This window comes from Streptomyces sp. NPDC107550 (genome assembly GCF_055639095.1).
In genome coordinates this window covers 1-57671 of sequence record NZ_JBVKBC010000019.1, presented here as the reverse complement: position 1 = coordinate 57671, position 57671 = coordinate 1, and the positions used below count along the sequence as shown (strand labels likewise).

The window sequence follows — 57671 nt, the reverse complement described above, 5'->3', positions numbered from 1 at the left end:
CGCCGACCACGCCCTCGCCGCCGCCGCGGTGGCCGCGCAGCCCCCTGCCTGGGAACCCGGCACCGCGCACGGCTACCACGCCCAGACGTTCAGCTGGCTCACCGGCGAACTCGTGCGCCGCGTCACCGGCCGTTCCCTCGGCGCGTTCGTCGCCGAGGAGATCGCCGCCCCGCTCGGCGCCGACCTGTGGATCGGGCTCCCCGCCGGCCAGGCCCACCGCGTGGGACGCGTCGGCCCCGTCGAGGCGCCCGCCGTGCCCGGCGCCCCGCGCTCGCGCCCCAAGCGGGCCATCGTCGAGGCGTACAGCGACCCCGCCTCGCAGACCCGCCGCGCCTTCGACACCATCACGCCCGCCCCCGACGAGAACGACCCCGCCTACCGCGCCGCCCAGCTCCCCGGTTCCAACGGCATCGGCACCGCCGACGGACTCGCCCGCCTCTACGCCTCCCTCATCGGCGAAGTCGACGGCGGGACGCGGCTGTTCACCCCGGAGACCGTCGAACTGGCCCGCGCCGAGGTCTCCGCGGGACCCGACCGCGTCCTGATCTCCCCGTCCCGCTTCGGCCTCGGCTACATGCTGCACGGCGTCGCGTCCCCGCTGCTCGGCCCCGGCTCCTTCGGCCACCCCGGACGCGGCGGCGCCCTCGGCTTCGCCGACCCGCAGACCGGCATCGCCTTCGGCTACGTCACCAACGGCATGCAGCGCGGTGTCACCGCCGACCCGCGCGCTCAGGCGCTGGTCAGGTCCGTACGGGAGGCGCTCGCGGCGGCCGGCGAGGGCCAGTAGGCGACGAGCAGCAGCAGCGCCGCCACCGGCACCAGATCCGGCCCGCCCAGCGGCGCCAGGGAGGCCGCCACCACCATCACGGGCGCCCGCACCGGCAGCACCCGCAGCACGGCCAGCCGCACCGCGAGCACGGCCTGCCCCACGAAGAACAGCAGCGGTCCGAACGAGTAGAACAGCGCCTGCGCGCCGGGCAACGAGCCGAACCTGTCGCTGAGTTCGGCCATCGCCGCGTGATCGGCGGCCATCATCCCCGCGCCGACGTCCACCGCGAACTGCACGGTCAGCGCCGCCGCCCCCGCCAGCGCGAGCGCCGCCCCGCCCACCGCCCACGGGTCGCGCCGCCCGTCCCGCGACGGCACCAGAGCCGCCAACCCCCGTACGAAGAAGCCGAGTCCGGCGAGGAAGCACAGATGGCCTGCCGTCCACGCGAGGCCGGGCCCGCGCTCCCCGTCGAGGCCGTCGAGTACGCGGATCAGCCCGTAGGCGCCGAAGAGGAGAGGTCCGAGGAGCAGCGTGCGCCGCGATGTCGTCATGCCGAGGATCCTGTCGCGCCGGGGCGGGCCCGGGCGATCCGGAATCACCCTGGCCCGGCCCGGAGAAGAAACGGCCCGCGCACTCAGGGATCACCCGGGGTCCGGGGCGGGTAGCGTCGGGGCATGGAGCGCTTCGAAGGACATGCCGCACTGGTCACCGGCGCGGGACGCGGCATCGGCGCCGCCGTCGCCCGCCGCCTCGCCGCCGAGGGCGCCCGCGTCCTCGTCACCGACATCGACGCCGGGGCGGCCGCCAAGTGCGCCGCGCACATCCGCGAACTGGGCGGCGAAGCGGCCGAGTTCACCTGTGACGTGGGCGACCGGGCACAGGTCGAGGCGGCGGTCGCGTACGCCGTGGACACGTTCGGCCGGCTCGACGTGCTCGTCAACAACGCCTACGGCTGTCACGCCGACGCCGAGCGCTTCGAGGACGAGGACGACGAGCTGTGGGCCCGCGACCTCGACCTCACCCTCACCAGCGCCTACCGCTGCGCCCGCGCCGCCCTGCCGCATCTGGTCGCCTCCGGGCGCGGGGCCGTCGTCACCATCGGCTCGGTCAACGGCCTCCAGGACTTCGGCAACCACGCCTACAGCGCCGCGAAGGCCGGCCTGATCTCCCTGACCCGCACCCTCGCGGGGCACGCGGGCCCGCGCGGCGTCCGCGTCAACCTCGTCGCCCCGGGCACGGTCCGCACCGGCGCGTGGACCGACATGGGCCGCGACCCGGACACCGTACGGGAGTTGTATCCGCTGGGGCGGATCGGGGAGCCCGAGGACATCGCGGCGGCGGTAGCGTTCCTGGCCTCAGCCGACGCGTGCTGGATCACCGGAGCGGTCCTCCCGGTGGACGGCGGAGTAACGGCGGTGAACACGTCCTTCAAAAACTCCCCGCCCGCCCAATCAAGCCCCTCCGGCGATTGAGGAGCGGGGCCCGGGGCGGAGCCCCGTGACGGAAGGACAATCACCGCCCGCGAACGAACCCGGGTTCACCCGAGCCGCCCCTCCCCGTCAGCCGCCGGCCAGCAGCATCTTGCGGACCACCGGGCCCGCCGAGTCGCCGCCGTGGCCGCCCTCCTGCACGACGGCCGCCGCCGCGAGGTCACCGCGCCAGGCCGTGAACCAGCCGTTCGGGTCCTTCTGCCCGTCGACCTCCGCCGAGCCGGTCTTCGCGCCCATGTCGGAGCCGAGCCCCGCCATCGGCTTCACGGCGGTGCCCGCGACGGCCGTGTAGTGCATCAGCTCCCGCAGGTCGGCGGCCGTCTTCGCGCTCATCTTGCGGGACGCCTTGGCGAGCGCCCGGTGATCGACGTCCGGCGAGACGAGATAGGGCTGGCGGAACGTGCCGGACTTCACGGTCGCCGCGACCGACGCCATGTTCAGCGGGTTCATCCGCACGCCGCCCTGCCCGATGAGCGACGCCGCCATCTGCGCCTGCGACTGCACGGGCACCGCGCCGTCGAAACTCGGCACGCCGATCGACCAGTTGTCGAGGCCGAGCCCGAACACCTGCTGCGCCTGCTTGGTCAGCGAGTCGTCGTGCAGCTTCGGCGCCTGACTGATGAAGGCCGTGTTGCACGACGCGGCGAAACTCGCCCGGAACCGGGCCTTCTTCAGCTCGAACTTCTTGTCGTTCTGGAACTTCCAGTGCCCGTACGTGAAGTACTTGGGGCACGGGTGCACCTTGTCGACCTCGGCGAGCCCCTTATCCAGGAGCAGGGACGACGTGATGACCTTCATCGTGGAGCCCGGCGCGAGCGAGCCCTGGAACGCGGTGTTGAACCCGGCGCCCGAGTTCGCCACGGCCAGGATCTCGCCGGTCGAGGGCCGCACCACGACCACCGACGCCTTCTTGCGCGAGGCGACCTGTTTCTCCGCCGCCGCTTGGAGCGAGCGGCTCAGCGTCGTCTTCACCGTGCCGGGGGTGCCCTCGGAGAGCGTGAGGAGCGTCTTGTCGGGCAGCGCGTTCTTCTTGCCGGAGTCCTTGCGGGCGACGCGCAGTTCGACGCCGGCGGTGCCGCCGGACTTCTTGCCGTACTTCTCGCGCAGCCCGTCGACGACCGTGCCGAGCGAGGGGAAGTCCTTCGTGCTGAGCGCGCCGCCGTCCCGGTCCACGGCCTTGACCGGCGGATCGCCCGCCTCGCCGGTGACCAGCCGGTCGCCGTCCCCGAGGTCGGGGTGGAGCACGGCGGGCCGCCAGCCCACCAGCACCTTCCCGTCGCTCGCCCGGCGCACGGCGGTCAGCGAGGAGTCGTACGCGAACGGCTTGCTCCGCCCCTTGTACGTCACCTTCGACGTGACCCGGAACGGCACCTTCGCGCCCGCCCGGGTGCCCGGCGCGAGCTTCACGTCCGTCAGATGCGCGTCCTTGCCGAGCGCGGTCAGTGCCGTACGGGCGTGGGAGGCGTCGTCGGTCGCGGCGGCGGCCCGGGCGACATCACCGGCCTGCCAGGCCGTCAGGAAGCGGTCCGCCGCCGTGCGGACCTCCTTCGCCGTCGGCGGGCCCGTGGCGATCCGGGGCTTGGCGTCGGCCGCCGCGGAGTCACCGCCCGCGCTGTCCATCAGGGCGTACGCCCCGATGCCGGCGCCGGCGACCGCGACGACGGCGGCCCCGCCGATCACCAGGGCGCGGGTGTTGCCGCGCTCGGGTGCGCGTCGCTTGCCTCGGGTGCCCAACGTGTTCCTCCGGAAGTTCAGCGGACGGTCAGCCTAAGCCCCGGGCCCGGGGCGGAGGGAAACCCGCCCACGCTCCTCGCGGGCGGCGTCCGCCATGAGGAAGAACGCGGAATCCGCCTTCCCGGTTTCGCCCGCGCGACGCGGATTCCCGCCGCCTGGTTTCGGCGGCGCCCGGTCAACTCCCGTACGGGACCTCGTACGGGACCTCGTACGGGCAGGCCGGACGGGTCACCGGGTGGCCGCGAGGACCGCGCGGACGACCGGGCCCGCCGCGTCGCCGCCGTGGCCGCCGCCCTCGACCGTCGCCGCGGCGGTCGCGTCCCCGCGATACCCGGTGAACCACGAGTTCGACACCGTCTGCCCGTCCACCTCCGCCGAGCCGGTCTTCGCGCCGAACTCCCCGGGCAGGCCCGCCATCGCGCGGGTCGCGGTGCCGATCGGGGAGGTCGCCGTCAGCCGCAGCATCTGGCGGAGTTGGCTCACCGTGCCCGCCGGCAGGCCCTTGGCGGTGGCGAGTTCGCGGTGGCCGAGCGCGGCGGGCACGACGACCGGCTGGCGGAACGTCCCGGTGATCGCGGTCGCCGTCACCGACGCCATGTTCAGCGGGTTCATCTGGACGTCGCCCTGGCCGATCATCCCGGCCGGGTCCTGCGAGTTGCCCGCCACCGGCACCGCGCCGTCCTTCGACGCGATGCCCGTCTTCCAGTCCTTGCCGAGCCCGAACCGCTCGGTCGCCTCGGCGGCGAAACGGTCCGCGCCGAGGTCGTCGGAGAGCTTGATGAACGCGGTGTTGCACGAACGCTGGAAGCTCTCCGACAGGGTCGCCTTCTCGTTCGGCCGCATGCCCGTGAGGTTGTGGAACGTCTGGCTGAGCGCCACCGCGGAGTCCGGGCAGGGCGCGGGCCCGGTCAGGGAGGTCACGCCGTTGTCGATGAGGGCCGCGGCCGTGACGATCTTCATCGTGGAGCCGGGGGCCTGCGCGCCCTCGAACGCCGCGTTGAACTGCCCGTACCCGTGGTTGGCGACCGCGAGGACCCCGCCCGTCGAGGGCCGTACCGCGACCATCGCCGCCTTCGGGAAGCGGGTCACCGCCCGCTCCGCCGCCGCCTGCGCCCCCGCGTCCAGCGTCGTACGGATCGTGCCGGGCCGGCCCTTCGCCAGCGTGAGCAGCGTCGTCGTGACGGGTTCCTCGCCCTCCGCGCCGCCCGCCCGCTCGATGTACGTCTCCACGCCCGGCTCGCCGCCCGCCTGGTCGCCGTAGCGCGCCCGTAACTGGTCCAGGACCGGGCCGAGCGAGGGGTACTTCTTCGCCGTGAGGACCGCGCCCGCGCCGTCCACGGCCTGGATGGGCGGGGCGGTGGCCTCCCCGGTGACGAGTTGGTCGCCGGTCCTCAGGCGCGGGTGCAGCACGGAGGGGCGCCAGCGGACGAGGGCGCGGCCGGTGGTGACGCCGCGCTCCACCGTCAGCGAGGAGTCGTAGGCCAGGGACTTGGTGTGCGCGCCCTTGGTGACGGTCGCCGTGACGTGGAACGGGACTGTGGCGCCCTTCGGCGGGCCCGCCTTGAGCACGGTGTGCGTGACGTGCGCCTGCTTGCGCCACTCCGTGAGCGCGGTCAGTGCGGCGTCCCGGTAGTTCGTGTGGTCCGCTGCTGCTACCGCGTCGCCCTTCGCCCAGGCGGCCAGGAACTCCCGCGAGGTCCGCTCGATCTCCTCGCGCGTCGGCGGACCCGAGCGGTGGGCTGGGGCGCCCTGTGTGCCGGTGCCGTTGCCGCTGCCTGATACGGCGGTCACGAGGTTGTACGCCCCGTATCCCGCGCCGCCCACCATCACCGCGAACACCCCGCCGACGACGGCGGTCTTGACCCCCATGCGCATACGCGCCCCTCCCCAAGTCGTACGGGAGTGACTGTAGGCACGGGTGGGGGGCGCTGCGGGGGGCGTTCCCGCGAAGGTGACCGAAGAGTGATCGTCCCTCTTTGACGGGTGGGGGGTAGTCGGCCGCCTTTCGGCCGGTGGGGGCTGGTCGCGCAGTTCCCCGCGCCCCTGGCGAGTTCTCCAAGCGGAGGCTGCTTGCAGCTGAGGTTGCGCAGTTCCCCGCGCCCCTATCGGGGCCCGGAGGAGGTGGCGACGTAGTCGCCCCTCCAGGGGCGCGGGGAACTGCGCGACCAGCCACGACGGAGCCGCACGTTAAGACCCGCCCGGCAAGACGGCCGTTTCAGGTGGCCCGCGCCTGAGACCGCACCCCGTCGGCTAGACCCACGTATCGAGCCACATCCGCGCCCGCCACTCGTCCATCGGAATCGCCGTCCCCGTATAGATCGGCCAGAAATAGATGAAGTTCCAGGTGATCAAGAGCACGAGCACGCCCGCTCCCACCGCCCCGGCGGCCCGCCGCCGTTCCGACGAGCCGGGGCGGCCGATGATCGCCCCGAGCAGCATCGCCACCGCCAGGCACAGGAACGGCGCGAGGACCACCGCGTAGAAGTAGAAGATCGTCCGCTCCTGGTACATGAACCAGGGCAGATAGCCGGCCGCGATCCCGCACGCGATGGCCCCGGCCCGCCAGTCGCGCCGGAAGAACCAGCGCCACAGCACGTACAGCACCGCGAAACAGCCCACCCACCACAGCATCGGCGTACCGAGCGCCAGCACCTCACGGGCGCACTTGTCGGCCGCGTCGGCGGGGCAGCCCTGACTTCCGGCGGACGGCGACTCGTAGAAGTAGGAGACGGGGCGCCCGTCGACCAGCCAGCTCCAGGGGTTGGACTGGTAGGTGTGCGGGGACGTCAGATGGGTGTTGAACTCCCAGACCTCGTGCTCGTAGTGCCACAGGCTGCGCACCCAGTCCGGCAGCCAGGTGAAGTGGCCGCCCTTGCCCGCGGTCGCCGCCCAGTCGCGGAAGTAGCCGCCGCGCCCGTCGGCGGGGGAGAGGATCCAGCCCAGCCACGACAGCACGTACGTACCGATCGCCACCGGCACCGTCGACAGGAACGCCCAGCCCAGGTCGCGGCGGATGACGGCGAGCCAGGGCCGGGGCGCGCCCGCGACGCGGCGCGAGCCGACGTCCCAGAGCACGGACAGCGTGGCGAACGCGGCGACGTAGATGAACCCGTTCCACTTCGTGCCGGCGGCGAGCCCCAGGCACACGCCCGCGAGCAGCCGCCACGGCCGCAGGCCGAGCCGCAGGTCCTGCCCCACGCCCGCGTCGGGACGCGGCACCCCGTCCGCGTCCACGGGCAGCGCCGCCGCGAGGCGTTCGCGCGTACGGTCGCGGTCCACGACCAGGCAGCCGAACGCGGCCACCACGAAGAACACCAGCACCGAGTCGAGCAGCGCGGTGCGGCTCATCACGAACGCCAGCCCGTCCACCGCGAGCAGCGCCCCCGCGAGGCACCCGAGGAACGTCGAGCGCAGCAGCCGCCGCCCGATCCGGCACACCAGCAGCACGCACAGCGTCCCGAGGACGGCCGTCATGAACCGCCAGCCGAACGGGTTGAAGCCGAACATCCACTCGCCGAGCCCGATGACGTACTTGCCGACGGGCGGGTGCACGACGTACGACGCGTCGTGCGGGATGGGCACGTGGCCGTCGCGCTGGAGGATCAGGTCGTTGGCGTTCTTCGCCCAGTCCGTCTCGTAGCCGTGGTGGATGATCGACCAGGCGTCCTTCGCGTAGTACGTCTCGTCGAATATCACCGCCTTCGGGCTGCCCAGGTGCCAGAACCGCAGCAGCCCCGCGACGAACGTGACGAGCAGCGGCCCCACCCAGCCGAGCGCCCGCGAGGCACGCGCGGCGGCGTCAGGGGCGAGCCCGAACGACGCCCACAGCCGCGACGACGGCTCGGGATACGGCGGCACGAGACGCGTCCGCACGTCCGCGCCGCCGGCCGGGGCCCGGTAGCCGAACCGGCGCAGGCCGCTCAGCCACGGCGACGGCTGCCGGGGACCTGGGCTCACCCGCTCGGGCGGAGCACTGGCCGGGGTCGGGTGGGACGACGACGCGGTACTGGTCACCGCGCCATCGTAGGGAACCGCGCTGTGCGAGTCCCGTGTACGGGTCGGCCCGGCCGGAGCGGCGGCGCGTGCCTGCGAGGATGGAGGCGTGACAGCAACCGCAGACTCCCCCGGAACGCTCGTCCTCGCGGGCACCCCGATCGGCTCCGTCGCGGACGCGCCGCCGCGCCTCGCCGAGGAACTGGCCGGCGCCGACGTGATCGCCGCCGAGGACACCCGCCGCATGAAGCGGCTCACGCAGGCGCTCGGCGTGCAGGTCGGCGGGCGTGTCGTGTCGTACTTCGAGGGCAACGAGAGCGCCCGTACGCCCGAGCTGGTCGAGGCGCTGGCGGGCGGGGCGCGGGTGCTGCTGGTCACCGACGCGGGCATGCCCTCGGTCTCCGACCCCGGCTACCGGCTGGTCGCCGCGGCCGTCGAGCGGGACATCAAGGTGACGGCCGTCCCCGGACCGTCGGCGGTGCTGACCGCGCTCGCCCTGTCGGGGCTGCCCGTGGACCGGTTCTGCTTCGAGGGGTTCCTGCCGCGCAAGGCGGGCGAGCGGCTCGGCCGGCTCCGCGAGGTCGAGGGCGAGCGCCGCACTCTCGTCTACTTCGAGGCCCCGCACCGCCTCGACGACACGCTCGCCGCGATGGCCGAGGTCTTCGGCGCCGACCGGCGGGCCGCCGTGTGCCGCGAGCTGACCAAGACGTACGAGGAGGTCAAGCGCGGTCCGCTCGGCGATCTCGCGGCCTGGGCCGCCGAGGGCGTACGCGGCGAGATCACCGTCGTCGTGGAGGGCGCCCCGGAGAAGTCCGCCGCCGAAGTCACCCCCGCTGAGCTGGTACGACGCGTCCAGGTGCGGGAGGAGGCGGGGGAGCGGCGCAAGGAGGCCATCGCCGCCGTCGCGCAGGAGGCCGGGCTACCCAAGCGCGAGGTCTTCGATGCGGTCGTCGCGGCAAAGAACGCGGATCGCACAGCCCCATAGAGGCGCAAAGTACTACCCTGAAAGCAAAGCGAAGACCGGCCATCGGGCCTGTTCAGGAACAGAAAAGTCAAAACGACTCCAATACTCGACAGGTCTTTTGCGCTCGGCCCTGCGGAGGCGTCCACTGGTTGCAGGGACGCACCCGTCCCGACGCTGCCCCCGGGCAGCGCTTGTCCAGCGGACAAGAGGAGCAGGCATGAGCGAGTTCGCAGTCTCCAAGGCGGCCCATACGGCCACGACACCCGGTGCCGAGACGCCCCCCGTACCCGACCGCGGCGCGGCGACCTCCATCGCCCACGAGTCGTACTCCTTCGCGTGCATGCGCTGCGGGCACGGCTGGGAGCAGGCGTACGAGATCGAGCACCACGTCGACGGGGACGGCGCGGAGTTCGTGATGTACGTGGCCGACGGGGAGCGCGTCCCCTCGCCCCTGACCAGGCCGACCTGTCTCAACTGCGGCGGACACGTCGTACGGATCATGCGGGCGGGCACCGTCTCGTCCGTGATGGACGTCCTGCACCGCCACCACACCCCGCCGGCCGGACCCGTCGAGGCCCCCGACCCGGCGGCCGCCCAGCGGCGCCCCGCGCACCACTGGCACCTGTCCGACCTGCTGCACCCCTTCAGCCACCACCACCGCGACGGCGGCGGACCCCGGGCGCCGCGCGGACCGGCCGCTCCGTAGGTTCGTAGGATCGGGGCCATGAGCCCCAAGGACGTCACCCCGCCGCCCCTGCCCGCGCCGCTCGCGGTCGAGGTCGCCGACTCGCACACCCACCTGGACATGCAGGAGGGCACCGTCGAGGAGGCGCTCGCCAAGGCGGCGTCGGTGGGGGTGACGACCCTCGTGCAGGTCGGCTGCGACCTCGCCGGGTCCCGCTGGGCCGCCGAGACGGCCCGCGCCCACGCCCGGATCCACGCCACGGTCGCCCTGCACCCCAACGAGGCGCCCCGCATCGTCCACGGCGACCCCGACGGCTGGTCACGCCAGGGCGCCCGGCAGCCCCTCGGCGACGCGGGGCTCGACGACGCGCTCAGCGAGATCGACCGGCTCGCCGCCCTGCCCGAGGTCCTCGGCGTCGGCGAGACCGGCCTCGACCACTTCCGTACGGGTCCCGAAGGCAAGGACGCGCAGGAGAAGTCGTTCCGCGCGCACATCGAGATCGCCAAACGCCACGGCAAGACCCTCGTCATCCACGACCGCGACGCCCACGCCGACGTGCTGCGCGTCCTCAAGGAGGAGGGCGCGCCCGAACGGACCGTCTTCCACTGCTACTCCGGCGACGCCGACATGGCCCGCGAGTGCGCCCGCCACGGCTACTTCATGTCCTTCGCCGGGAACGTCACCTTCAAGAACGCCCAGCCGCTGCGCGACGCCCTCGCCGTCGCCCCCGCCGACCTGGTCCTCGTCGAGACGGACGCCCCGTTCCTGACGCCGGCGCCGTACCGCGGCCGGCCCAACGCCCCGTATCTCATTCCGGTCACGCTGCGCGCGATGGCTGCCGTGCGCGGGGCCGACGAGGACACGTTCGCCGCGGCCGTCGCCGCCAACACCGCCCGCGCTTTCGGCTACTGACGGCGCCCGCGCGGGCAGCGCCGGACGCGCGCCGCCCGCGACACCGCGTAGTCGCGCTGCTTTGGAGAGTGACGACCGCTCCGCTAGGTTCTGCTCGCCCGCTCCGCCCCCACCCGGGTGCGGATCCCTGGAGCGCCCTGGAGCGTCGTCGTGAGCAACTCGCCGTACGACACGTACGAGACGTACGAGGACACGTCCGCCGCGTCCGCCGCGTCCGCGTCCGCCGCCGGCGGGGAGGCGTACCTGTACCCCGGCCCGGGCGCCTACGGCGAGGACTCGTACGGGGCGGACTCCTACGGGACGGACTCCTACGGGACGGACGCCAGCCCCGCGCCTTCGTACCCGTACGAGCCGACGTACGCGGTGCCCTACGACGACCCCTACGAGGAGGCCAGGCTCCGGGTCGCCGCCGCGCCCACCGAGCCGATGCTGCCCCGCCAGCACCCCGCGCCCGCGCCCGCGCACGCCTCCGCCCCCACCCCGGCACCGCCGCCCGGCCGTGCCGCCGCCCGCCGTGCCGCCCGCCGCCGGCGAGGGGAGCAGCGGCCCGAGGCGCTGCGCAGGCTGCTGCCGCAGGCGCTGGTCGTCGCGTTCCTCGCGGGCGGCACCTCCGCGTTCCTCGGCAACGACAAGGCCGTCCACCTCACCGTCGACGGCAAGGAACGCACCCTGCACACCTTCGCCGGGGACGTCTCCGAACTCCTCGCCGACGAAGGCGTCCACGTCGGCGCCCACGACGTCGTCGCGCCCGCCGCCGGCACCGACCTCTCCAGCGGCGACGAGGTCGCCGTCCGCTACGGCAGACCCGTCCGCCTTACCCTCGACGGGCAGCGCCGCGAGGTGTGGACCACCGAACGCACCGTCGAGGGCGCCCTGCGCCAGCTCGGCGTCCGCGCCGAGGGCGCCTACCTCTCCGCGTCCCGCTCGCTGCCCATCGGACGGCACGGCCTCGACCTCGACGTCCGCACCGAACGCAGCGTCACGATCATGGCCGACGGGCGCCGCCGCACCCTCCGCACCAACGCGGCGACCGTCCGCGAGGCCGTCGCCCAGGCCGGGATCACCCTGCACGGCCAGGACACCACCTCCGTCCCCGCCGACAGCTTCCCGCGCGACGGCCAGACCGTCACCGTGATGCGCGTGACCGGCTCCAAGGAGGTCCGCGAGGAGGCACTGCCGTACGCCACCGAACGCACCGAGGACCCCACCCTCCTCAAGGGTACCGAGATCGTCACCCGCGCCGGCGAGCCCGGCCTGCGCCGCGTCACCTACCTCGTGCGTTCCGTCAACGGCGTCAGACAGAAGCCGCGCCGCGTCAAGGCCGAGACCGTGCGCGAGCCGCGCGCCCAGCTCGTCCGTGTCGGCACCAAGGCCGCGCCCGCCGCCGTGGCCGGCGCCGGCTCCCTGAACTGGTCCTCGCTCGCCGCCTGCGAGTCCGGCGGCCGCCCCGCCGCCACCGACGCCAGCGGCACCTACGGCGGCCTCTACCAGTTCGACACCCGCACCTGGCAGAGCCTCGGCGGCACCGGCCGCCCCCAGGACGCGCCCGCCGCCGAACAGACGTACCGCGCGAAGAAGCTGTACGTACGCCGCGGCACCAGCCCCTGGCCCCACTGCGGCCCCCGCCTCAACGGCTGACATCGCGCCCGCCGGGCGCGGCTACCCTTGAACGGTGAGCACCCCTGACCCGCAAGGCCCCCTCCTGGGCGCCGCAGACATCCGCGAACTGGCCGCCGCACTCGGCGTACGCCCCACCAAGCAGCGCGGCCAGAACTTCGTCATCGACGCCAACACCGTGCGCCGCATCGTGCGCACCGCGGAGGTCACGGCGGACGACGTGGTCGTCGAGGTCGGACCGGGCCTCGGCTCGCTCACCCTCGCGCTGCTCGAAGAGGCGCGGCACGTCACCGCCGTAGAGATCGACGACGTACTCGCCGCCGCGCTGCCCGCCACGATCGCCGCCAGGCTCCCCGCCAAGAAGGACGCGTTCGACCTGGTCAACTGCGATGCCATGCAGGTGACCGAGCTGCCGGGCCCGGCGCCGACCGCGCTCGTCGCCAACCTGCCCTACAACGTCGCGGTGCCCGTCCTGCTGCACATGCTCGACACGTTCCCCACCATCGAGCGCACCCTCGTCATGGTGCAGGCCGAGGTCGCCGACCGGCTCGCCGCGGGCCCCGGCTCCCGCGTCTACGGCGTGCCCTCCGTCAAGGCCAACTGGTACGCCGACGTCAAGCGCGCCGGCTCCATCGGCCGCAACGTCTTCTGGCCCGCTCCCAACGTCGACAGCGGCCTCGTCGCCCTCGTCCGGCGCGCCGAGCCCCTCGCCACGACCGCCACCAAGGAGCAGGTCTTCGCCGTCGTCGACGCGGCCTTCGCCCAGCGCCGCAAGACGCTGCGCGCCGCGCTCGCCGGATGGGCCGGGTCTGCCGCCGCCGCCGAGGCCGCCCTCGTCGCCGCCGGGGTCTCCCCGCAGGCGCGCGGGGAGGCGCTGACGGTGCACGAGTTCGCACGGATCGCCGAGGCGGGCGAGGCCGCCCGCGCGGGGGAGGACCAGCAGAAGTGAGCGTGACCGTACGCGTCCCCGCCAAGGTCAACGTGCAGCTCGCCGTGGGCGGGCCGCGCCCCGACGGCTTCCACGACCTCGCCAACGTCTTCCTCGCCGTCGGCCTCTACGACGAGGTCACCGCCGCGCCCGCCGACACCCTCCGCGTCACCTGCGAGGGCCCCGGCAGCGACCAGGTGCCCCTCGACCGCACCAACCTCGCCGCCCGCGCCGCGCTCGCCCTCGCCGGGCGGTACGGGATCGAGCCCGACGTCCATCTCCACATCGTCAAGGACATCCCCGTCGCCGGCGGCATGGCGGGCGGTTCCGCCGACGCGGCCGGTGCGCTTGTCGCGTGCGACGCCCTGTGGGGTACGGGGGCCTCGCGCGCCGAACTCCTCGACATCTGCGCCGAGCTGGGCAGTGACGTGCCGTTCAGCCTGGTCGGCGGGGCGGCGCTCGGCACCGGGCGGGGCGAGAAGCTCCAGGAGCTTGAGGTGGGCGGCACGTTCTGGTGGGTGTTCGCCGTCGCCGACGGGGGGCTCTCCACGCCTGACGTCTACCGTGAGTTCGACCGGCTGCGGCCCGACGCGCCCGCGCCCGTCGCCTCGCCGGCGCTCCTCGACGCCCTGCGCGCCGGGGACACCCGCGCCCTCGCGGCCCATGTCTCCAACGACCTTCAGCCGGCCGCGCTCTCCCTCTTCCCCTCGCTGCGGCGCACGCTCGACGTGGGGCTCGAGGCGGGGGCGCCGGCCGCGCTCGTCTCCGGGTCCGGGCCCACGACGGCGTTCCTCGCGCCCGATGCCGAGACGGCCACGAAGATCGCCGAGACCCTGACATCAAGGTCCCCGTGCCGCACGGCCCGGGTGGCCCCATCCCCAGCCCCGGGCGCCCACGTCACGTCCCGCTGACGCGCCCAGGAAACGCAGCCCCTCCAGGGGCGCGGGGAACTGCGCGCCCAGCCACAGCGCATCCGGCACTCTGGGGCGCTGCCCCAGGCCCCGCTCCTCAATCGCCGGAGGGGCTGGAAGTCGGCGCTGAGCCCAGCCACCAGGCCGGGACCGAGGGAGCCGACGCTGAGGTCAGCCCCTCCAGGGGCGCGGGGAACTGCGCGCCCAGCCACATCGCATCCGGCACTCTGGGGCGCTGCCCCAGGCCCCGCTCCTCAATCGCCGGAGGGGCTGGGTGTTGGCGCTGAGGCCAGCCCACCAGGCCGGGGCCGAGGGAGCCGACGCTGAGGTCAGCCCCGTCAGGGGCGCGGGGAACTGCGCGCTCAGCCACATCGCACCCGGCACTCTGGGGCTCCGCCCCAGCCCCCGCTCCTCAAGCGCCGGAGGGGCTGGGTGTTGGCGCTCAGCCCAGCCGCCAGGGCAGGGACCTGCGAGCCGGCGCTGAGGCCAGCTCCGCCGAGGGCACGAGGGGACCGGGAACGCCCCCCGGGGCCACCGTGGCGGCGGGAAGGCGTGGACCCCGACTACGCTAGAACGTCGGCCCAAGGAGCGGAGCGCAATGGCAGTCAATCTGGTCAACGTCGAGAACGTCTCGAAGGTCTACGGCACCCGTGCCCTCCTCGACGGCGTCTCCCTCGGCGTACAGGAAGGCGACCGGATCGGTGTCGTAGGCCGCAACGGCGACGGCAAGACCACCCTCATCCGGATGCTCGCCAAGCTGGAGGACGCCGACACCGGCCGCGTCACGCACAACGGCGGCCTGCGCCTCGGCGTACTGACGCAGCACGACTCCCTCGACCCGGAGGCGACCGTACGCCACGAGGTGATCGGGGACCTCGCGGACCACGAGTGGGCGGGCAGCGCCAAGATCAGGGACGTGCTGACGGGCCTGTTCGGCGGCCTGGACCTGCCCGGTTTCCCGCAGGGCCTGGACACGGTCATCGGCCCGCTCTCCGGCGGCGAGCGCCGCCGTATCGCGCTCGCCAAGCTGCTCATCGCCGAGCAGGACCTGATCGTCCTGGACGAGCCGACGAACCACCTCGACGTCGAGGGCATCGCCTGGCTCGCCGCCCACCTGCGGGCCCGCCGCTCCGCGCTGGTGTGCGTCACCCACGACCGCTGGTTCCTCGACCAGGTCTGCACCCGCATGTGGGACGTGCAGAAGGGCGACGTGTACGAGTACGAGGGCGGCTACTCGGACTACGTCTTCGCCCGCGCCGAGCGCGAGCGCATCGCGGCGACCGAGGAGGCCAAGCGCCAGAACCTCGTCCGCAAGGAGCTGGCCTGGCTGCGCCGCGGCGCCCCCGCCCGCACCTCCAAGCCCCGCTTCCGCATCGAGGCGGCGAACGCGCTGATCGAGGACGTCCCGCCGCCCCGCGACACCAGCGAGCTGATGCGGTTCGCCAACGCCCGCCTGGGCAAGACGGTCTTCGACGTGGAGGACGTGAGCATCCAGGCCGGACCGAAGCTGCTGCTCAAGCATCTGACCTGGCAGCTCGGCCCCGGCGACCGCGTCGGCCTCGTCGGCGTGAACGGCGCGGGCAAGACCTCCCTGCTGCGCGCCCTCGCGGACGCGGCCCGCTCCCAGGGCGACATCCAGCCCGCCGCCGGACGCATCGTCGTGGGCAAGACCGTACGGCTCGCGTACTTGTCGCAGGATGTGACGGAGCTGCCCGCGAGCCTGCGCGTCCTGGAGGCCGTGCAGCAGGTCCGCGACCGCGTCGACCTCGGCAAGGGCCGTGAGATGACCGCGGGCCAGCTCTGCGAGCAGTTCGGGTTCACGAAGGAGAAGCAGTGGACGCCCGTCGGCGACCTGTCCGGCGGTGAGCGCCGCCGCCTGCAACTGCTGCGCCTGCTCATGGACGAGCCGAACGTGCTGTTCCTCGACGAGCCGACCAACGACCTGGACATCGAGACCCTGACCCAGCTGGAGGACCTGCTCGACGGCTGGCCCGGCTCGATGGTCGTCATCTCCCACGACCGGTTCTTCCTGGAGCGCACGACCGACAGGACGTTCGCGCTGCTCGGCGACGCCACGCTGCGGATGCTGCCGCGCGGTATCGACGAGTACCTGGAGCGCAGGCAGCGGATGATCGACGCCGCCGCGCCCGCGCCCGCCCCGGCCGCCCCCGAGCCGAAGGCCGGCCCTTCGGCGGCGGACGCCCGGGCCGCGAAGAAGGAGCTGCAGAAGATCGAGCGGCAGCTCGACAAGATCACCGACAAGGAGGCGAAGCTGCACACGCGGATCGCCGACAACGCCACGGACTTCGAGAAGGTGGCGAAACTCGACGCGGAGCTGCGCGAACTGTCGGGGGAGCGCGAGGAGTTGGAGATGCGCTGGCTGGAGCTGGCCGAGGACGCCTGAGCCGCGCCGGCCGGGGGTGGCCGGGGCGCGATGCGTGAAGGGCCCGTGGAAGGCGCGTAACAGACGCATCACGGGCCCATCGTGCCTTGGGAACAGGGGGCGCTCGGGCCGGTTGCGGTGCCGTACCGGGTGATAGAAAGGGCGACTGAGTACGGCCCGAGAACGTCCGGAAATCACCCAGGCGTGCCGGTACATCAGCAGTGAAGAGGGGGGAGCGCTGATGACTCAGCCGCCCAGCCAGCCGCCGTCCGGCGGTTTCGGAGCGCCGCAGGATCCGCAGACACCACCGGATGCGAACAGACCGCCCACGCCGCCCGCGGCACCGCCGCAGCCCGGCTACGGCTACCCGCACCAGCAGCCCCAGCAGCACCAGCAGCCGCCCCAGCCGCAGCAGCAGCCCGGCCCGTACGGTCAGCAGCCGCCGCAGCCGGGCCCGTACGCCCAGCAGCCAGGCCCCTACGGACAGCCGCAGCAGCCCGGTCCCTACGGACAGCAGCCGCAGGGCCCGTACGCGCAGCAGCCGGGGCCCTACGGCCAGGCGCCGCAGTACGGCTACCCGCCCCAGCAGCCCGGCGCACCCGTGCCGCCGGCCGGCGGCCCCGGCGGACCCGGCAAGATCAAGGGCAGGACGTGGGCGATCGCCGCGGGGGCGGTCGCGCTCCTGCTGGTCGCCGGCGGAGTCGTGTACGCGGTGGTCGGCGGCGGCGGCGACAAGAACGACCAGGCCGGCAAGGACGGGAAGCCGAAGGCGTCCGCGTCGGCGTCCACGCCGATCGACCCGGGCGACGGGCAGGGCGACGGACACGCGGGCCAGGACGACCTGAACGCGGGCCGCAAGGACGGCGAGGCCAAGGTCCTCTGGTACAAGACCGCCCCCAAGGTCCCGGGCAACGGGGCGGACGCCCCCGGCCAGTGGATCACCGGCAAGGTCGCCGTCAAGGCCGCCTACCGCGAGGTCCTCGGCTACGACGTGAGCGACGGCGGGATCAGCTGGCCGGCCGTGGAGCTGCCGCAGAAGATCTGCGCCGTCACCAAGAAGGCGTCCGAGGCGGGCAAGATCGCCGTCGCGTACATGAGCGGCCCCGGCGAACACGCCAACTGCAACCAGGTCCAGGAGATCGACCTCGCCACCGGCAAGAAGGGCTGGACGGCGAAGATCCCCGAGCGCGAGGACAAGAACGACTTCTTCGACGGCACGGGCTCCAGCATCGGCCTGTCCTACGTCGGCTCCGACACCCTCATGGTCGGCCGCCAGATGTCCGGCATCGGGCTCGACGCGAAGACCGGCCGGAAGAAGAAGTTCGCCGTCGAGGAGTACGGCAGCAACTGCTTCCCGAAGGCGTACACCGGCGACCGCTCCACGCTGCTCTCGGTGGCGTCCTGCGGCGCGGGCGGCGACAACCCGCACCAGGAGCTGCGCCGGCTCGACCCGGACACGGGCAAGACGCTGTGGACGCACAAGCTCGCCAAGGACTGGCAGATCGGCAGCGTCTACTCCGTCAACCCGCTCGTGGTCTACAGCTCCAACGAGGACAAGAAGAAGTACAACATCGCCGTGTTCAAGGGCGACTCCGGCGAGGTCCAGGCCGAGGTCGGCGTGGACGGCCTCGACACCAAGTGCGGCGGCGGCGCGTTCTCCTTCCTGTCGGGCGACATCAGCGGCTGCCAGGGCGTGGCGACGGACGCCTCCACCCTGTACATGCCGACGCAGGGCCGCACCGGCGGGGCGAACGAGGTCGTGGCGATCAGCCTCACCAGCGGCAAGGAGCGCTGGCGCGCGAAGTCGCCCGCCGAGCAGTCGATGCTCCCGGTCAAGGTCGAGAACGGCGCGGTCATCACGTACATGCAGGCGTCGTACGGGGGTGCCGCGGGCCGTGTCCTGTCGATCCCGGTGAACGGGCCGCACACGCCGAAGACGCTGCTGAAGAACCCGGCGGGCACCGCTGCCATCGAGAGCGGCTTCTTCTCCAAGGCGTTCGACTACGTGGACGGGCGGTTCTTCCTCTCCGCCACGAATCTGTCCGGCACCGTCAAGGGCCAGCAGAAGCTCATGCTCGCGTACGGCGACTGAGGCCACCGCCGACCGACGTCACGCGCAGCGCACCGCATCCTTCATGCGCACCGCACCCCACCCGTCCCCGAATCACCCATGCCCGAGGTACCCACGTCATGACGCAGCCGCCTCCGCCGCCGCCGAACGAGCCGCCCAGCGACCCGTTCAAGAAGCAGCCGCCCGCTCCTCCCGAGGACCAGCGCCCGCCCGAGGACCAGCCCCAGCCGGGCCAGTCCCAGCCGGGCCAGTCTCAGCCGGGCCAGCCCGCTCAGCCGCCCGCCCCGCCCGCCGGTGGCTTCGGCGCGCCCACCGAGCCGCCGCCGGGCGGCTTCGGCGCCCCGACCCCGCCGCCGCCCGCCCCGCCGCAGGGCGCGGGCCCCGGCTACGGCTACCCGCAGGCCCCGCCCGCCCCGCCCGCGCAGGGCTACGGCTACCCGGGCCAGCAGCCGCCCGCGCAGCCGCCCGCCGCGCCCTACGGGCAGCAACAGCCCTACCCGCCGCAGCAGTTCGGCCAGCAGCCCTACCCGCAGCAGCCGCAGTACGGCTACCCGCAGCCGCCCACCGCGCCGATGCAGGCCGCGGGCCCCGGCGGCGGCAAGAAGCCCTCGCCGGTCGTGTGGATCATCACGGCCGCGGTCGTCGTCATCGCCCTCATCGTCGGCGGCGGCATCTACTACGCGACCTCCGGCGACGGCAAGGACGACTCCAAGAACTCGGCCGACGGCACCGGCGGCAAGGGCGGCGACGGCAAGGGCGACGCCCCCGGCGGCAGCGCCGGCGACGAGAAGGCGCCCGCGAATCCGGACGCCAAGATCGCCTTCCAGCTCCCCGCGCCGAAGGTCGCCAAGGACGCCGTGTGGAGCGTCAAGGGCTCCTGGCTCACCGACTCGGTGTACGTCAAGGCCGGCCTGAACGAGCTGGTCGGTTACGACCCCGACAACGGCACCAAGAAGTGGAACCTGCCGCTGCCCGGCCAGACCTGCGGCTCCTCGCCCGAGGTCACGCAGGACGGTCTGACGGCCGTGCTCTCCGAGGCCGGCAAGCGCAAGAAGGACAAGGACTACTTCAAGTGCACCGAGATCACGGTGTTCGACGTCAACACCGGTAAGAAGGTGTGGTCGGACAGCGTGAAGGCCGGCTCCGAGAAGATCGCCTTCAGCGAGCTGTCCATCACCGGCACCACCCTCGCGGTCGGCGGCGGCTACGACGGCGGCGCCGCGTTCGACATCAAGTCCGGCAAGTCGCTGTGGAAGCCGCAGCAGGGCTCCTGCGAGGACGTCGGCTACGCGGGCGGCGAGCAGCTCGTGGCCGTACGCAAGTGCGGTGACTTCCAGCAGGAGACGTACGAGGTCCAGACCCTCGACCCGGCGACCGGCAAGCCGAAGTGGTCCTACAAGGTCCCCGGCGCCCCCGGCAGCGTCAACCTGCTCTCCGTGTTCTCCACCAAGCCCGTCACCTTCGGTGTCGCGGTCGGCGAGGAGGTCAAGTACTCGGACGGCTACGCGCTCGACGAGAGCGGCAAGCTGCGCGCGAAGATCTCCCTGGAGCCGGACAAGTACGAGATCGACTGCCAGGTCGGCGAGGTGCACGGCTGCAAGGGTGTCGTCGTCGGCAACGACCGCCTCTACCTGGCCTCCAAGGAGCACGAGGGCAGCGGCACCAGCCGGACCAACGAGATCGTGTCGTACTCGCTGGCCGACGGGAAGCTCACCGGTGACCGCGCGGACGCCGGCGGCGACTACACGATCATGCCGATCCGTATGGACGGCGGGAACATCCTCGCGTACAAGGACGGCCCCTACGACAAGGGCGCGCAGATCGTCACCGTCGACGCCAAGAGCCTCAAGCAGACCAGGCTCCTGGAGACGCCGTCCACGCAGACCGTGCGCAGCTCCCTGAGCCGGATGGTCCCGCACTCCTCGGAGCTGCTGTACGGCAATGGGCGCCTGTTCATGGGCAAGGAGCTCGTCAGCCCGCCGTACTCGGCGGACGACAAGCAGCTCGCGGCGCTCGGCTTCACCACCAAGTAGCCGCGCCGCACGGCCACTTCGACGGCCCCGCCCTCCTCGTGGGGGCGGGGCCGCCGTCGTCCGGGGCGGCGCGCACTACGCCGTCGCCGGGGCCCTCGCCCCCGGATTCCGGCGATTTCAGCATTGCGGGCCGCATCTGCGCGGTAGGGGGCGCGCTCCGTCGAACAAGCGTGTAGCTTCCGGTGGATGACAGGGGGCGGGGAGTCGGGGGGCTCGCCCGTCCTGCCGGGGGAGCGGACTGGGGGGGTTGGCCCGATGGGAGTGCGGCTGATGGTGGTCGACGACCACCGACTGCTCGCCGAGGCGCTGGCCTCGGCCCTCAAACTGCGCGGCCACCGCGTCCTCGCCGCCGCCGCGCCCACCGCGGGCGCCGCCGAACTCGTCATCGCCCGGGCGCCCGAGGTCTGCCTCTTCGGCACGGCGGCTCCGGCCGAGCCGGGCACCTTCGACCCCATCGTCCGCGTCAAGCGGGAGCGCCCGCAGGTGGCGATGCTCGTCCTCGGCCCGGTGCCCTCACCGCGCGGCATCGCGGCGGCCTTCGCGGCCGGTGCCTGCGGGTACGTACGTCATGACGAGCGCATCGAAGGGGTGGAGCGGGCGCTGATGAAGGCGCGGGCCGGGGAGGCGGCGGTGGCGCCCGCGCTGCTCCAGGGGGCGTTCGGCGAACTGCTCAACCCCGCCGCCCAGCCCGACGACGAGGGGCAGCGCCTGCTCGATCTGCTCACGCCGCGCGAGGTGGAGGTCCTGGTGCGGGTCGCGGAGGGCGAGGACACCCGGGTCATCGCGGCCGGCATGGGCATCGCGCCCTCCACGGCCCGCACCCATGTGCAGCGCGTCCTGATGAAGCTCGGCGTCGGCTCCCGCCTGGAGGCCGCCGCCCTCGCCGCCCGCACGGGCCTGCTGGACCGCGCCCCCCGCCCTGAGCTATAGTTGATCTTGCGCCCGCCGCTTCAACAGGCAGCGGATGGCGATGCGTTGGTGGTCCAAGGAAAGACGCCCCGCTTCCTGCGGGGAAATGCAGGTGCAAGGCCTGCCCAGCGCTCCACAAAAAAGACCCGCCCCGTCCCGACGGTGCGGGTCTTCTTGCGTTCCCCAGCCCGTTTCCGCTCTCCGTGACGCACACGTTCGCAGAACGAACGCGGCTTCCCCTCGTTGATCCGTCCGGAACCACGAAGGGGGGAACCTGTGGTCAGCTCACCACACGAGACGATGCACCACTTCTTCCGCAAGGAAACGGCCATGATGGTGCGCAACTTCCAGCGCCTGTTCCATGTGCCGTTTCCCGAGGCCCGCGACATCGCCGTCCTCAACACCGATCTCACCGAGATCACACCGGTCGAGCGCCGCGTGGACACGCTGATGCGCGTGGACACCGACGAGGGCAACTATCTCTTCGCGTACGAGTCGCAGGGCAAGCGTGACGACTCCAAGCGCGGGAGCTGGGCCTACTACCTGGCGTATCTGTACGCGAAGTACGGGATCGAGCCGGTGCTGATCGTCCTGACGCAGAGCCGTGCCACGGCGCGTTGGGCGGCGCGCCCGATCCGGCTCGGGCTGACGCGGTGGCCGTCGCTGACCGTCCGCCCGCTGGTCCTCGGGCCGGACAACGTCCCGAGGATCACCGACGAGAAGCAGGCGATGGAGGACCCGTCGCTCGCGGCGTTCTCCGCGATCGTCCATGGCAGGGGCGCGGACGCCGCTGCGATACTGGAACCGCTCGCAGCCGCCTTGAGGACCATCGAGAGCGACAGCGCGGGAATGCTCGCGCAGTTCGTCGACACCGGCCTGGTCAACTCCCAGGCGAAGGAGATCTGGAGGGACCTGATGTCACAGGTGAGCTATTTCTTCCGGCACCCCGTCGCGGAGAAGGTGCGGGAAGAGGGGCGGGAGGAAGGCCGGGCGCAGGCTCAGGCCGAGATGACGCTGCGGATCCTGGAGTGGCGGGGGCTGAGCGTGCCCGAGGCGGTCCGGACGCGGGTTCTCGCCTGTGGGGATGCCGCGCAGCTCACCGCCTGGGCCGAGCGGGCGGTGCACGTGATGGACGCGGCCGACCTCTTCGGGGAGTGAGGGAAGGGGCGGGGACCGGCGCCGGTCCCCGCCCCTTCGGCAGCGCGGGCTACTTCTCCGCGTCCTCCCCGGACGGGGGCGGTGGGGTTATCGGGCGGAGTTTGAGCCAGGTGAGGAAGAAGAGGCCGAGGGCGAGCATGCCGAGGCCCGTCCAGAGGTTGATGTTGATGTGCTCGGCCTTCTTCAGGTCCGCGTCGGAGGCCATCAGGCCGGCGATGGTGACCATGACGCCGTAGAGGACGAACAGGCCGCCGATGATGCGGCGGATGTCGAAGAGACGGGCCGCTGTCGCCGACTTGGCTTCCAGCTCGGAGACTTCGTTCTGGAGTTCGGACATGGGAGTTCGCGCCTCCGATCAGAGGGAGTAGGGCAGGTAGCACAGGGTGGCGAGGACGATGGCGCCCCAGCCGAGCAGCGCCGGCTTGCGGTACCAGGCGTCGTCGCCCTCGGCGGCGGGCTCGTCCATGCCGGGGGAGGCCGTGCCGTAGACGAGGCCCGCGAGTTCCGCCTCGGGCTTCGGGGCGGTGAACAGCGTGACCGCCACCATGACGACCGCGCCCGCGACGAAGCCGACGATCGCGGAGACGAAGTTGGCGCCCTGGTCGGTGGGGATGTCGATGACGCCCTGCTTGTAGATCCAGAAGTAGTTGACCATCGCCGCGGTCGTGCCGGCGAGCAGGCCCCACACGCCCGACTTCATCGAGGCGCGCTTCCAGAACATGCCGATGATGAAGACGACGAACATCGGGACGTTGAAGAAGGAGAACAGCGTCTGGAGGTAGCCCATGATGTTCGAGAAGGACGACGCGATGAACGCCGTACCGACCGAGGCGACGACCCCGATGGCCGTGATGAGCCGGCCGAACTTCAGGTAGTACGTGTCGGGCTGGTCGCGCTTCACGTACTTGGCCCAGATGTCGTACGTGAACACCGTGTTGAAGGACGAGACGTTGGCCGCCATGCCCGCCATGAACGCGGCGAGCAGACCGGTGACCGCGATGCCGAGGACGCCGTTGGGCAGCAACTCCTGCATCAGGTACGGGATCGCGTCGTTGTACGTGAGGTCCGAGCCGGGCGTGCCGATCTTGGGCACGAGGACCGCGGCGACCAGGCCCGGGATCATCACGAGGAAGACGATGAACATCTTCGGGAACGCTGCGATGAGCGGGGTGCGCTGGGCGGCGGAGAGGTTCTTGGCGGACAGCGCGCGCTGCACCTCGGCGAAGTTCGTCGTCCAGTAGCCGAAGGAGAGGACGAAGCCGAGACCGAGGATGATCGTCAGCCAGTTCGCGCCGAGCGGGTTGGGGTCACCGATGCCGGTGCCGCCCCACGCGGAGAGGAAGTTGTCGCCGTGCGCGTGCTTGAGGGAGTCGGTCATGCCGCCCCAGCCGCCGACCCGCTTGAGGCCGATGACGCAGATCGGGATGAGCGCGGCGAGGATCACGAAGAACTGCAGGACCTCGTTGTAGATGGCCGAGGACAGGCCGCCGATCGTGATGTACGCGAGGACGAACGCGCCCGCGACCACGATGGCCACCCACTGCGGCCAGCCCAGCAGCGCCTCGACGACGATCGACAGGGCGTACAGGTTGACGCCCGCGATGAGTATCGCCGCGAAGGCGAACAGGATCGAACTCAGCAGGTGCGCGGACTTGTCGAAGCGCTGGAGCAGGAACTCCGGCACCGAGCGCACCTTCGAGCGGTAGTAGAACGGCATCATGACCAGGCCGAGGAAGACCATGGCGGGGATCGCGCCGATCCAGTACCAGTGGACGACCGCGACGCCGTACTGCGCGCCGGTCGCGGCCATGCCGAGGATCTCGGTGGCGCCCAGGTTCGCGGCGACGAACGCGAGGCCGGTGACCCAGGCGGGCAGTGAGCGCCCCGACAGGAAGAAGTCGAGGCTGGTCTTCACGGAGCGGCGGGCGGCGAAGCCGATGCCCAGGACGACCACGAAGTAGATCGCGAGGATCGCGTAGTCGAGGCCGTTGGTGGGCAGCCGGAGCCCTTCGGCCAGCGTGGTTGTGGGGGACTGCATGAGATCTCGCTTCGTTGCGCGAACTGAAACAGTCCGGAACCTACGCCTCCCACTTCAAGAAGTGAACAGTTCGACTGATGTTCTTTGTTTGATTGTGATCGAGCACGCATCGAAAAGTGATCACGCAGCACAGGAAACGCACAGCGCCTCACGCGTGAACCCCTCCGCACCCTCCCCCCGCGGACGCGGCCCGGTCCGCCTTTCCCTTGACCCGCCTGTTGGCTTATGCTTTGTTGTGTTCGGTTCTGTTTGGTTGTTCGGTGGTTCACCGAGGTGCCCCCGCACCCCGGTGCGATGAGGAGCATCGTCCGTGAAGAAGACGTCGACCCGCCTGGCCGACGGGCGTGAGCTGATCTACTACGACGCGGACGACGACACCGTCCGAGGCGCGGCCGACCGCCGCCCCCTGGAGCGCACCGTCACCACCTCCGAGATCCGCCACGACCCCCTCCTCGGCGACAGCGTCGCCATCGCCTCCCACCGCCAGGGCCGCACCTACCACCCCCCGGCCGGCGAGTGCCCCCTGTGCCCCACCCGCGGCGACCGGCTCAGCGAGATCCCCGACAGCGACTACGACGTCGTCGTCTTCGAGAACCGCTTCCCCTCCCTCGCCGGCGACAGCGGCCGCTGCGAGGTCGTCTGCTTCACCTCCGACCACGACACGTCCTTCGCCGACCTCGACGCGGACCGCGCCCGCCTCGTCCTCGACGCCTGGACCGACCGCACCCAGGCCCTCGCCCGCCTCGACTCCGTCGAACAGGTCTTCTGCTTCGAGAACCGAGGCGCCGAGATCGGCGTCACCCTCGGCCACCCCCACGGCCAGATCTACGGCTACCCCTTCACCACCCCCCGCACCGACCTCATGCTCCGCAACCTCGCGCGCCACAAGGAAGCCACCGGCGGCGCCAACCTCTTCGCCGACACCGTGCGCCGCGAGACCGAGGACGGCACCCGGATCGTCCTCGACACCGAACACTGGACCGCGTTCGTCCCGTACGCAGCGCACTGGCCCTACGAAGTCCACCTCTACCCCAAGCGCCAGGTCCCCGACCTGCCCGCGCTCGACGAGGCGGCCCGCGCGCAGTTCGGCCCGGTCTATCTGGAACTCTTGAAGCGCTTCGACCGGATCTTCGGCGAAGGTGAACCCCCGACGCCGTACATCGCGGCCTGGCACCAGGCCCCGTTCGGCGCGTACGACGCCTGGCCCGGCGTCGAACGCGACGACTTCGCACTGCATCTGGAGCTTTTCACCATTCGCCGCACTTCCGGCAAGCTGAAATTCCTCGCGGGTTCCGAATCCGGCATGAACGTGTTCATCAACGACGTGCCGCCGGAAGCCGCGGCCGAGCGACTGCGAGAGGTAGCGAGCGAGTGATGGGCAAGACCGTTTCCGCGAAGTACATGGTCACCGGGGGCGCCGGCTACGTCGGCAGCGTCGTCGCACAACACCTCCTGGAGGCGGGCCACGACGTCACCGTCCTCGACAACCTCTCCACCGGCTTCCGCGAAGGCGTCCCCGCCGGCGCCCACTTCATCGAGGGCGACATCCGCGACGCCGCCAAGTGGCTCGACGCCTCCTACGACGCCGTCCTGCACTTCGCCGCGTTCTCCCAGGTCGGCGAGTCCGTCGCCAAGCCCGAGAAATACTGGGACAACAACGTCGGCGGCACCATGGCCCTGCTCACCGCCATGCGCGACGCCGGCGTCAAGAGGCTCGTCTTCTCCTCCACCGCCGCCACCTACGGCGAACCCGTCAGCACCCCCATCACCGAGACCGACCCCACCGCCCCCACCTCCCCCTACGGCGCCTCCAAACTCGCCGTCGACCACATGATCACCGGCGAGGCCCACGCCCACGGCCTCGCCGCCGTCTCCCTGCGCTACTTCAACGTCGCCGGCGCCTACGGCACCTGCGGCGAACGCCACGACCCCGAGTCCCACCTCATCCCTCTCGTCCTCCAGGTCGCCCAGGGCCGCCGCGACGCCATCTCCGTCTACGGCGACGACTACCCCACCCCCGACGGCACCTGCGTACGCGACTACATCCACGTCGCCGACCTCGCCGACGCCCACCTCCTCGCCGTCGCCGCCGCCCGCCCCGGCGAACACCTCATCTGCAACCTCGGCAACGGCAACGGCTTCTCCGTACGCGAAGTCATCGAGACCGTCCGCCAGGTCACCGGACACCCGATCCCCGAGATCACCGCCCCGCGCCGGGCCGGCGACCCCGCCGTCCTCGTCGCGTCCGCCGCCACCGCCCGCGAACGCCTCGGCTGGAACCCCACCCGCGCCGACCTCGCCGGCATCGTCGCCGACGCCTGGCGCTTCGCCCAGGCCCGCCAGCAGGAGAAGTAGAGGCACCGCATGACCGTCGCCGCGCAGTTCCGCGATCTGTACGGGTACGAGCCCGCCGGCGTATGGGCGGCCCCTGGCCGGGTCAACCTCATCGGCGAGTACACCGACTTCAACGAGGGCTTCGTCATGCCGCTCGCGCTGCCGCACACCGCGGTCGCCGCCGTGGCCCCCCGCGAGGACGGCGTCCTGCGCCTGCACTCCGCGGACATCGACGCCCCCGTCGCCGAACTGCGCGTCGACGACCTCACCCCCCTGTCCCCCTACGGGCAGGGCGGCTGGGCCGCCTACCCCGCCGGCGTCGTCTGGGCGCTGCGCGAGGCCGGGCACGCCATCACCGGCGCCGACCTGCACCTCGCCTCGACCGTTCCCACCGGCGCCGGGCTCTCCTCATCCGCCGCCCTTGAGGTCGTCACCGCGTTCGCCCTCGACGACCTCTACGGCCTCGGCCTCACCCGCCCCGACAAGGCCGTCCTCGCCCAGCGCGCCGAGAACGCGTTCGTCGGCGTCCCCTGCGGCGTCATGGACCAGATGGCCGCCGCCTGCGCCACCGAAGGCAACGTCCTGCACCTGGACTGCCGCGACCTGTCGACCCGCCAGGTCCCCTTCGACCTCGACGCCCACGGCCTGCGCCTGCTCGTCGTCGACACCCGCGTCAAACACGCCCTCGGCGACGGCGCCTACGCCGAACGCCGCGCCGGCTGCGAGGAAGGCGCCCGCCTCCTCGGCGTCAGCCACCTGCGCGACATCCCCCACGACCGGCTCGACGAAGCCCTGCACGCCCTGGGCCGCGCGGGCGCCGACGAGAAAGTCGTGCGCTACGTACGGCACGTCGTCGGCGACGACCACCGCGTCCAGCAGGTCATCGACCTCCTCGACGCCGGTGACGTACGCGGCATCGGTCCCGTCCTCGACGAGGGCCACCGCTCGCTCCGCGACGACCTGCGCATCTCCTGCCCCGAACTGGACCTCGCCGTCGACGCCGCCCGCCGCGCCGGAGCCGTCGGCGCGCGCATGACGGGCGGCGGGTTCGGCGGCTCGGCCCTCGTCCTCGTCGAAGCCGGCGACACCGACACCGTCACCGAAGCCGTCCTCACCGCCTTCGACCGGGCCGCCTTCACCGCGCCCCGCGTCTTCACCGCCCTCGCCTCCCCGGGAGCCCGCCGCGAGGCATGACCCCGTACGGGCGCCAGGTCAGCCGAGCCGCTTCGTGAGCGTGAACTCCTTGACGCCCGGCGGGTAGTCGGGCACCACGCTCACCAGCTCCCAGCCGTGCGAACGGTAGAACCCCGGCGCCTGGAAGTCCCACGTCTGCACCCGCGCCCGTACGCAGCCGTGCTCGTCCCGCGCCAGCCGCTCGGCCGCCTCCAGCAGCCGCGCGCCGAGGCCCGCGCCCCGGTGCGCGGGCGCCACCCACAGCACGTCCACATGCAGCCACGTCGCCCACGCGTGCCCGTCCAGGCCGCCCGCGAGCGTCCCGTCCGTGGCCAGAGCCCATATCTGGAGCGGCCGTTCACGCTCGGCCGCAGTGCCGCGCAGCGCCGCCAGCGCGGGGGAGGCCGCCGCCGCGTCGTCGCTCAGCAGACGCCGGAGCAGAAGCCCGCGCTCCTTGTCGACTTCTGTCTCCAACCGAAACATGCGACTCACCATAAACGTGCTGGACAGTCACCCGTCAGCCAACGACGACCAGTTCTGCCAATCGCCTTCCCCACCCGGCGGCGCGCCCTACTCTGAGGACAGTGCCGGTGGGGGCCGGCGCTGATCAGGGGGAGAGACAGCCGGGTACGACGCCCGCGGCGGGGGTAGCAGTTCAGGCACGGCGGCGGCCGTGCGGCTGCGGTGACCCCGCGCCCCGGGCGCCGTACCCGTGTTGGTCCCTACCCCGACGATCGGGCACGCCCTGGGGGTTTTCAGTGGTTCGCATTCGGGTCCTGGTCGTCGACGACCACCGCATCTTCGCCGAGTCCCTCGCCGCGGCGCTCGCCGCCGAGCCGGACGTCGAGGTGACGGCGGCCGGCAGCGGCCCCGCCGCCCTGCGCAGCCTGGAGCGGGCGGCCGCGGAAGGGCGCCGCTTCGACGTGCTGCTCATCGACGCGGACCTCGGCGTCGGCGCGCTGCCCGCGGCGCCGGCGGTCGTCCCCGCGGGCGGCGCGCAGGACGCGCCCGTCGACGGGATCTCCCTGGTCGCGGGCGTACGGGCGGGACAGCCCGGCGTGCGTACGGTGGTGCTCGCCGAGCGTGACGATCCCCGGCGGGCGGCGCTCGCGCTCCAGGCCGGGGCGTCCGGCTGGGTCGCCAAGGACTGCTCCCTGTCGCGGCTGCTGACCGTCATCCGGGGGGTACTGCGGGACGAGACGCATCTGCCCGCGGCGCTGCTGACGGGGGTGCTGCGGGAGCTGACGGCCGCACGCAAGCACCGTACGGAGTCCGAGCGGCTCGTGGAGTCGCTCACCCCCCGTGAGCGGGAGGTGCTGCGGTGCATGGTCGCGGGGCTCGGGCGTAAGGCTGTCGCCGAGCGGCTGTTCTTGTCGCCGCATACCGTGCGGACGCATATGCAGAACGTGCTCGGGAAGCTCGGGGTGCACTCGACGCTGGCCGCGGTGGCGCTGGCGCGGCGGGCCGGAGTAGGCCCAGCGGACCTGGAAGCGGCGAGCTGAAGTAACCGTCCGCGCAGTTCCCCGCGCCCCTGATAGGGGAGTCCTCCAGGCGGAGGCCGCTTGTAGCTGAGGTCGCGCAGTTCCCCGCGCCCCTAGGGGGTTTTCCAGCGCGGGCCCACTGGGGTGACCGATTGCGCAGTTCCCCGCGCCCCTGTCGGGGCCCGGGGGAGGTGGCGACGTAGTCGCCCCTCCAGGGGCGCGGGGAACTGCGCGGCCAGCCACGACGAAGTCGAGGACGAAAGAACCACGGGCAGGCCCACTTACGGGGTGTTGTCGAACGGGGCCGTCAGTTGGCGGAGGAGCCCCGCCAGTTCTCCCCGCTCCGCCCGAGAAAGCTCCGCAAGAATCGCCCGCTCCTGCTCAAGCAACCCCGCGAGCGCCTGATCCGCCCGATCCCGCCCCACCGCGGTCAACCGCACCAGCACCCCCCGCCGGTCACTGGGATCAGGCAACCGCTCGACCAGCCCCTTCTTGGCCAGCCGGTCGATCCGGTTCGTCATCGTCCCCGACGTGACCAGCGTCTGCGTCAGCAACTGCCCGGGCGAGAGCTGGTACGGCTCACCGGCCCGCCGCAACGACGTCAGGACGTCGAACTCCCACGGCTCCAGCTCATGCTCGGAGAACGCAAGACGCCGCGCCCGGTCGAGATGGCGCGCCAGTCTGCTGACCCGACTGAGCACCTCAAGGGGCTCCACGTCGAGGTCGGGGCGCTCCCGGCGCCACGCTGCGACCAGACGGTCGACCTCGTCCTCCATGACGATCAGTGTAGGGGGTGTGTCGACATGAAGTCTCTTGACGTCAATTATCTTGACGTCAAGCTAATTAGCGGTTCACCCTGAACCCATGACACCGGCACCGCACACACCGCACACCCCCACCTGGGACCCCCAGCAGTACCTCCGGCACGCCGGCCACCGCGGCCGCCCCTTCCTGGACCTGCTCGCCCGCGTCCCCGACCCGCCCCGCACCCCCGCCCGCATCGCCGACCTCGGCTGCGGCCCCGGCAATATGACCGCCCTCCTCGCCGAACGCTGGCCCACCGCCCGCATCACCGGCTACGACAACTCACCCGAGATGCTGGACAAGGCCCGCGCCCACGCCGGCGCCCGCCTCGACTTCGCGTACGCGGACGCCTCGCGCTGGGCGCCCACGGAGACGTACGACCTGATCCTGTCCAACGCCACCCTGCAATGGGTCCCCGGGCACGCCGACGCCTTCCCGCGCTGGATCGACGCGCTGGCTCCCGGCGGCACGTTCGCCTTCCAGGTACCCGGCAACTTCGACGCCCCCAGTCACGTACTCATGCGGGAGCTGGCCGCCTCCGCCCGCTGGAAGGACCGGCTCGGCGACGTGCTGCGGCACGGGGACGCGGTCCACAGCCCCGCCGACTACCTCGCCCGGCTCGCCGCGCTGGGCTGCACGGTCGACGCGTGGGAGACGACGTACCTGCACCTGCTGACCGGCGAGGATCCCGTCCTGGACTGGGTGAAGGGGACCGGGCTGCGGCCCGTGCTCACCGCGCTCGCGGACGATCCGGCGGCGCGGGACGCGTTCGTCGCGGAGTACGCGCGGGCGCTGCGCTCGGCTTACCCGGAGTCCGGCCAGGGGACGGTGTTTCCGTTCCGGCGGGTGTTCGTGGTGGCGTCGATGCCATGATCGCGGGTGTTCTTGCGCCTGCCCGGCTGCCGGGTCGCGGTATCGACGGCGGCCCCGCCCCGGTGGGGGCTGATCGCGCAGTTCCCCGCGCCCCTGGGAGCGGGGCTACGCCCCAGCTCCCCCAGGGGAAGCTGCACGCAGTGCATGCTTCAGGGGCGCGGGGAACTGCGCGACCAGCCACGACGGACCCGCACCCGCCCACACACCCCCACCCCGCACACGAGACCGCGAACAAACACCCCGCACCCAAGAACCGGCGATCAGCTCTTACGGTGCCCTATCAACCGCGGCCTCGGCTCCAGCCCGTCCAACCCGTGCCACGCCAGATTCACCAGATGCGCGGCGACCTCCGCCTTCTTCGGCTTGCGCGCGTCCAGCCACCACTGCCCCGTCAGCGCCACCATCCCCACCAGCGCCTGCGCGTACAGCGGCGCCAGCTTCGGATCGAAACCGCGCGCCTTGAACTCGCGGCCGAGGATGTCCTCCACCTGGGTGGCGATGTCCGAGATCAGCGACGCGAACGACCCCGTCGACTGCGGGATCGGCGAATCCCGCACCAGGATGCGGAAACCGTCCGTGTACTCCTCGATGTAGTCCAGGAGCGCGAACGCGGCCTGCTCGCACAGCTCACGCGGATGCCCCGCCGTCAGCGAACTCGTCACCATGTCCAGCAATTGACGCATCTCCCGGTCCACGACGACCGCGTACAGGCCCTCCTTGCCACCGAAGTGCTCGTACACCACCGGCTTGGACACCCCGGCCTTCGCCGCGATCTCCTCCACCGACGTGCCCTCGAACCCCTTCGCGGCGAACACCGTACGGCCGATCTCCAGCAACTGCTGACGCCGCTCCGCCCCCGTCATCCGCGTCCGGCGCGCACGCCTCGGCTTGTCGGGCCTGTCACTGCTCGTGCCTGGGGTGCTTGAGTCGGTCGCCACACCCTCCATCATGCCGTGCCGGACTCAGGCCGCGTCGGCCCGGGGCGCGCGGCGCGCGGCGATACGGTCCTTCGACGGCCAGCGCACGTCGTACGCCCAGCCCAGCTTCTCGAACCAGCGGATCAGCCGCGCGGAGGAATCCACCTGCCCGCGCATCACCCCGTGCCGCGCCGACGTCGGATCGGCGTGGTGCAGGTTGTGCCAGGACTCACCGCACGACAGCACCGCCAGCCACCACACGTTGCCCGAGCGGTCCCGCGACTTGAAGGGGCGCTTGCCGACCGCGTGACAGATCGAGTTGATCGACCACGTCACATGGTGCAACAGCGCCACCCGCACCAGCGACCCCCAGAAGAACGCCGTGAACGCCCCCCACCACGACATCGTCACCAGACCACCGATCAGCGGCGGCGTCAGCAGCGACACCACCGTCCACAGCGCGAACTGCCGCGACACCGCCCGGATCGCCGGGTCCTTGATCAGATCCGGCGCGTACTTCTCCTGCGACGTCTGCTCCTCGTCGAACATCCACCCCACATGCGCCCACCACAGCCCCTTCATCAGCGCCGGGACCGTCTCCCCGTACCGCCACGGCGAATGCGGGTCACCCTCCGCGTCGGAGAACTTGTGATGCTTGCGGTGATCGGCCACCCAGCGCACGACCGGGCCCTCCACGGCCAGCGACCCCATGACCGCCAGCGCGATCCGCAACGGCCGCTTCGCCTTGAACGAACCATGCGTGAAGTAGCGGTGGAAGCCGATCGTGATGCCGTGGCAGCCGATGTAGTAGAACGCCACGAGCAGCCCCAGATCGAGCCAGCTCACGCCCCACCCCCAGGCCAGCGGCACCGCCGCGACCAGGGCCAGGAACGGGACCATGATGAACAGCAGCAGAGTCAGTTGCTCCAGCGAGCGCTTCTGCTCCCCGCCGAGCGTCGCCGACGGCACGGACGAGGGATCGGGCGCCTGCTGCGGCGCCCCTTCGATCACATCGGAACGGGTGGCCATGGAACTCCCCAGGAAGTCGAGGATTGAGAGGTACGGACACTGGTCAGGAGACCCACGGAGATCCGCGGACATGCGACCCTACGGTTCCGTAACCTACGGGAACGTAAGTATGGCAGCGCAAGGCCCGGCGGCAAGAGACCCCGAGCCGTGCCGCCGACACGGGCACATATCCTTGGAAACGGTCGGACAGCGCGGTCCGCTCTGAATCTCCACCTGTGACTACTACCCGCATCCCGGGACTTACTTCCCCACGGGATGAGCGCCGCCCGTCTCCACCCCCCTCCCCGAGGAGACGCGGAGCGTCACGCCCTCTGATGACTGCAAGGAGCCGCACCTGTGAGCAGTGCCGATCAGACCGCAACGACGAACACCAGCGACGAGACGAGCACCGGCGCCGCCCTGCGCGCCGACATCCGCCGCCTCGGTGACCTGTTGGGCGAGACGCTCGTACGCCAGGAAGGCCCCGAGCTGCTCGACCTCGTGGAAAAGGTCCGCCGCCTCACCCGCGAAGACGGCGAAGCCGCCGCCGCGCTCCTGCGCGGCACCGAACTGGAGACCGCCGCCAAGCTCGTCCGCGCCTTCTCCACCTACTTCCACCTCGCCAACGTCACCGAGCAGGTGCACCGAGGCCGCGAACTGCGCGCCAAGCGAGCCGCCGAAGGCAGCCTCCTCGCCCGCACCGCCGACCGCCTCAAGGACGCCGACCCCGACCACCTGCGCGACACCGTACGCAACCTCAACGTGCGCCCCGTCTTCACCGCGCACCCCACCGAGGCCGCACGCCGCTCCGTCCTCAACAAGCTGCGCCGCGTCGCCGAACTCCTCGAAACCCCCGTCCTGGAGACCGACCGCCGCCGCTACGACACCCGCCTCGCCGAGAACATCGACCTCGTCTGGCAGACCGACGAACTGCGTGTCGTCCGCCCCGAAGTCACCGACGAGTCCCGCAACGCCATCTACTACCTCGACGAACTCCACGCCGGCGCCGTCGGTGACGTACTCGAAGACCTCACCGCCGAACTCGAACGCGTCGGCGTCACCCTCCCCGAGGACACCCGCCCCCTCACCTTCGGCACCTGGATCGGCGGCGACCGCGACGGCAACCCCAACGTGACCCCCCAGGTCACCTGGGACGTCCTCATCCTCCAGCACGAACACGGCATCAACGACGCCCTCGACATGATCGACGAGCTGCGCGGATTCCTCTCCAACTCCATCCGCTACACCGGAGCCACCGAGGAACTCCTCACCTCCCTCCACCAGGACCTGGAGCGGCTCCCCGAGATCAGCCCCCGCTACAAGCGGCTCAACGCCGAGGAGCCCTACCGGCTCAAGGCCACCGCCATCCGCCAGAAGCTCGAGAACACCAAGCAGCGCCTGGCGAAGAACACCCCCCACGAGGACGGCCGCGACTACCTCGGCACCACCGAACTCCTGCGCGACCTCACCCTCATCCAGACCTCCCTGCGCGAACACCGCGGCGGCCTCTTCGCCGAAGGCCGGATGAACCGCACCATCCGCACCCTCGCCGCGTTCGGCCTCCAGCTCGCCACCATGGACGTACGCGAACACGCCGACGCCCACCACCACGCCCTCGGCCAGCTGTTCGACCGGCTCGGCGAGGAATCCTGGCGCTACGCCGACATGCCCCGCGACTACCGCTCCAAGCTCCTCGCCAAGGAACTCCGCTCCCGCCGCCCCCTCGCCCCCACCCCCGCCCCCCTCGACGCCGACGGCGAGAAGACCCTCGGCGTCTTCCACACCGTCAAGCGCGCCCTCGACGTCTTCGGCCCCGAAGTCATCGAGTCCTACATCATCTCCATGTGCCAGGGCGCCGACGACGTCTTCGCCGCCGCCGTCCTCGCCCGCGAAGCCGGCCTCATCGACCTCCACGCCGGCTGGGCCAAGATCGGCATCGTCCCCCTCCTGGAGACCACCGACGAACTCAAGGCCGCCGACACCATCCTGGAGGAGATGCTCTCCGACCCCTCCTACCGGCGCCTCGTCGCCCTCAACGGCGACGTCCAAGAAGTCATGCTCGGCTACTCCGACTCCTCCAAGTTCGGCGGCATCACCACCAGCCAGTGGGAGATCCACCGCGCCCAGCGCCGCCTGCGCGACGTCGCCCACCGCTACGGCGTACGCCTGCGCCTCTTCCACGGCCGCGGCGGCACCGTCGGCCGAGGCGGCGGCCCCTCCCACGACGCCATCCTCGCCCAGCCCTGGGGCACCCTGGAAGGCGAGATCAAGGTCACCGAGCAGGGCGAGGTCATCTCCGACAAGTACCTCGTGCCGTCCCTCGCCCGCGAGAACCTCGAACTGACCGTCGCGGCCACCCTCCAGGCATCCGCCCTGCACACCGCGCCCCGCCAGTCGGACGAGGCACTCGCCCGCTGGGACGCCGCCATGGACGTCGCCTCCGACGCCGCCCACGCCGCCTACCGCAAGCTCGTCGAAGACCCCGACCTGCCCACCTACTTCCTCGCCTCCACCCCCGTCGACCAGCTCGCCGACCTCCACCTCGGCTCCCGCCCCTCACGCCGCCCCGGCTCCGGCGTCTCCCTCGACGGACTCCGCGCCATCCCCTGGGTCTTCGGCTGGACCCAGTCCCGCCAGATCGTCCCCGGCTGGTACGGCGTCGGCTCCGGCCTCAAGGCCCTGCGCGAAGCCGGCCTCGACACCGTCCTCGACGAGATGCACCAGCACTGGCACTTCTTCCGCAACTTCATCTCCAACGTCGAGATGACCCTCGCCAAGACCGACCTGCGCATCGCCAAGCACTACGTCGACACCCTCGTCCCCGACCACCTCAAGCACGTCTTCGACGACATCGTCGCCGAACACGAACTCACCGTCACCGAGATCCTCCGCGTCACCGGCGAAACCGAACTCCTCGACGCCCAGCCCGTCCTCAAGCAGACCTTCGCCATCCGCGACGCCTACCTCGACCCCATCTCCTACCTCCAGGTCGCCCTCCTCAAGCGCCAGCGAGACGCCGCCGAAGCCGGCACCGAACCCGACCCCACCCTCGCCCGCGCCCTCCTCCTCACCGTCAACGGCGTCGCCGCCGGCCTCCGCAACACCGGCTGACCCCAGCACCCCACACACACCGACGGGCCCGGCGCTTCGCGTACACCACGCGAAACACCGGGCCCGTCCGGCATCACCAGCCCCAGAAGCCGTACGACAGCCTCACGCGCCGTACGACAGCCTCAGGAGTTGTACGACGACTGCGCCCGCTCCAGGCCCTCCACCACCAACGCCTCCACCGCGTCCGCCGCACGATCCACGAAGTAGTCCAACTCCTTGCGCTCCGCCGACGAGAAGTCCTTCAACACGAAATCCGCCACCTGCATCCGCCCCGGTGGCCGCCCGATCCCGAACCGCACCCGGTGATAGTCGCTCCCCAGCGCCTTCGTGATCGACTTCAACCCGTTGTGCCCGTTGTCCCCACCACCCAGCTTCAACCGCAGCACCCCGTAGTCGATGTCCAACTCGTCATGGACCGCCACCACCCGCTCCACCGGCACCTTGTAGAAATCCCGCAACGCCGACACCGGCCCACCCGACACATTCATGAACGACATCGGCTTCACCAGCACCACCCGGCGATTCGACGGCCCCACAGGACCCAGCCGCCCCTCCACCACCTGCGCCTGACCCTTCGACGCCCGCTTGAACTTCGCCCCCATCCGCGCGGCCAGCAGGTCAGCCACCATGAACCCCACGTTGTGCCGGTTCATCGCGTACTCAGGACCAGGATTACCGAGCCCCGCGATCAACCACGGAGCGTTCTCGTCGGACATGCGCGTTCCTCACACGGACACAGGGACGGATACGAAGCCCAGAACAGGCCGGGCACAGACAGCGGTACGGGGTGGCAGGCCGCGCCCACCACCCCGTACCGGAGAAACTCACACCGCAGGGAAGGCTCAGGCCTCCGCGGCGGCCTCGTCACCCTCAGCGGCCTCGTCCGCCGGCTCCTCCGCCTGCGCGGCCAGAACCTGCAGCACCACAGCGTCGTCCTCGACAGCCAGCGACACACCCGACGGCAGCTTGATGTCCTTGGCGAGCACCGAAGCGCCGGCCTCAAGACCCTCCACCGACACCGTCACCGACTCCGGGATGTGCGTCGCCTCGGCCTCGACCGGAAGCGCGTTCAGCACGTGCTCCAGCAGGTTCCCACCCGGAGCCAGCTCGCCCTCCGTGTGGATCGGGAGCTCCACGTTGACCTTCTCGCCGCGCTTCACCAGCAGCAGGTCCACGTGCTCCAGGAAACCGAGCAGCGCGCCACGCTGCACAGCCTTCGGAATGACCAGCTCATTGCGCTTGCCGTCGATGTCCAGGTTGATCAGGACGTTCGGCGTACGCAGCGCCAGCATCAGCGCGTGCGCCTCCAGCGTGATGTGCAGCGGCTCATTGCCGTGGCCGTAGACGACAGCCGGAACCTTCTCCACACGACGCAGACGACGCGCCGCACCCTTGCCGAACTCCGTACGGGACTCGGCGGAAAGCTTGACCTCAGACATGTGCTCTCAACTCCTCGCAGAACAGTGGGGACAGGTCACCCGGCCACGAACGGCCTGCTACGAAGAGCGCGTCGATAACGGACAGCCACACACGAAAGTGCGGCCTCCCTCGCCGAGCAACTCGCACAGTCTACTCGGCAGGGAAGCCGCACCCAAATGGATCAAGCGCCGACCCGTCAGGCCTCGCCCTCGAACAAGCTCGTCACCGAACCGTCCTCGAACACCTCACGCACCGCCGAAGCGATCGTCGGAGCGATCGACAACACCGTGATCTTGTCCAGCTCCAGCTCACTCGGCGTCGGCAGCGTGTTCGTGAACACGAACTCGCTCACCTTCGAGTTCTTCAACCGGTCCGCCGCAGGACCCGACAGCACACCGTGCGTCGCCGTCACGATGACATCCTCCGCACCGTGCGCGAACAGAGCGTCCGCCGCCGCGCAGATCGTGCCACCCGTGTCGATCATGTCGTCGACCAGGACACACACCCGGCCCTCCACATCACCGACGACCTCGTGCACCGTCACCTGATTGGCGACGTCCTTGTCACGCCGCTTGTGCACGATCGCCAACGGCGCACCCAGACGGTCACACCAACGGTCCGCCACCCGCACACGACCCGCGTCCGGCGACACCACCGTCAGCTTCGAACGGTCCACCTTCGCGCCCACGTAATCCGCCAGAATCGGCAGCGCGAACAAGTGATCCACCGGACCGTCGAAGAAGCCCTGAATCTGATCCGTGTGCAGATCCACCGTGAGAATCCGGTCCGCACCCGCCGTCGCCATCAGATCAGCGATCAGACGCGCCGAGATCGGTTCACGACCCCGATGCTTCTTGTCCTGCCGCGCGTAACCGTAGAACGGCACGATCACAGTGATCGAACGAGCCGACGCACGCTTCAACGCGTCGATCATGATCAACTGCTCCATGATCCACTTATTGATCGGCGCCGTATGGCTCTGAATCAGGAAACAGTCGGCCCCACGCGCCGACTCCTGATAACGAACATAGATCTCACCATTGGCGAAGTCGAAAGCCTTCGTCGGAACGACGCCGACACCGAGCTGGTGAGCGACCTCCTCGGCAAGTTCGGGGTGGGCGCGCCCGGAGAAGAACATCATCTTCTTCTCGCCGGTCGTCTTGATCCCGGTCACAGCACTAGTCTCCTCAGACGATGTCGTCCGCCGCAGCCACCCGCGCGTCCATACAGCAGCGAGCCAGGCGAATCGTGTGCACCTATCACGGTACGCCGAATCAGACGCACCTAGTTTCGGTCAGCCTTCGCCGGCCGACTCCCGAGAAGCCGCCTCGGCCGCCTTCGCCGCCGCGCTCCCCGGACGCTTCCGGGCCACCCAGCCCTCGATATTCCGCTGCTGACCACGGGCCACAGCCAACGAACCCGCCGGCACATCCTTCGTGATCACCGACCCCGCAGCCGTGTACGCACCATCCCCCACCGTGACAGGCGCCACAAACATATTGTCCGAACCCGTCTTGCAGTGCGAACCCACCGTCGTGTGGTGCTTACTCTCACCGTCGTAGTTCACGAACACACTCGCCGCACCGATGTTGCTGAAATCACCGATCGTCGCATCACCCACATACGACAAATGCGGCACCTTCGTCCCCTCGCCGATCGACGAGTTCTTCGTCTCCACGAACGTCCCGACCTTCGACTTCACACCCAGCCGCGACCCCGGACGCAAATACGCGAACGGACCCACACTCGCCCCCGGACCCACCTCCGCGCCATCCGCCACCGCGTTGTCCACCCGGGCACCCGCACCCACCCGCGTATCCGTCAACCGGCAATTCGGACCCACCACGGCGCCCTCACCGATGTGCGTCGCCCCCACCAACTGCGTACCCGGCAACACCACCGCGTCCCGCTCGAACGACACCGTCACATCCACGAACGTCGACGACGGATCCAACACCGTCACACCATCCAGCATCGCCCGCTCCAGCAGACGACCATTCAACACACGCCGCGCCTCAGCCAACTGCACCCGATTGTTGATCCCCGCGATCTCACGGTGATCCCCGGCGACACACGCGCCCACCCGGTGCCCCGCCCCGCGCAGAATCCCCAGCACATCAGTCAGATACTCCTCACCCTGACTGTTGTCCGTCCGCACCTGCCCCAACGCCTCGACCAACAACCGGCCGTCAAAAGCGAACACACCCGAATTGATCTCCCGGATCGCCCGCTGCTCCGCACTGGCGTCCTTGTGCTCCACGATCGCCGTCACCGCACCCGACGCGTCCCGCACGATCCGGCCGTACCCCGTCGCATCCGGCACCTCAGCCGCCAGCACCGTCACCGCGTTCCCCTCAGCGGCATGCGTCGACGCCAGATCCCGCAGCGTCTCGCCCGTCAGCAACGGCGTGTCACCACACACCACCACGACGGTGCCCTCCGGCGCCCCGGCCGGACCCAGCCCCTCAAGGCCCATCCGCACCGCGTGCCCCGTACCGTTCTGCTCCGCCTGCACCGCCGTACGCGCATCCGCGTCCACCGCGTTCACATGCGCGGCGACCTTCTCCCGCTCATGACCCACGACCACGACGAGCTGCTCCGGCTCCAGCTCCCGCGACGCGGCCAGCACATGCCCGACGAGCGAACGCCCGCACAGCTCGTGCAGGACCTTGGGGGTGGAGGACTTCATACGGGTGCCTTCACCCGCTGCGAGGACGACGACTGCTGCCGGGCGATTGGCGCTGCTCACGGGCTGCCCTTCGGCTGTGGGTGCGATGTGGGGTGGACCTTCGCAGGATACCGGGGGGTCAGGGCGCGGGAATGAGCGCGGGGCCCGACCGGTGTGGTCGGGCCCCGCAACGTGCGTGGCTCCCCCGCCAGGACTCGAACCTGAAACGCATTATCCAAAGTAATGTGTGTTGCCGATTACACCACGGGGGATCACGCATCAGACCTTACCGGACCGGGGGCTGAGCGCCAGAGGCGATTCCGGCCCACCATCCCTCGATTCGCAGGTAGAGGTTCGCACTCTGGGCGACGGTGATGGCGAGACAGCCGTGATACGTGTCGGCGGTGTTCTTCCGGACGGTCTTGGGGTTGTGCCGCTTGAGCGTGGGCTTGGCGAAGGAGTCGAGACTCGCGCGGGCCAGGCCGGCCCAGTACCGCTGCGCGGCGTCGATGTCCGCCGACTCGTGGATGAGGACGCGGTAGCTCAGGTGCGTGGGTTCCACGCCGAGCAGGTCCAGCCAGGCCAGGTACACCTGGACCACCCCGGGGTCGCTGTTGACGAAGACCGCGCGTTCGCGGCGTGCGTAGGGCTTGCTCTTGGAGCCCTCGGCCCAGTAGAGGGCGACGCCGGTCAGGAACAACTCGCGGTCCGTCAGCTCACCGATCTCCTGGCGGGCCGCCTGCCTCGTTTCCTCCCGGGCCGCGTCCTGGGACGCGCGCAACCTCGCCAGTCCGGCCTTCATCAAGGCTCGCTGTTCCTCGGGGGAGTACCGGGGCTTCGGTTTCGGCAGGTCCCGTACCCAGAGCGATACGGAACTCTTCGAGCAGCCCAGCTCGGCCTGGATCTCGTCATACGTGCGGCCCTGGCCGCGCAGTTCCCTCGCGCGCTCGCGCAGGTCGTCCTTCGCCCTGGGGCGCTTGGTCCACTCCGCGGGTGGTTCGCCCTGGACGAGGCGGCTGAGGGTGTCCTTGTTGCGGACACCCAGCGCCTCGCCGATCTGCCGGAGGCTGAGGCCCTGGCGGCGGAGGGTGATTGCTTCGTGGCGTAGGGATTCGAAGTCGGCGTATTTGCTTGTGGCGTGTGTCATAGGCACAGGCTCGGGCCCTGGATGGGGTGGGGCTGGGTGTTCGAGGGGAGTTCGCCTGTTCGTGTGGCGGGGTTATGCGCAATGTGGGAGTTATCCACAGGTGGGGGCGGTGAAAGTCACCGGAAAACGGGCAGCGGGGGCTCGTAGGGTGGGGGTATGACCATGACGGGGGAAGTGCACCACAGTGCGGCCGGGGGGCCGTGGTGGTGGGAGAGGCGGCGCGGGTTCGCGCTGGATGTGGGGCTCGCGGCGGTGTCCGCGGCGGAGTGCGCGGTGGAGGGGGTGTCGTTCGCGCGGCACGCGGGGGTCCCGGCGTGGCTGGGCGTGGTGTTCGGCGTGGTGACGGGCGCGACGTTGGTGTTGCGCAGGCGGTGGCCGATCGCTGTGGTGCTGGTGTCGGTGGCGGTGACGCCGGCGCAGATGGGTGTGCTGCTGACGGTGGTGGGGTTGTATTCGCTGGCGGCGAGTGAGGTGCCGCGGCGGATCATCGGGGTGTTGGCGGGGATGTCGTTCGTGGGCACGCTGGTCGTGTCGGTGGTGCGGGCGCAGCAGGACATGGGGCAGGCGGACCGGTTCGAGGTGGGTGGCTGGTTCGTGCCGTTCTTGGCGATCACGACGGCGTTGGGGGTGACGGCTCCGCCGTTGTTGCTGGGGCTGTATGTGGGGGCGCGGCGGCGGTTGATGGAGTCGTTGCGGGAGCGGAACGAGTCGTTGGAGCGGGAGTTGGTGTTGCTGGCGGAGCGTGCGGAGGAGCGTGCGGAGTGGGCGCGGGGGGAGGAGCGGACGCGGATCGCGCGGGAGATGCATGACGTGGTGGCGCATCGGGTGTCGTTGATGGTGGTGCATGCGGCTGCGGTGCAGGCGGTGGCGCGTAAGGATGCGGAGAAGGCGGCGCGGAACGCGGCGTTGGTGGGGGATATGGGGCGGCAGGCGTTGACGGAGTTGCGGGAGATGTTGGGGGTGTTGCGGGCGGGGGAGTCGGTGCGGGAGGGGGCGGGGGTGCCGTTGGCCGCGGTGCGGGCGGCGGCTGAGGCGGCTGAGGTGCGGTCGGTGGTGGAGGTGGAGGGTGGCCCGTGTCTGGGGGATGTGGGGGAGTTGGTGGGGCAGTCGCGGGCTGCGGGGATGGTGGTGGAGTTGTCGGTGGAGGGGGAGGTGCGTTCGTATGCGCCGGTGGTGGAGCAGACGGCGTTCCGGGTGGTGCAGGAGGCGTTGACGAACGTGCATAAGCATGCGGCGGGGGCGCGGGCGTTCGTGCGGTTGGCGCATCGGGGTGGGGAGGTGGCGATGCAGGTGGAGAACGAGGCGCCGCCGGTGTTGTCGGATGCGTCGTCGGTGGGGTTGCCGTCGGGGGGCAATGGGTTGGTGGGGATGCGGGAGCGGGTGGTGGGTCTGGGTGGGGTGTTTGTGTCGGGGCCGACGGAGGCGGGGGGTTTCCGGGTGTCGGCGGTGCTGCCGGTGTCGTAGGCGAGGCGTGGGGGTGTGGGGGGTGTGCGGGTTCAGGGGGTGGTGAGGCGGGTGGGGTTGGTGCCGGTGATGAGGTTTTCGAGGGCCTGGTCGATGTGGGGGCCGAGGTACCAGTCGCCGCTGTGGTCGAGGGCGTAGACGCGGCCTTCGGTGTCGATGGCGAGGAGGGCTTCGGTGCCGGATTCGGCGCCGAGGGGGCTGACTTGGGTGTGGAGGGCGCGGCCGAGGTCGGCGAGGGTGCGGGCCATGTGGAGGCCGTGGAGGGGGTCGAGGTGGGGTTGGGAGGGGGCGATGTGGCGGCCGGGGCCGGTGGGGGTGAGGTGGAGTCCGCCGAATTCGGCCCAGGCTTCGACGGCGGCGGGGAAGACGCTGTGGCGGTGGCCTGCGGGTGAGGTGTGGGTGCGGAGGGCGTCGGCCCAGTATTCGGCTTGCTTGATGTCCCAGCGTCCGGGTTGCCAGCCGGCGTTGCGGAGGGCGGTGTCGGTGGTGGGGGTGAAGCGGGTGTGCGGGCCGTTGGTGGGGGCGCTGGTGCCGGTGCCGGTGGTGTTGGTGTTGGCGTGGTGGGTGGTGTGGTCGGGGTGGGGCATCAGTGGGTGGCCTCGTCGGCGTCGGTGGTGGGGTCGATGATGTGGACGCCGAAGTGGGCGGTGAGGGCGGTGCAGGCGCGGCAGGGCCGGGCGAAGCCGCCGTGGAGGGGGTCGCCGTCTTCGCGGATGCGCCGGGTGGTGAGTTTGGCGTGTTTGAGTGCTTTGCGGGCTTCGCTCATGGTCATGGGGCGGCGGCGGGCGCGTTTGGATTTTTCGGTGCGCTCGGTGTCGGTGGTGGTGAGGTGGCGCGAGATGAGGATGGTTTCGGCGCAGCGGCCGGTGAAGCGGTCGCGTTGTCCGCTGGTGAGGGTGTCGAGGAAGTCCTGGACCAGTGGGTGGAGCGTGGGTGGGTGTTCGCCGCGTGCGGCGGTGGCGGTGAGGGTGGTGCCGCGTACGGACAGGGCGGCGGCGACGGTGGGCAGGATGCCGTCGCGGCGGGCGTGCAGGACGGGTGCCGGCGTGGTGTCGGTGGCGCTCCAGTTGATGCGTGGGTCGCCGTCCGGGCGTGTGGCCGTGGGGGCGGTGGACCGGGTGTCGGTCGCCGCCGTGGGCTGTGCTGTGCCGCTGTGCATGTGGTGTGGTTCCCCTCCTGCAATCCCCCGGTTGCCTGCACAGAGTGCCAAATGGGGCGGCTGGTGCGGAAGCCGGTACCGGGCGACACGCGTGTTCGTCACGGGGTGGTGACGAAGGTGTGACTGCTGGTCATGGAAGCGGAGGGCCGGTGACCGGGGTCGCGGTTCGGCATAGGCTGTCGGGACTGTAAGCACCAGTACCGTCGACAGCGCCGCAGGGGGCAACCGCCATGACGACAGGTCGGCTCGGGCAGCAAGCCGCGCCGCCGAACGCGGCCTATGCCGGGCAGGTCGTGCACTTCCCGGATCCGGTTCGTGCCGCGCGGCATCCCAGGGGGGTGCGGGTGGACGCGGAGGGTTACCCGGATTTCTCGGCGTACGCGCGGGCGGCGGCGGAGATCGCGGAGCCGCCTGAGGGTTTCGGTGTGGATGAGTTGCGGCTGACGGATTATGTGTCGGCGAACGCGGCGTTGTCGGCGTCGGGGCATGAGCTGTGGGACACGGTGGCGTCGGTGGCGACGCCGCACGGGTGGACGTGGCATCACGTGCGGGGTTCGCGGCGGCTGGAGTTGGTGCCGGTCGAGGTGAAGGCGTTGTTGCGTCATCACGGTGGTCTCGCGACGGCGCCGGTGGATCAGTTGAAGCGGGGGACGCGGCCGTTGCAGGAGACGCGTCCGGCGCATTTCGGTCTGCCGAAGTCGGGTGTGGCGGTGTCGGAGCAGCAGGTGCTCGGGGTGGAGGAGGACCTGGGGTATCGGCTGCCGGGTGCGTACCGGGCGTTCTTGAAGGCGGCGGGTGGGTGCGCGCCGGTGGGGACGGCGCTGGACGCGGAGTTGGGGCTGTTGGTGGATCAGCCGTTCTTCACGGTGCGTGATGAGGCGGCGGTCAACGACCTGGTGTACGTGAACAAGTGCCTGCGTGATCACTTGACGAAGGATTATCTGGGTGTCGCGTTCGTGCAGGGCGGGATTCTCGCGGTGAAGGTGCGGGGTGCCGGGGTGGGTTCGGTGTGGTTCTGCGCGTACGACGACGCGCGGGACGGTGGTGACACGGCTTCGTGGTCGGTTGCGGAGCGGGTGGAGCGGCTGTTGCTGCCGTGCGGTGAGGACTTCGATGTGTTTCTGTCGCGGCTCGCGGGCAGTCCGCCGGAGTTGGAGACGGTGGCGAATCTGATGGTGGACGGCGGCTTCGCGCGCGCGGTCCCGACTGCGGACGAGGGGTGAGCATCCGATGGTGACGTTCGCGCAGGCGCAGGAGCGCGCTGAGGAGTGGATCAACGGGGATGTGCCCGCGTATCAGCATCGTGAGGTGCGGGTGCGGGAGTTCGAGCTGGGTTTCGTCGTGTGGGCGGAGGACCGGGAGAACGGTCCGGTGTCGGACGGCGGGCGTCAGCGACTGGTGATCGCGCGTGACAGTGGTGAGGCGTCGTTGTGGCCGGGGTTGCCGGTGGGTGAGGTGATCCGGCGGTACGAGGAGGAGTACGGGGTGCCGGAGGCTCCGGCGGAGTCGGAGGTGCCGCGGGCGCCTGAGCGGGTGGATCTGCATCAGACGTCGTTCTTGTTGTCGCCGCCGGAGTGGTTGCAGGAGGCGGCGGACAAGTTGGGCATCCCGGATCACCGGAAGGCGTCGGGGGAGTCGGCGGGTTCGTCGGCTGCGGCCGCGTCCGAGCCGGCTGGTTCCTCCGCGCCCGAGTCCGCCGCTGCGGCTGCTCCCACACCGCCTTCCGCGCCCTCTGAGCCGTCGGAGCCGTCCGCTCCGGAGCCGGTGGACACGGGGGCGACGCCGTGGGCGGGTACGGACACGAACGGTGCCGGTGACGAGGAGGACCGTTCCGTGCCGCTGCCGGCGACGGTGTTCTCGCCGCCGGTCGTCGAGGACACTCCGCCGCCCGGTGTGACGCCGGAGGCGAAGACGGCGCTCATGTCGGGTGGCAGCGCGCTGCCCGCGACGGCGGTGGCTCCGGCGCTGCCCGACGCGGGTGAGGGCGCCGGTGCTCCGGGGACCCCGCCGCCCCCGGCCTCGTACGGCTATCCGCAGGCGCCCGGCGCGTCGGGCCAGGACGCCGGCTCGCCGTCCGCTGCGCCGGCGGGGGCTCAGGCGCCGGGTGCTCCGGGGACCCCGCCGCCTCCGGCCTCGTACGGGTATCCGCAGGCGCCCGGTGCTCCGGTGTCGGGGCAGGCGTTCCCGCCGCCGGTTCCGGGGACGGCCGTGGCGGCGACGCCTCCGCCGGGTGTGCTGCCGGCGCTGGATCCGCAGCGTGCGGGGCGGCCGTTGCCGCCCGGGGCCGCCGATATCGCCGACGCGGCGACGAGCAAGGCGGAGCCGCCGGCGCGGGCGCAGACTCCGCCGCCGCCGAGCGCGCCCGGTGCGCCTGCTGGTCAGACGCCGCCCGGGGCGGCCGGAGGTTACGTACCGACGCAGCTCGTGTCGGCGCTGGGTCCTGACGGTCGGCCCGAGGTGCCCGGTGCGCCGGACGCGCCGAAGCCGCCGGGGGCTACGCCGCCGCCCGCGCCGGGCAGTGTGCATCACGCGGCGACGATGCTCGCGGGTCCGCCGGTCGCGGGTCCGCCCGCGCCGCCCGGTGCGCCGGGTGCGCCCGGGGGGCAAACTCCGCCGCCGCCCGGTCCGCCGGGTGCGCCCGCGCCTCCCGGCCCGCCCGGGGCTCCTGGGGCTCCTGGGGCTCCTGGTGCGCCGAAGCCGCCTGGGGCGACGCCTCCGCCGGGGCCCGGTGGGGTGCATCAGGCCGCGACGATGCTGGCGCAGCCGGGCCCGGTGCCGGGTCCTGTCGGCCACGGTCCGGGGATGCCGCCTCCGCCGCCGGGCGCGATGCCGCCTGGTGCCGTGCCTCCAGGCGCGATGCCGCCTGCCGGTATGCCGCATGGTGCGACGCCGCCCGGTGCGATGCCGCCGCCCGTGCCGGGGCAGCAGATCCCGGGTGGGCCGCCGCCCTCGTACGGGTATCCGCCGCAGGCCGGGCTGCCGATGGTGGGCCCGGGCTATCAGGCGGTGCTGAGCTATCGGGCGCCGGACGGTTCGCAGCAGCAGCTCATCCGGCGTTCGGCGCCGGGTACTCCGCATCCGGAGTGGCAGATCTTCCATGAGCTGCGGGCGATGAACATCCCGCCGGACCAGGTGCTCGAACTCCACACGGAACTGGAGTCGTGCATGCTGCCGGGCGCGTACTGCGCGCGGATGATCCAGGAGCAGTGGCCGCAGGCGCGGATCACGTCCATCGCGCCGTACGGCACGGATCACGCGTCGCGGCGGCAGGGCATGGAGCAGCTTCTCGCGCATCAGGGGGAGCTGCATCAGGTCGCCGACGGTCCGGCGCGGCCGGCGCCGGTGCGGGCTCCGCTGCCGCCGGCGCAGCCGGTGCCTCCGGTGCCGCCGGAGGCGGTGGCGCAGGAGCTGGCGGGGGCGTTCGGTCCTGGGGTGTTCCGGTTCGATCAGCGGGCGGTGTCGCGGCAGGGCGTGCCGGACATCGTGGCGCACACGCTGGTGGTCGCGGGGCTGCCGGTGGACTTCGGGCCGTTCTTCTGGGCGCAGGCGCAGCCGGGGCGTCCGGTGCCGACGCTGGCGGAGCTGGCGCAGGAGCGCGGGGTCGCGGCGGCGTCGGACGCGGGCTCGTATCTGGTGATGGGCTCGGACTTCGGGCGTGCGGTGTGTGTGCAGTACGGGACGGCGCACATCGTGGCCGTGCCGGTGGAGGCCGGTCCTGGCGGGGCGCCGGTGCCGCCGCAGTTCGTGAACAGCGGGCTGCCGGAGTTCGCGCGGTCGCTGGCGCTGCTGGGGCGGATGTGGCGGCTGCGGTTCGGGCTGAACCCGGAGCAGGCGGGTCGCTGGACGGTCGACTTCCAGGCGCAGCTCAACGCGCTGGACCCGGCGGCGCTCGGTTCGCCGGAGACGTGGTGGTCGGTGCTGCTGGAGCAGATGTGGGACGGTCTGCTCTGATCGCGGCCGTTCGGTGAGGTGGGGGCGTTCGACCTGCGGGGCGGGTCGGACGCCCGCATCATGCGCTCATGGCGGGCAGAGGGTCGAGGCAGCGGGCGGTGCGGCGACGGCGGTGGCCGCGGCGGGTGCTGGTGGCGCTGCTGGTGGTGCTGGTGGCGGTGGTGGCGTACGGGGTCGGCCTGTATTTCTGGGCGGATTCGCGGGTGCGGACGACGGACGCGTTCGCGTCGTACGCGGGGCGGCCGGCGGCGGGGCACGGGACGAACTGGCTGCTGGTGGGGTCGGACTCGCGGGCGTCGCTCACCCCCGAACAGCGCAAGGCGCTGCATGTCGGCAATGACCAAGGGCTGAACACCGACACGATCATGATCTTGCACCATGGTGGGAGCGGCCCGTATCTGGTCTCGGTGCCGCGTGATTCGTACGTGCCGATTCCGGGGCACGGCCGGGGGAAGATCAATTCGGCGTACGCGCTCGGGGGGCCGAAGCTGCTGACGCGGACCGTGGAGGAGGCGACGGGGCTGCGTCTGGATCATTACGCGGAGATCGACTTCCTGGGTCTGGTCGACGTGGTGGACGCGGTCGGCGGGGTCAGGCTGTGTGTGGGGGCGGGCGGGCTGCACGACGAGAAGTCCGGCGCCGATTTCGCGGCGGGCTGCCGGCGGATGAACGGGGTGCAGGCGCTTCAGTACGCGCGGGCCCGCTACTCCGATCCGCGGGGTGATCTGGGGCGGGTGGAACGGCAGCGGCAGTTGGTGAACGCGGTGGCGGACAAGGCGCTGAGCGCGGGTGTCCTGCTGCCGCCGTGGCGGCTGATCCCGTTCGTGAGCGCGACGCTCGACGCGATCAAGGTCGATCCGGGGACGGGCATGCTGGCGCTGGCCACGCTCGGGCTGAAGATGTCGGATCTGGCGGGGACGGCGACCGTGCCGGTGGCCGGGTCGGCGTCGGTGCCGGGGGCCGGGGACGTCGTGGAATGGGACGCGCAGAAGGCGGGGCGGCTGTTCGGGGCGCTGCGCGATGACACCGCGATTCCGACTTTCGGCGGCAATTGACGCATCCTTGACCGGGGTGGGTCGGTCGGAGTGCCGGGATGTGTCGCAGTGTGTCGTCCTGTGTCGCGTCGTGAACGCTTCGTCGTGATCCCTCCCGGGGTGTGCGCCCCTCGCGCAGATCGTCGTACGTGGGTGTGGAGAGGTGATCCAGATGAGCGGTGCCGGTGCGGCGTCGTCCTCGCCGTTCGGATTCGTCACCGTACGGGGCCGTGGTTACCGTCCCGGGCAGGTCGAGGCGTACGCGGCCGAGCGGTCGCGGGAGCGGGACGAGGCGTGGGAGCGCGCGGCCCGCCTGACGGTGCTGAGCAAGGAGATGGAGGCGGAGGCGGAGCGGCTGCGCGCCGTCGTCGCCACGCTCGCCCCGCAGACGTACGAGAGTCTCGGTGAGCGGGCCCGGCACCTGCTGGAGCTGGCCGAGGAGGAGGCCGCCGCGCTCGGCGCCGCCGCCCGCGCAGAGGCAGCCGAGCTGGCCGCCGACGCGGAGCGGGACGGCGCGGAACGGGAGCGGGCCGCCCGCGCGCACAGCGAGGAGGCGCGGGCCAAGGCGGAGGAGTTCGCCGAGCGGCGCGAGAGCGGGGCGCGCGCCGAGGCGGAGAAGCTGCTGCGTGAGGCCCGCGAGGAGGCGGAGCAGGTCCGGGACGAGGGCCGGGCGACGCTGGCGGACACGCGGGAGAGGTGCGAGCGGCTGCTCGCGGAGCAGGCGAAGGAGCACGCGGAGCGCCTCGAGGCGTTCGAGCGGGAGGCCGCGGGGCTCGTCGCCGACGCCGAGGACCGGGAGGCCGCCGCCGTCGCGGAGGCCGAGGCGCGGCTCGCGGCGGCGGAACGGGCGTACGCGGAGGCCGAGGAGGCGGCCCGGCACGGGCAGGAGGACGCGGAGGCGGCCGCCGCCGAGCACCTGGCGGCGGCCCGCACCCGCGAGGAGCGCGTCGGCCGGGAGACGGAGCGGGTGCTGCGCGAGCACGAGGAGCGGCGCGAGGAACTGCGCGCCCACATGGACCACGTCCGTACGGCGCTGGCGGCGCTGACGGGACGCGAGTCCTGACCGACCGCCGTCGTGCCCGTACGGGCGGCCGCGGGATGTGAGGCGCGGCGGCCTGTACGGGCACGGGGGTCCGGGGACGCGGGTGCGGGGGTGCCGGGGGCGGGGCCGCCGGGTGGGTCAGGTCAGGGCGGTGACCAGGAGGGTGAAGGCGGCGACGATGGCCGTGACGCGGACGTAGTGCCAGCGGTCCCAGCGGTTCATCTGCTCCTTCCAGTCCGCGGGGCGGTTCTCGGCGGTCCAGGTCTTGCCCCGGTTGTTGATCGGGACGAGCAGCAGGATCGACATGAGCACGCTGAGCGCGAGCAGGGCGCCGGCGGTGACGACGAGGGCGGCGCCGCCGTGGTCGCGGCCCGCGTACGCCCAGACGCCGACGAGGACCATCGAGCCGATGTACCAGAACGGCATGAGCGCGCCGAGCATCCGGCCGCCGTGGCTGCGGGCCTGCTGGGCGCTGTCGTCGGGGAGGGCGGCGAAGATCCGGTTCATGACGAAGGCGACCGAGAACTCCACTCCCACCATGAGGCCGACGAGCACGGTGGCGATCACTTCGAGTGTGCTGAGCATGACGACGCCTCCAGGCATCTAGCGCTGCTAGCTGATGATGCAACGCTAGACCTACTGCCGCTTGTTTGTCTAGCGGTGCTAAGATCGGGGTATGTCGGTACAGGAACGCAAAGAGCGCGAGCGGGCCACGCGGGAGCGCCTCATCGTCGCCACGGCCCGAGAACTCGCCGAGCAGCAGGGCTGGGACGCCGTCACGACGCGCCGGCTCGCCGAGCGCATCGAGTACAGCCAGCCTGTCCTCTACAGCCACTTCCGGGGCAAGCGCGAGATCATCGGCGCGGTCGCCCTCCAGGGCGCCGCCGAGATGGCGGCGGCCGTGCGGGCGGCGACCGCCGGGGTCACCGACCCGCGCGAGCGGGCCGCCGCGCTCACCCGCGCCTACCTGGACTTCGCCGAGCGCAACCCGGCCGTCTACGACGCGCTGTTCCAGCTCGACGGCGGTCTCGTCTTCGCCGAGGACGAGACGCCCGAGGTGCTGAAGGACGCGTTCGCCTCGCTCCTGGACAGCCTCGCGGACGTCGCGGGGGAGGGGGTGGCGCCTGCCCTGTTCACCGAGGTGTTCTGGGCGTCGCTGCACGGCCTCGCCACCCTCGGCCGGGCGGGACGGCTGGCGCCGGGCCAGGCGGAGCAGCGGGCGCGCCTGCTGGTCGACCGGCTCGCCGCCGTCTGATCCGTCTGACGCCCCGCCACCGGGACCGCACCGGCCACACCGGGGACCGCGCAGCCCGCCCCCGGCCCCCGGCACCTCAGCGCGGCGGCGGTTCGCGGCGGACGGACCCGGCGAGGATCCACCCCTCGACGGCCTCGTAGTGGCGGCGCTGTTCGGCCGCGTCCCGGCGCGGGGTGAGGACCGAGCCGAGCCAGCCCAGCAGGAAGCCCGCCGGGATCGAGACGAGGCCGGTCGTCGTGAACGGGAACCAGTTGAAGTGCCGGTCGGGGAACGCGGACGCGGGCGTGCCCGAGACGAGGTTCGTGCCCGTCATCAGGGCCAGGCACGCGGCCGTCCCGCCGAGCAGCGTCCACAGCAGCCCGCGCCGCGTGTAGCCCCGCCAGAACAGGGAGTAGACGAGCGCGGGCGCGAGCGCGGAGGCGCCCAGGCAGAACGACAGGGTGATCAGCGGTTGCAGGTTGCGGTGCTGCACCAGCGTCGCGAGGAGGATCGCCGGGACGCCCACGGCGAGCGCCGCGACCCGGGCCCGGGTCAGCTCCGCGCGGGGACGCAGCCCGCCCGCGCGGTACGCGCACACGTCGTGGGCCAGGGTGTTGGCGCAGGCCAGGATCATCCCGGCGACGGACGCGAGGAGCGTCAGGAAGATCGCCGTGGTGACCGTCGTGAACGCCAGCGACCCGGCCGTCCCGGGGTGCGGGCCGAACGCGGCGCGGGCGCCCAGCAGATACGCCGTACCGCCCTGCGCGTGCGCGGCCGTGATCGCCGTACGTCCCAGCAGGGCCATGGCGCCGACCGCGACCACGGAGATGATCAGGGCGAACGCGCCCGTGGACGCGACCGCCCACGCCATCGAGCGGCGCACCTCGCGCGCGTGGCGGGCCGTGTACATGCGCATGGTGACGTGGGGCAGGCAGGCGGCGCCGAGGACGACGGTGAGCTGGGCGCTGATCATGTCCAGGCGGGGGTTCGCGCTGCCGGTGAACTGGAGGCCGGCGTGGAGGTAGCCGTCGCCCGCGCCGCTGCGCCGGGCCGCCTCGGCGAGCAGGGCGCCGGGGTCGCCGTCGAAGCGGCGCAGGACGAGGACGGCGACGAGGGCCCCGGAGCCGAGGAGCATCACCATCTTCAGGATCTGGATGAGGGCCGTGCCCTTCATGCCGCCGATCGCCGCGTAGCTGATCATCAGGGCGCCGACGGCGAGCACGCAGCCCGTCTTGAAGCCCCGTCCGGTGAAGCCGAGCAGGAACGCCAACAGGTCGCCCGCTCCCGCCAGTTGGACAAGTATCAGCGGCAGCAGCGCGGTCAGGGTCGTGGCGCAGGCGGCGATGCGTACGGCGCGTCCGGGCATCCGCAGCGCGAGCGCGTCGCCGAGGGTGAACCGGCCCGCGTTGCGCAGGGGTTCGGCGAGCAGGAACATCAGCAGGAGCAGGGACAGGGCGGTGCTCAGGGCGAGGACGATGCCGTCGTAGCCGGTGAGCGCGATGACGCCGCCGGTGGCGAGGACGGTCGCGGCGGAGATGTAGTCCCCGGCGACGGCCAGGCCGTTGGGCAGTGGGCCGAGCCCGCCGAAGCCGGTGTAGAACTCCTCCAGGTCGTCGCGGTCGGGGCCGGTGACCACGCACAGCAGCAGGGTGAGGGTGGCGACGGCGGTGAAGGCGACCAGGGACATCGCCTGCGCGGACAGCCCCCTCACCGGGCGCGTCCGGCGCGTCGCAGGCGGTGGGCCAGCGGGTCGACGCGCCGCCGGGCGGTGTACGCGTACAGGGTCACGGCGACGGCGGTCACGGGGAGTTGGCAGAGCCCGGCGAGCAGTCCGGTGGTCAGGCCGCCGTGCGCCGGGCGCTCCATCAGGGCGGGCGCGTACGCCGACAGGAGCAGGAACAGGGTGAAGTAGCCGAGGGCGGTGAGGGTCGCGGCGCGGCGCTGGGTCCGGTAGGCGCGGCGCAGCAGCCGCACTCCGGCGGCGGGTCCGGTGGGGCGGCCTGTGGCGGGTCCGGCGGCGGGTCCGGTGGGGTGGTCGGTGGCCGTCAGGTCGGGGTGGCGCGGCAGCCGGTGTGCGGGGCGGCGGCGTCCCGGTGGCCGCCCGGACGGCTGATACGGCTCGGTCATCCCGGTCCTCCTCGTACGCCCCGGGCCGGCCGTGCGGGCGGGCGCGGGGGAGACGGTGGGAAGCCGGAACGTTACTCGCAGGTAGCCCCGGGGGGAAGACACCGGCAACCACCGTACGAGGGGCGGGAGTCGGGCGGGGCGGAGGCGGCCGTTCCCGGCGGCGGGGGGTGGAGGGAACCCTGAGGGCCGTTCCACCCGGGGGTGGAGATCCCCTAGGGGCAGCTCCGTAGAACGTACCGGGGGCGGCTCGTCCCCCTGGAGGACGAGAGGGGCGGGGGTTCTTCCTACCTTCGAGGGGTGGGGTTTTCCCCCGGCGGAGACGGTGACTTCCACCAGGGTGCCGGGGCCCTCACGTCACCAGACTTGAACGCGTTCCGCGGACACCCGCGGCGCCAAGTGACCGACTGAGGAGACTTACGTGACTTCGGCTGTGACCATTCCCAGGCACGGGGGCACTGGAGAGCGCACGGCCGTCGCCGCGCGGGCGCGGCAGGTGGTCAAGGCGTACGGCAGCGGGGAGACCCGGGTCGTCGCGCTCGACCATGTCGACGTGGACATCGCGCGGGGCCGGTTCACCGCGATCATGGGCCCTTCCGGCTCCGGCAAGTCCACGCTCATGCACTGCCTCGCCGGGCTCGACACCGTCTCGGGCGGCCAGATCTACCTGGACGAGACCGAGATCACCTCCCTGAAGGACAAGAAGCTCACGCAACTGCGCCGGGACCGGATCGGGTTCATCTTCCAGGCGTTCAACCTGCTGCCCACGCTCAACGCCCTGGAGAACATCACGCTCCCCATGGACATCGCCGGCCGCAAGCCCGACCGGCAGTGGCTGGAGCGTGTCGTGGAGACCGTGGGGCTCGCCGGGCGGCTCAAGCACCGGCCGACGCAGCTCTCCGGCGGCCAGCAGCAACGCGTCGCCGTGGCGCGGGCGCTGGCGGCCCGGCCCGAGATCATCTTCGGTGACGAGCCGACCGGCAACCTCGACTCGCGGGCCGGCGCCGAGGTCCTCGGCTTCCTGCGCCGCTCGGTGGACGAACTGGGCCAGACCATCGTCATGGTCACCCACGACCCGGTCGCCGCCTCCTACGCCGACCGCGTCCTCTACCTCGCCGACGGCCGCATCGTGGACGAGATGCTGCGGCCCACCGCCGACGCCGTCCTCGACCGCATGAAGGACTTCGACGCCAGGGGCCGTACGTCATGAGAGCCAACACCGTGCTGAAGACCTCGCTGCGCAACTTCCTCGCGCACAAGGGCCGCATGGCCCTGTCCGCCGTCGCCGTGCTGCTGTCCGTGGCGTTCGTGACCGGCACCCTCGTGTTCACCGACACGATGAACACGACGTTCGACAAGCTGTTCGCCGCGACCTCCGCCGACGTCACCGTCAGCCCGAAGACGGCCGGCGGCGACGGCGGGCAGACGCCGAACACCGGCCGGCCCGAGTCGCTGCCCGCCGCCACCGTCGAGCGCGTGCGCCGCGCCGAAGGCGTCAAGTCGGCCGAGGGCGCGGTCAGTTCGATGAGCGTGACCGTCGTCGACGCCCACAACAAGAACATGGGCTCCACCAGCGGCGGCCCCACCATCGCGGGCAACTGGACGCGCAACGACCTGCGTTCGATGGACATCACCTCCGGCCACGCCCCGCGCGGCCCGACCGAGGTCATGGTCGACGCCGACACCGCGAAGAAGCACCACCTCAAGCTCGGCGACGAACTGCGCACCATCGCCGTCACCGGCGACTTCACGGCGCGCGTCAGCGGCATCGCCACCTTCAAGGTCACCAACCCCGGCGCGGCCGTCGTCTACTTCGACACCGCCACCGCGCAGCGTCAACTCCTCGGCGCGAGCGGCCGGTTCACCGCCGTCAACGTCACCGCCGCGAGCGGCGTCAGCGACAGCGCCCTCAAGCGGAACGTCGCCGCGACGCTCGGCACGACGTACAAGCTCCAGACGCAGCAGGAAGCGGCGGACGCCAACCGCAAGGACGTCGGCTCGTTCATGGACGTCATCAAGTACGCCATGCTCGGCTTCGCCGGGATCGCGTTCCTCGTCGGCATCTTCCTCATCATCAACACGTTCTCGATGCTGGTCGCCCAGCGCACCCGAGAGATCGGCCTCATGCGGGCCATCGGCTCCTCCCGCAAGCAGGTCAACCGGTCCGTGCTCGTCGAGGCGCTGCTCCTCGGCGTCGTCGGCTCCGTCGTCGGCGTCGCCGCCGGGGTCGGGCTCGCGGTCGGCCTGATGAAGATGATGTCGGCGGCCGGCATGGACCTGTCCACCGACGACCTCACCGTCCTGTGGACGACGCCCGTCATCGGCCTGGTCCTCGGCATCGTCGTCACCGTCCTCGCCGCCTACCTGCCCGCCCGCCGCGCCGGCAAGGTCTCCCCGATGGCCGCCCTGCGCGACGCCGGGACCCCCGCCGACACCAAGGCCGGCGCCGTACGCACCGTCCTCGGCCTGATCCTGACCGCCGGCGGCGGCTACGCCCTGTACACGGCGACGCAGGCCGACAAGGCGAGCGCCGGCTCCACCTGGCTCGGGCTCGGCATCCTCGCCTCCCTCATCGGCTTCGTCGTCATCGGCCCGGTCCTCGCGGGCGGTGTCGTACGGGTCCTCAGCGCGATCCTGCTGCGCATCTTCGGGCCCGTCGGGCGGATGGCCGAACGCAACGCGCTGCGCAACCCGCGCCGCACCGGCGCCACCGGCGCCGCCCTCATGATCGGCCTCGCGCTCGTCGCCTGCCTGTCCGTCGTCGGCTCCTCCATGGTGGCCTCCGCCACCGACCAGCTCGACAAGTCGGTCGGCGCGGACTTCATCGCCCAGTCCGGCAACGGCACGCCCATCACCCCGAAGGCCGAGCGGGCCTTCACCACCACGCCCGGCATCACCGACGTCACGCGGCTGACCGAGGTCCCCGCCACCCTCACGCTGCCCGACGGCGCCACCGAGGACGAGGGCCTGGTCGCCACCGACCCGACCTACCCCGACGTGCTGCGCCGCACCATGGTCGCGGGACGCCAGCAGGACGCGTACGGGCCCGGCGTGATGTCCGTCGGCAGCGGCTTCGCCGACCAGCACCACCTCAAGGTCGGCGACCGGCTCTCCGTCGCCTTCAAGCACGGCGAGAAGACCACCCTGAAGATCGCCGCGATCACCAAGGACGACGGCGCCATCGACAACGGCGCGATGTACATGGACCGCGCCCAGGCCGCCACGTACGTGCCCGCCGACCGGATGCCGCTGACGGCCGCGCTGTTCGCCAACGCCGCCGACGGCAAGAAGGACCAGGCGTACACGGCCCTGAAGAAGTCCCTTGACGCGTACCCGGCCGTCAAGGTCATGGACCAGACCGACTTCAAGCAGACCCTGAAGGACCAGATCGGGCAGCTCCTCAACATGATCTACGGACTGCTGGCGCTGGCGATCATCGTCGCGGTGCTCGGTGTCGTGAACACGCTGGCCCTGTCCGTCGTCGAGCGGACCCGGGAGATCGGCCTGATGCGGGCCATCGGGCTCTCGCGGCGGCAACTGCGGCGGATGATCCGGCTGGAGTCGGTCGTCATCGCCCTCTTCGGAGCGCTGCTCGGGCTCGGGCTCGGGATGGGCTGGGGGGCGACGGCGCAGAAGCTCCTTGCTCTTGAGGGGCTGAAGGTGCTGGAGATTCCGTGGGCGACGATTCTCACGGTGTTCGTGGGGTCCGCGTTCGTGGGGTTGTTCGCGGCGCTTGTGCCGGCGTTTCGGGCGGGGCGGATGAATGTGCTGAACGCGATCGCCACGGACTGACTCCGTCACCGGCGGGAAAAAAGGGGCCCGGCACACCATGCCGGGCCCCTCACCCCTGCGGGGGCACACCCGTACGTGGCCACCTCCCGACCGGTGGGGGCTGACCGCGCAGTTCCCCGCGCCCCTATCGGGGCTGCCCCCTGGCGTTGTTCGTCGTCTGCGGCCGGGTGGGACGTCTCGCGCAGTTCCCCGCGCCCCTGACGGGGCGCACCTGTGCGTGGTCACCTTTCGGCCGGTGGGGGCTGGTCGCGCAGTTCCCCGCGCCCCTTCGGTGCGCACTTCGTGCGCTACCTCTATCGGGGGAGGCTGGGGCGAAGCCCCGCCTCCAGGGGCGCGGGGAA

General features: G+C 71.7%; 47 protein-coding genes and 1 tRNA gene (1 of these 48 running past the window's edge). 27 read left to right on the top strand and 21 right to left on the bottom strand.

The features are described from left to right. A protein-coding gene (locus ACZ7LY_RS23440) for a serine hydrolase domain-containing protein (RefSeq protein WP_471626625.1) crosses the window boundary here: on the top strand, positions 1-787 show its 3' portion. It extends 350 nt beyond the left edge of the window; the window shows 787 of its 1137 coding nt (coding positions 351-1137); the start codon falls outside the window, past its left edge; its stop codon occupies positions 785-787. Here the strand turns inward: ACZ7LY_RS23440 and ACZ7LY_RS23435 are convergent. Continuing rightward, complete coding sequence (locus ACZ7LY_RS23435) at positions 730-1320, bottom strand: hypothetical protein (protein WP_471626624.1); 591 nt, start codon at positions 1318-1320, stop codon at positions 730-732. The genes ACZ7LY_RS23440 and ACZ7LY_RS23435 overlap by 58 nt on opposite strands. A 123-nt stretch (positions 1321-1443) precedes the next feature. Between ACZ7LY_RS23435 and ACZ7LY_RS23430 the strand changes: the two genes are divergently transcribed. Continuing rightward, positions 1444-2241, top strand: a complete 798-nt coding sequence (locus ACZ7LY_RS23430; RefSeq protein WP_471626623.1) for an SDR family NAD(P)-dependent oxidoreductase — start codon at positions 1444-1446, stop codon at positions 2239-2241. A gap of 87 nt (positions 2242-2328) precedes the next feature. Here ACZ7LY_RS23430 and ACZ7LY_RS23425 read toward each other — a convergent pair whose 3' ends face one another. From ACZ7LY_RS23425 to ACZ7LY_RS23415, 3 genes are all read right to left on the bottom strand, one after another. Continuing rightward, complete coding sequence (locus ACZ7LY_RS23425; protein ID WP_471626622.1) at positions 2329-3993, bottom strand: penicillin-binding transpeptidase domain-containing protein; 1665 nt, start codon at positions 3991-3993, stop codon at positions 2329-2331. A 228-nt stretch (positions 3994-4221) separates the two neighbouring features. Beyond that, positions 4222-5868 carry a penicillin-binding transpeptidase domain-containing protein gene (locus tag ACZ7LY_RS23420; RefSeq protein ID WP_471626621.1) on the bottom strand — a complete coding sequence of 549 codons (1647 nt, stop codon included), beginning with the start codon at positions 5866-5868 and terminating at the stop codon, positions 4222-4224. Positions 5869-6243: 375 nt separating this feature from the next. Further along, positions 6244-8007, bottom strand: coding sequence for a dolichyl-phosphate-mannose--protein mannosyltransferase (locus ACZ7LY_RS23415; protein WP_471626620.1), 1764 nt, complete (start codon positions 8005-8007; stop codon positions 6244-6246). A gap of 88 nt (positions 8008-8095) precedes the next feature. Here ACZ7LY_RS23415 and rsmI point away from each other — a divergent pair, with 88 nt between their 5' ends. From rsmI to ACZ7LY_RS23360, 11 genes are all read left to right on the top strand, one after another. Then, positions 8096-8971, top strand: a complete 876-nt coding sequence (rsmI, locus tag ACZ7LY_RS23410) for a 16S rRNA (cytidine(1402)-2'-O)-methyltransferase (RefSeq protein WP_471626619.1) — start codon at positions 8096-8098, stop codon at positions 8969-8971. A gap of 196 nt (positions 8972-9167) precedes the next feature. Then, positions 9168-9656, top strand: a complete 489-nt coding sequence (locus ACZ7LY_RS23405; protein WP_471626618.1) for a hypothetical protein — start codon at positions 9168-9170, stop codon at positions 9654-9656. A gap of 18 nt (positions 9657-9674) precedes the next feature. Further along, complete coding sequence (locus ACZ7LY_RS23400; RefSeq protein WP_471626617.1) at positions 9675-10547, top strand: TatD family hydrolase; 873 nt, start codon at positions 9675-9677, stop codon at positions 10545-10547. Between the two features lie 150 nt (positions 10548-10697). Then, positions 10698-12185 (top strand): ubiquitin-like domain-containing protein, encoded by a 1488-nt coding sequence (locus ACZ7LY_RS23395; RefSeq protein ID WP_471626616.1) that lies wholly within the window; start codon positions 10698-10700, stop codon positions 12183-12185. Between the two features lie 34 nt (positions 12186-12219). After that, the gene (rsmA, locus tag ACZ7LY_RS23390; protein ID WP_471626615.1) at positions 12220-13113 is read left to right on the top strand and encodes a 16S rRNA (adenine(1518)-N(6)/adenine(1519)-N(6))-dimethyltransferase RsmA; all 894 of its coding nucleotides are present in this window, start codon (positions 12220-12222) and stop codon (positions 13111-13113) included. Continuing rightward, positions 13110-14003, top strand: coding sequence for a 4-(cytidine 5'-diphospho)-2-C-methyl-D-erythritol kinase (locus ACZ7LY_RS23385; RefSeq protein ID WP_471626614.1), 894 nt, complete (start codon positions 13110-13112; stop codon positions 14001-14003). Before rsmA ends, ACZ7LY_RS23385 begins: the two co-directional genes overlap by 4 nt. A 598-nt stretch (positions 14004-14601) precedes the next feature. Further along, positions 14602-16407, top strand: a complete 1806-nt coding sequence (locus ACZ7LY_RS23380) for an ABC-F family ATP-binding cassette domain-containing protein (protein ID WP_471626613.1) — start codon at positions 14602-14604, stop codon at positions 16405-16407. 220 nt (positions 16408-16627) lie between these two features. Beyond that, on the top strand, positions 16628-18478 hold the full coding sequence (locus ACZ7LY_RS23375; RefSeq protein ID WP_471626612.1) for an outer membrane protein assembly factor BamB family protein: 1851 nt from the start codon (positions 16628-16630) through the stop codon (positions 18476-18478). A 98-nt stretch (positions 18479-18576) separates the two neighbouring features. After that, a complete protein-coding gene (locus ACZ7LY_RS23370) occupies positions 18577-20490 on the top strand; it encodes an outer membrane protein assembly factor BamB family protein (protein ID WP_471626611.1) in 1914 nt (637 codons plus the stop codon). 255 nt (positions 20491-20745) lie between these two features. Continuing rightward, positions 20746-21420, top strand: a complete 675-nt coding sequence (locus ACZ7LY_RS23365; RefSeq protein ID WP_471626610.1) for a helix-turn-helix transcriptional regulator — start codon at positions 20746-20748, stop codon at positions 21418-21420. A gap of 255 nt (positions 21421-21675) precedes the next feature. Then, positions 21676-22557, top strand: a complete 882-nt coding sequence (locus ACZ7LY_RS23360) for an RpnC/YadD family protein (protein ID WP_471626609.1) — start codon at positions 21676-21678, stop codon at positions 22555-22557. A gap of 49 nt (positions 22558-22606) precedes the next feature. Here the strand turns inward: ACZ7LY_RS23360 and ACZ7LY_RS23355 are convergent, their stop codons facing one another. Together ACZ7LY_RS23355 and ACZ7LY_RS23350 are read right to left on the bottom strand one after the other, a co-directional pair. Next, positions 22607-22894, bottom strand: a complete 288-nt coding sequence (locus tag ACZ7LY_RS23355) for a hypothetical protein (RefSeq protein ID WP_471626608.1) — start codon at positions 22892-22894, stop codon at positions 22607-22609. Positions 22895-22912: 18 nt separating this feature from the next. After that, positions 22913-24595, bottom strand: coding sequence for a sodium:solute symporter family protein (locus ACZ7LY_RS23350; protein ID WP_471626607.1), 1683 nt, complete (start codon positions 24593-24595; stop codon positions 22913-22915). 310 nt (positions 24596-24905) lie between these two features. Here ACZ7LY_RS23350 and galT point away from each other — a divergent pair, with 310 nt between their 5' ends. From galT to galK, 3 genes are read left to right on the top strand one after another with little or no spacing between them, the layout of a single operon-like run. Continuing rightward, positions 24906-25970, top strand: coding sequence for a galactose-1-phosphate uridylyltransferase (galT, locus tag ACZ7LY_RS23345; RefSeq protein WP_471626606.1), 1065 nt, complete (start codon positions 24906-24908; stop codon positions 25968-25970). Then, entirely contained in the window at positions 25970-26950 is a 981-nt protein-coding gene (gene galE, locus ACZ7LY_RS23340) for a UDP-glucose 4-epimerase GalE (RefSeq protein WP_471626605.1), read from the top strand. The genes galT and galE overlap by 1 nt, the downstream gene beginning before the upstream one ends. 9 nt (positions 26951-26959) lie before the next feature. Continuing rightward, positions 26960-28123 carry a galactokinase gene (gene galK, locus ACZ7LY_RS23335; protein ID WP_471626604.1) on the top strand — a complete coding sequence of 388 codons (1164 nt, stop codon included), beginning with the start codon at positions 26960-26962 and terminating at the stop codon, positions 28121-28123. 18 nt (positions 28124-28141) lie between these two features. Here galK and ACZ7LY_RS23330 read toward each other — a convergent pair whose 3' ends face one another. Then, positions 28142-28597: a GNAT family N-acetyltransferase gene (locus ACZ7LY_RS23330; protein WP_471626603.1), complete on the bottom strand. Its 456-nt coding sequence runs from the start codon at positions 28595-28597 to the stop codon at positions 28142-28144. A gap of 263 nt (positions 28598-28860) precedes the next feature. On the opposite strand from ACZ7LY_RS23330, the gene ACZ7LY_RS23325 reads away from it, so the two are divergent. Next, positions 28861-29604: a LuxR C-terminal-related transcriptional regulator gene (locus tag ACZ7LY_RS23325; protein WP_471626602.1), complete on the top strand. Its 744-nt coding sequence runs from the start codon at positions 28861-28863 to the stop codon at positions 29602-29604. 260 nt (positions 29605-29864) lie between these two features. Here ACZ7LY_RS23325 and ACZ7LY_RS23320 read toward each other — a convergent pair whose 3' ends face one another. Then, positions 29865-30359 (bottom strand): MarR family winged helix-turn-helix transcriptional regulator, encoded by a 495-nt coding sequence (locus ACZ7LY_RS23320; RefSeq protein WP_471626601.1) that lies wholly within the window; start codon positions 30357-30359, stop codon positions 29865-29867. A gap of 88 nt (positions 30360-30447) precedes the next feature. On the opposite strand from ACZ7LY_RS23320, the gene ACZ7LY_RS23315 reads away from it, so the two are divergent. Beyond that, complete coding sequence (locus ACZ7LY_RS23315) at positions 30448-31260, top strand: trans-aconitate 2-methyltransferase (protein ID WP_471626600.1); 813 nt, start codon at positions 30448-30450, stop codon at positions 31258-31260. Between the two features lie 260 nt (positions 31261-31520). On the opposite strand, the gene ACZ7LY_RS23310 is transcribed toward ACZ7LY_RS23315, so the two are convergent. Together ACZ7LY_RS23310 and ACZ7LY_RS23305 are read right to left on the bottom strand one after the other, a co-directional pair. Next, positions 31521-32210: a TetR family transcriptional regulator gene (locus ACZ7LY_RS23310; RefSeq protein WP_471626599.1), complete on the bottom strand. Its 690-nt coding sequence runs from the start codon at positions 32208-32210 to the stop codon at positions 31521-31523. 12 nt (positions 32211-32222) lie between these two features. Next, on the bottom strand, positions 32223-33206 hold the full coding sequence (locus ACZ7LY_RS23305) for an acyl-CoA desaturase (protein ID WP_471626598.1): 984 nt from the start codon (positions 33204-33206) through the stop codon (positions 32223-32225). 336 nt (positions 33207-33542) lie between these two features. Here ACZ7LY_RS23305 and ppc point away from each other — a divergent pair, with 336 nt between their 5' ends. Further along, positions 33543-36296, top strand: a complete 2754-nt coding sequence (gene ppc, locus ACZ7LY_RS23300) for a phosphoenolpyruvate carboxylase (RefSeq protein ID WP_471626597.1) — start codon at positions 33543-33545, stop codon at positions 36294-36296. Positions 36297-36418: 122 nt separating this feature from the next. Here ppc and pth read toward each other — a convergent pair whose 3' ends face one another. The 6 genes from pth to ACZ7LY_RS23270 all read right to left on the bottom strand — a co-directional run bounded on the left by pth (position 36419) and on the right by ACZ7LY_RS23270 (position 41530). Next, positions 36419-37012, bottom strand: coding sequence for an aminoacyl-tRNA hydrolase (gene pth, locus ACZ7LY_RS23295; RefSeq protein WP_471626596.1), 594 nt, complete (start codon positions 37010-37012; stop codon positions 36419-36421). A gap of 126 nt (positions 37013-37138) precedes the next feature. After that, positions 37139-37735: a 50S ribosomal protein L25/general stress protein Ctc gene (locus ACZ7LY_RS23290; RefSeq protein ID WP_471626595.1), complete on the bottom strand. Its 597-nt coding sequence runs from the start codon at positions 37733-37735 to the stop codon at positions 37139-37141. Between the two features lie 176 nt (positions 37736-37911). Continuing rightward, a complete protein-coding gene (locus ACZ7LY_RS23285; protein WP_471626594.1) occupies positions 37912-38889 on the bottom strand; it encodes a ribose-phosphate diphosphokinase in 978 nt (325 codons plus the stop codon). 120 nt (positions 38890-39009) lie between these two features. Continuing rightward, complete coding sequence (gene glmU, locus ACZ7LY_RS23280; protein WP_471626593.1) at positions 39010-40464, bottom strand: bifunctional UDP-N-acetylglucosamine diphosphorylase/glucosamine-1-phosphate N-acetyltransferase GlmU; 1455 nt, start codon at positions 40462-40464, stop codon at positions 39010-39012. Positions 40465-40580: 116 nt separating this feature from the next. Then, positions 40581-40655: transfer RNA gene (locus tag ACZ7LY_RS23275), tRNA-Gln, on the bottom strand. Between the two features lie 14 nt (positions 40656-40669). Then, a complete protein-coding gene (locus ACZ7LY_RS23270; RefSeq protein ID WP_471626592.1) occupies positions 40670-41530 on the bottom strand; it encodes a hypothetical protein in 861 nt (286 codons plus the stop codon). A gap of 156 nt (positions 41531-41686) precedes the next feature. Between ACZ7LY_RS23270 and ACZ7LY_RS23265 the strand changes: the two genes are divergently transcribed. Further along, entirely contained in the window at positions 41687-42994 is a 1308-nt protein-coding gene (locus ACZ7LY_RS23265; RefSeq protein WP_471626591.1) for a sensor histidine kinase, read from the top strand. Positions 42995-43026: 32 nt separating this feature from the next. Here ACZ7LY_RS23265 and ACZ7LY_RS23260 read toward each other — a convergent pair whose 3' ends face one another. Further along, positions 43027-43581 carry an SUKH-3 domain-containing protein gene (locus ACZ7LY_RS23260; RefSeq protein ID WP_471626590.1) on the bottom strand — a complete coding sequence of 185 codons (555 nt, stop codon included), beginning with the start codon at positions 43579-43581 and terminating at the stop codon, positions 43027-43029. After that, positions 43581-44153, bottom strand: coding sequence for a YwqJ-related putative deaminase (locus ACZ7LY_RS23255; protein WP_471626589.1), 573 nt, complete (start codon positions 44151-44153; stop codon positions 43581-43583). The genes ACZ7LY_RS23260 and ACZ7LY_RS23255 overlap by 1 nt, the downstream gene beginning before the upstream one ends. Positions 44154-44383: 230 nt before the next feature. On the opposite strand from ACZ7LY_RS23255, the gene ACZ7LY_RS23250 reads away from it, so the two are divergent. The 4 genes from ACZ7LY_RS23250 (at position 44384) to ACZ7LY_RS23235 (ending at position 50201) form a co-directional block, all read left to right on the top strand. After that, entirely contained in the window at positions 44384-45376 is a 993-nt protein-coding gene (locus ACZ7LY_RS23250) for an SMI1/KNR4 family protein (protein ID WP_471626588.1), read from the top strand. Between the two features lie 7 nt (positions 45377-45383). Next, positions 45384-48104: an SUKH-4 family immunity protein gene (locus tag ACZ7LY_RS23245; RefSeq protein WP_471626587.1), complete on the top strand. Its 2721-nt coding sequence runs from the start codon at positions 45384-45386 to the stop codon at positions 48102-48104. 128 nt (positions 48105-48232) lie between these two features. Next, a complete protein-coding gene (locus tag ACZ7LY_RS23240) occupies positions 48233-49159 on the top strand; it encodes an LCP family protein (RefSeq protein WP_471626678.1) in 927 nt (308 codons plus the stop codon). 151 nt (positions 49160-49310) lie between these two features. Beyond that, entirely contained in the window at positions 49311-50201 is an 891-nt protein-coding gene (locus ACZ7LY_RS23235) for a cellulose-binding protein (RefSeq protein ID WP_471626586.1), read from the top strand. Between the two features lie 117 nt (positions 50202-50318). On the opposite strand, the gene ACZ7LY_RS23230 is transcribed toward ACZ7LY_RS23235, so the two are convergent. Continuing rightward, on the bottom strand, positions 50319-50765 hold the full coding sequence (locus ACZ7LY_RS23230) for an anthrone oxygenase family protein (RefSeq protein WP_471626585.1): 447 nt from the start codon (positions 50763-50765) through the stop codon (positions 50319-50321). A 91-nt stretch (positions 50766-50856) separates the two neighbouring features. On the opposite strand from ACZ7LY_RS23230, the gene ACZ7LY_RS23225 reads away from it, so the two are divergent. After that, positions 50857-51435, top strand: a complete 579-nt coding sequence (locus ACZ7LY_RS23225; RefSeq protein ID WP_471626584.1) for a TetR/AcrR family transcriptional regulator — start codon at positions 50857-50859, stop codon at positions 51433-51435. Between the two features lie 76 nt (positions 51436-51511). Here ACZ7LY_RS23225 and ACZ7LY_RS23220 read toward each other — a convergent pair whose 3' ends face one another. Beyond that, entirely contained in the window at positions 51512-53101 is a 1590-nt protein-coding gene (locus ACZ7LY_RS23220; RefSeq protein WP_471626677.1) for a sodium/solute symporter, read from the bottom strand. Between the two features lie 20 nt (positions 53102-53121). Next, on the bottom strand, positions 53122-53541 hold the full coding sequence (locus ACZ7LY_RS23215) for a DUF485 domain-containing protein (RefSeq protein ID WP_471626583.1): 420 nt from the start codon (positions 53539-53541) through the stop codon (positions 53122-53124). A 418-nt stretch (positions 53542-53959) separates the two neighbouring features. On the opposite strand from ACZ7LY_RS23215, the gene ACZ7LY_RS23210 reads away from it, so the two are divergent. Both ACZ7LY_RS23210 and ACZ7LY_RS23205 read left to right on the top strand, forming a co-directional pair. After that, entirely contained in the window at positions 53960-54748 is a 789-nt protein-coding gene (locus tag ACZ7LY_RS23210) for an ABC transporter ATP-binding protein (protein ID WP_471626582.1), read from the top strand. Beyond that, positions 54745-57330 carry an ABC transporter permease gene (locus ACZ7LY_RS23205; protein ID WP_471626581.1) on the top strand — a complete coding sequence of 862 codons (2586 nt, stop codon included), beginning with the start codon at positions 54745-54747 and terminating at the stop codon, positions 57328-57330. Before ACZ7LY_RS23210 ends, ACZ7LY_RS23205 begins: the two co-directional genes overlap by 4 nt. The last annotated feature ends 341 nt before the right edge of the window (positions 57331-57671 follow it).

Bases quoted from the DNA above. Each gene is read 5' to 3' on its own strand.
- ACZ7LY_RS23375 (WP_471626612.1), top strand. From the start codon at position 16,628: ATGACTCAGCCGCCCAGCCAGCCGCCGTCCGGCGGTTTCGGAGCGCCG.
- ACZ7LY_RS23330 (WP_471626603.1), bottom strand. From the start codon at position 28,597: ATGGTGAGTCGCATGTTTCGGTTGGAGACAGAAGTCGACAAGGAGCGC.
- ACZ7LY_RS23405 (WP_471626618.1), top strand. From the start codon at position 9,168: ATGAGCGAGTTCGCAGTCTCCAAGGCGGCCCATACGGCCACGACACCC.
- ACZ7LY_RS23290 (WP_471626595.1), bottom strand. From the start codon at position 37,735: ATGTCTGAGGTCAAGCTTTCCGCCGAGTCCCGTACGGAGTTCGGCAAG.
- ACZ7LY_RS23245 (WP_471626587.1), top strand. From the start codon at position 45,384: ATGGTGACGTTCGCGCAGGCGCAGGAGCGCGCTGAGGAGTGGATCAAC.
- ACZ7LY_RS23225 (WP_471626584.1), top strand. From the start codon at position 50,857: ATGTCGGTACAGGAACGCAAAGAGCGCGAGCGGGCCACGCGGGAGCGC.
- ACZ7LY_RS23255 (WP_471626589.1), bottom strand. From the start codon at position 44,153: ATGCACAGCGGCACAGCACAGCCCACGGCGGCGACCGACACCCGGTCC.
- ACZ7LY_RS23420 (WP_471626621.1), bottom strand. From the start codon at position 5,868: ATGCGCATGGGGGTCAAGACCGCCGTCGTCGGCGGGGTGTTCGCGGTG.
- ACZ7LY_RS23235 (WP_471626586.1), top strand. From the start codon at position 49,311: ATGAGCGGTGCCGGTGCGGCGTCGTCCTCGCCGTTCGGATTCGTCACC.
- galK (WP_471626604.1), top strand. From the start codon at position 26,960: ATGACCGTCGCCGCGCAGTTCCGCGATCTGTACGGGTACGAGCCCGCC.
- ACZ7LY_RS23205 (WP_471626581.1), top strand. From the start codon at position 54,745: ATGAGAGCCAACACCGTGCTGAAGACCTCGCTGCGCAACTTCCTCGCG.
- ACZ7LY_RS23215 (WP_471626583.1), bottom strand. From the start codon at position 53,541: ATGACCGAGCCGTATCAGCCGTCCGGGCGGCCACCGGGACGCCGCCGC.
- ACZ7LY_RS23435 (WP_471626624.1), bottom strand. From the start codon at position 1,320: ATGACGACATCGCGGCGCACGCTGCTCCTCGGACCTCTCCTCTTCGGC.
- ACZ7LY_RS23265 (WP_471626591.1), top strand. From the start codon at position 41,687: ATGACCATGACGGGGGAAGTGCACCACAGTGCGGCCGGGGGGCCGTGG.
- galE (WP_471626605.1), top strand. From the start codon at position 25,970: ATGGGCAAGACCGTTTCCGCGAAGTACATGGTCACCGGGGGCGCCGGC.
- ACZ7LY_RS23260 (WP_471626590.1), bottom strand. From the start codon at position 43,581: ATGCCCCACCCCGACCACACCACCCACCACGCCAACACCAACACCACC.
- ACZ7LY_RS23430 (WP_471626623.1), top strand. From the start codon at position 1,444: ATGGAGCGCTTCGAAGGACATGCCGCACTGGTCACCGGCGCGGGACGC.
- ACZ7LY_RS23310 (WP_471626599.1), bottom strand. From the start codon at position 32,210: ATGATGGAGGGTGTGGCGACCGACTCAAGCACCCCAGGCACGAGCAGT.
- ACZ7LY_RS23320 (WP_471626601.1), bottom strand. From the start codon at position 30,359: ATGGAGGACGAGGTCGACCGTCTGGTCGCAGCGTGGCGCCGGGAGCGC.
- ACZ7LY_RS23305 (WP_471626598.1), bottom strand. From the start codon at position 33,206: ATGGCCACCCGTTCCGATGTGATCGAAGGGGCGCCGCAGCAGGCGCCC.
- ACZ7LY_RS23400 (WP_471626617.1), top strand. From the start codon at position 9,675: ATGAGCCCCAAGGACGTCACCCCGCCGCCCCTGCCCGCGCCGCTCGCG.
- ACZ7LY_RS23350 (WP_471626607.1), bottom strand. From the start codon at position 24,595: ATGCAGTCCCCCACAACCACGCTGGCCGAAGGGCTCCGGCTGCCCACC.
- ACZ7LY_RS23370 (WP_471626611.1), top strand. From the start codon at position 18,577: ATGACGCAGCCGCCTCCGCCGCCGCCGAACGAGCCGCCCAGCGACCCG.
- ACZ7LY_RS23270 (WP_471626592.1), bottom strand. From the start codon at position 41,530: ATGACACACGCCACAAGCAAATACGCCGACTTCGAATCCCTACGCCAC.
- ACZ7LY_RS23315 (WP_471626600.1), top strand. From the start codon at position 30,448: ATGACACCGGCACCGCACACACCGCACACCCCCACCTGGGACCCCCAG.
- ACZ7LY_RS23380 (WP_471626613.1), top strand. From the start codon at position 14,602: ATGGCAGTCAATCTGGTCAACGTCGAGAACGTCTCGAAGGTCTACGGC.
- ACZ7LY_RS23250 (WP_471626588.1), top strand. From the start codon at position 44,384: ATGACGACAGGTCGGCTCGGGCAGCAAGCCGCGCCGCCGAACGCGGCC.
- ACZ7LY_RS23355 (WP_471626608.1), bottom strand. From the start codon at position 22,894: ATGTCCGAACTCCAGAACGAAGTCTCCGAGCTGGAAGCCAAGTCGGCG.
- ACZ7LY_RS23230 (WP_471626585.1), bottom strand. From the start codon at position 50,765: ATGCTCAGCACACTCGAAGTGATCGCCACCGTGCTCGTCGGCCTCATG.
- pth (WP_471626596.1), bottom strand. From the start codon at position 37,012: ATGTCCGACGAGAACGCTCCGTGGTTGATCGCGGGGCTCGGTAATCCT.
- ACZ7LY_RS23220 (WP_471626677.1), bottom strand. From the start codon at position 53,101: ATGTCCCTGGTCGCCTTCACCGCCGTCGCCACCCTCACCCTGCTGCTG.
- ACZ7LY_RS23365 (WP_471626610.1), top strand. From the start codon at position 20,746: ATGGGAGTGCGGCTGATGGTGGTCGACGACCACCGACTGCTCGCCGAG.